Here is a 54,858-nt window from a genome sequence, read left to right as displayed (position 1 = left end):
CGCCCGCAGGCCCATGACGTCCCAGTTGTCGATCACGGTGGCCTGTTCCTTGGGCAGCGTGAAGACCAGTGCCTCGCCGGTTTCCTCGCAGAGCGCGGCGGTGTGGATGTGGGTCGCCATCGAGATCCCGGACGCGAAGTGCCAGTGCCCGCTGATGCGGTAGCCGCCGTCGGTGCGCACGGCGGTGCCGAGCTTGGTGCCCTGGCCCGCGATGAGCGTGTGGTCGCCGTGGCCGGCGTCCGGGTACAGGTCCGCGACGGCCTCCGGGCCGAGGTAGGCGGCCGTCGTGCCGGTGACCATCTGCACGGCCATGAAGGCCCAGCCCACCGAAGCGTCCGCGGAGGACAGTTTGGCGATCGTGTCGATCACCTGGCGTGGTGAGAACTCGTAGCCGCCGAGTTCGCGGGGGATGCCGACCTTGAACGCGCCGGTCCCGGTCAGGGCCTTCGCGGTCTCGTCGGGGACGCGGCCGAGTGTCTCGCCCTGGTCGGCGGTTTCCTCGATGAGCGGCGTGATCGCGTCGAGCCGCGCCACGACCGCGTCGAATTCGTCGCTGACGTGCAGGTGGTTCATGACGTCCCTCCTCGGGTGCTCAGCGTGGCCAGGATCCAGTCGATGACGGGCTTCACGGTCTCGTCCGAGTTCGCCTCGAAGATCAGCCCGTGCCCGTTGCCGGTGACGCCGAAGTCCGGCAGGTGCAGCTGCTGGGCGTGGGCGCCGGCGGTGGTCAGGAACTCCACGACCCGCGGGGCGAACCCGGCGAACGCCGACGCCCCGCCGGTCACCACCGCGACCGGCTTGCCCGCCAGCGCCGGGATGCGCCGCCCGCCGACCTCGGCCGGGTCGCCGGCCGGCGGGTCGTAGGTGATCTCGGCGCTGGTGAGTCCCCAGGTCAGCGTGCCGAGCCCGGGGAACCGCGCGAACGGGGGACCCATCGGCTCGATCGCCGCGATGGCCGCGACCTGGTCCGGCCGCGCGTCGGCGGTCAGCCAGCCGACCGGACCGCCGGCCGAATGGGTCACCAGCACGGCCTCGCCCACGAGGTCGAGCAGCCTGCCCAGGCGGTCCGCGTCGAGGCGCTGCGACTCGGCCAGGTCGGCGGGCAGCGGTCCCATCGGGCAGAGGAGCTGGTCGACGTGCTCGGGCCCGTACGTCCACTGCGTCTGCGCGTCGCGCGCCTCCTCGGGCAGGAAGAGTGCCTGCGCCGCCTCGTACGGGAACGGCGCGCCCATCGGGCCGACGACGTCGGGGTGGTACGGCGAGCGTCCGTGCCCACAGCGGTCGACGACGTAGACCGCGAAGCCCGCCTCGACGAACCGGGTCGCCCACCCCGGCCTGCCGTCGGGGGTGCCGGTCCAGTCGGTGCCCTGACCGCCGCCCCCGTGCACGAGCACGAGCGGGACGGGATGGGCGTCGCCCGGCGGCGCTTCCCACTGCACGAACAGCGGCGCCCGCTGCACCGTCCCGTGTTCCGTGCGCACCCGCTCGCCGGGTATCCAGAACTGTCCACGCCGGACGGTGATCTCGTGCCCGCCGGCGACGTGCGGTGCCGTCATGGCCGCCGCCCTCAGATGTCGATCGGTTCCAGCCGGCCCAGGATTTCGTCGCGGCGGTGCTCGAACTGTTCCGGCAGCTGGAAGCGCGTCCCGAGCTCGTGCGGGGACTCGTCGCAGGTCCAGCCGCCGTCGGCGTGGGTGACGGCGAGCTCGAACAGCGCGCCGCTCGGCGTCCGCACGTAGACGCTCTTGAAGTACTTGCGGTCCTTGAGCTCGGAGATGTCGGTGTAGCCGCGTCCTTCGATCGAGAACTTCAGCGCGTCCTGGTTCTCCAGGGTGTCGGCGTTCCACGCGAAGTGGTGGTAGGTGCCGGCGCCGTAGCCCCAGGTGCCCTGGTCGTCGGTGCGGTTGACGGTGATCTCGAGGTGGTTGCCGTGCTTGGCGTCGCCGATCCGCAGCCCGATGACGTCGCCCTCCTCGGCGAGGCCGTCCTGGGCGAAGAACGACTCGCCGGCGAACTCCACCATGCGGTCGGGCGTGGCCATGTGCACCCCGATGCCGTGGATGCCGTGGATCGCGTGCTCCGGCGGCACCCCGTGGCCCGGGTGGCCCTCACGCTCGTCGCCGCTGTTCCCGACGAACAGGTATTCGATGCCCGACGGGTGCCGGAACGCGAGCCGGCGCTTGCCGAACCGTTCGACGTCGGTGACCTCGACGTCGTGGTCGGTCAGCCGGCCGTGCCAGAAGTCCAGCGAGTGATCCGGGACCGACAGCAGGACCTCGCGGGCCTGGTTGGTGCCGCGCTTGCCGAAGAACCCGGCCTGCGCCCACGGGAAGGTCGTGACGACGCTCGACGGGTCGCCCGCGGCGTTGGAGTAGTACAGGTGGTAGATCGGCAGGGAGCCGTCGAACAGGACGGTGCGCTTGATGAAGCGCATCCCGAGGATCTTGACGTGGAAGTCGACGTCTTCCTGGGCGTCGGCCACGGAGAGCGTCACGTGGTGCGAACCTTGCACGTAGGTCATGGGTGGCTCCTCCACACTGAGATGTCCGCCGAGGCGAACTGTAGGAACGCGGCCGGCCGGCGTGTGGCGCGAGAGCGCACGGCGATGTCGAACCAGCGCACTGGTCCGCGGCGGGGCCCCTGGGTACCGTGGGCGGACCGACCGTGGAGATGACGATGACGTCATTCACATCGCTACCAGCGCAGTTCACCGGCGTGGCGCCGCGACCGATCACGCTCACGTCGTGGGCGGACGCCGTCCGGCGCAGCGTGCTGACTTTCGAGTTCGACTGCGACCGGCCGGAGCAGTTCACCGGCCGGGTCCGCGACCGGCACCTGCACGGCGTCAGCTTCGTCGACATGGCCTCCGGACGGCACGCGGCCTACCGCGACCACCGCACGATCCGCGCCGCCGACGCCGGGTTCTACGTGCTCACCCTGCAGCTCGCCGGCGAGATCCGCATCGCGCAGGACGGCCGCGTCGCGCTTTTGAAACCCGGCCTGTTCGCCTTGTACGACTCGGGCAAACCGGCCACGCTGACCGTCGGCGACGGCTACCGCTCCACCTGCATCCGGTTCCCCAAGACCGCGATCACGCCCCGCCAGGACGATCCGCTGGCCGAGATCACGGCGACGCCGTTCGCGTGCGCGCCGGGTCTTACCGACACGGTGTGGAGCACGGTGCTCAGCGTCAACCGCAACCTCGAGGCGCTCGGCCCGCACGGGCCCACGGCCATCCGGTCGCTGATGACCCTCGTCGGCACGATGCTGCGCGGCGAACTCGGCAACCACATCCCCGCGCGGCCTCGGCAGGAGGACCTGCTCGAACGCATCCTCGCCCACATCGACGCCCACCTCGCCGAAGCGGACCTCGACCCGAGCGGGATCGCGGCCGCGCACTTCGTCTCACCCCGGGCGCTGCACACCCTGTTCGAGCGAACCGGCACGACGGTGTCCCGCCACATCCGCGAGCGCAGGCTCGAACGCTGCCGCCTCGACCTGGCCGACCCGGCACTGGCACACGTACCGGCGTCCGCCATCGGCGCGCGGTGGGGGTTTCCCGGAGCGTCGCATTTTGGCCAGGTTTTCAAGCGGGAGACGGGCCCGGCGCCCGCCGAGTTCCGTCGGCAGATGCTGGCGGCTCAGCCGAGTTCGGACCGGTAGGCCACCGTCTCGGCGGGCCCGGGTCTGTCGCTCGTTCGCCGGCACCGTCCGGGTCGGTACGAAGCCCACGCCGGACGCCGTTGATCACCCTCATCGCGCTGCCGCTGCTCACCGCCTGCTCATCTGACCGCGACGGCTACCCGCCCAACGCGACGTGGAAGATCCGCTCGTCGCTGTTGTCCGGGATGCTGTCCTTGTCGCCGTTGTTGGTCGTGGTCAGCCACAGGCCGCCGTCCGGAGCGGGTTCGACCGTGCGCAACCGGCCGTAGGTGCCGTTGAAGTACGCCTGGACGTTCGTCAGGTCGCTGCCGCTGATCACCTCGCGGTACATCCGGGTGCCGCGTTCGCAGGCGACGTAGAGCACGTCGCGGACGATGGCGATGCCCGAGCAGGAGCCGTCCGCTGTCGAGTACGTCCGCTTCGGGGCGATGAAGCCCGCGGTGCCGCACGTCCCGGAGGTGCCTTCGCACGCCGGCCAGCCGTAGTTGCCGCCCTTGGTGATCAGGTTGGTCTCGTCCATCACCGCGTTGCCGAACTCCTGCTCCCACAACCGGCCCTGGGAGTCGAACGCCAGCCCCTGCGGGTTGCGGTGGCCGTAGCTCCACACCGCGTTGCCGAACGGGTTGTCCGACGGCACGGTGCCGTCCGGGTTGAGCCGCAGGACCTTGCCGTTGAGGCTGGCCTTGTTCTGCGCGTTGTCGCCGTTCTGCGCGTCGCCGGTGCTGGCGTACAGCTTGCCGTCGGGGCCGAAGCGCAGCCGGCCGCCGTTGTGGAACTTGTTGCGCAGCAACCCGCTGAGCAGGACCTGCTCGGTGCCGAGCCGGTCGTTCTCCAGCTTGATCCGCACGATCCGGTTGTCGGTCGGCGACGTGTGCATGACGTAGAGCCAGTGATCGCCGGAGAACCCGGCCGAGACGGCCAGGCCGAGCAGCCCGCCTTCACCGTCGGTGTTGTCCACGCCGGGGACCGTGCCCACCGACGTCTTCGCCCCGGTGGCCGGGTTCAGGTGGACGATGTCGTGCGCGTCGCGCCTGCTGTAGAGGATCGTGCCGTCCGGCAGGGTCACCAGGCCCCACGGGATGTCGGTGTCGGTGGCGATCTGCGTCACCGCGCACACGGAGTCGCCGCAGGCCGCGCCGGTGGTCACGGTCGTGGCCGCGCTCGGCGCCGACACGTTCGCCTGGGCGTCCCGCGCGACGACGTAGTACGAGTAAGCCGTGTTCGCCGCCAGCCCGCTGTCGACGAAGGTGGTCGCGGGCGGCGCGGTGGCCGTCCCGGTGACCGCGCCGACCTTGGCCCCGCCGCGGTAGACGTCGTAGGCGCGGACGCCGATGTTGTCGGTGGCCGCGGTCCAGTTCAGCGTCACCGTCGTGCCGGACGCGCTGCCGGCGAGGTTCGCCGGCGCGCTCGGCGCCTGGGTGTCCGGCTGGCACTGCGGCGGCGTGACCGGCACCGTGGCGCTGGCCTGTGAGACGTTGCCCGCGGCGTCCCGCGCGTTGACGTACAGGCCCCAGGTCACGCCCCCGACCACGGTGAGGCTGGTGGAAAGCGTGGTCACCGACTTCATCAGCTGGCCGTCGTGGTAGACGTCGTAGAACGCGACCCCCACGTTGTCGGTGGCGGCGTCCCACGAGAACGTCACGGCGTCGCAGACCAGGTCGCTCACCCGGGGGTTGCCCGGCACGCCCGGCGGCTGGGTGTCACCGAGGGCGGTCCGCCACTTCTGGTTGCCGCCGCCGTTACAGGTGTACAACCCGACCAGGGTGCTGTTCGCGGTGCCCGCGCCGGTGACGTCCAGGCAGAGGCCGGACTGGACACCGGTGATGGTGCCGTCGGCGTTGATCCGCCACTTCTGGTTGGCGCCGCCGTTACACGGGTAGATCTGCGCGTCGGCCGGGGAGGTGGTGCTCGCGCCGGCGACGTCGAGGCACATCGCGCCGTCGTACACCCGCAGCTCACCGGCCGCCGTGAACGTCCAGGCCTGGTTGGCCTGCCCGACGCAGTCGTAGATGTTGACGCGCGTCTTCGCCGCGGTGCCGGCGCCGACGACGTCCAGGCACCGCCCGGAAGCCACGCCGACCACGGTCGAGCCGGTGGCGGCGGTCGCGGGCGCGACCACTACTGCAGCGGCGGCGATCACCGCGGTCAGGACACCGAGGCGCAGCCGGCGGCGGACGTTCGAAGGGACCATGCTCCTACCTTTCGCAGGCCCGCGGCCGGCCGTCAAGACTTGTCCGGCTGCTTGTCCGCTCAGTGAGTGTCTCCCGTTGTACGGTGTGTCATATATCAGATTAGATCTGGGAGGCCTGGTGGAACTCACCCGTCGTCAGGCTCTGGCGATCAGCGCGGCCGGCGTGGCCGCGGCGGGACTGCCGGCGTCCGGAGTCGCCGCGGCGGCCGGCACCGGCCCGGTGACCGAAACGCTGCTCCTCACCGGCAGCGACGCCGACCACACCGTCGACTGGGACTTCCAGGTCACGGCCGGCCGGCGCGCGGGGGAGTGGGCCACGATCCCGACACCGTCCAACTGGGAATGCCACGGCTTCGGCAGCTACCACTACGGCGGCGATCTCGTCCCGGCGGAGAAGGGCGACTACCGGCACTCGTTCACCCCGCCGGCGTCCTGGGCCGGCCGCCGGATCTTCCTGGTGTTCGAGGCCGCCATGACCGACGCCGACGTGCGGGTCAACGGCGTCTCGGCCGGACCGGTGCACCAGGGCGGCTTCTACCGCTTCCGCCACGACGTCACGGCCCTGCTGCGCCTCGGTGAGCCGAACCTGCTCGAAGCGACCGTCAGCAAGGAATCGGCCGACAACTCCGTGAACGACGCCGAGCGCCGCGGCGACTTCTGGAACTTCGGCGGGATCTTCCGGCCGGTGTCGCTGGTGGCGTACCCGGCCGCCCGGATCGACCGCGTCGCGCTCGACGCCCGTGCCGACGGGACGTTCGCCGCCCAGGTCACGCTCGCCGGTGTGACCGCGGCGGCCCGGCTGACCGCGCAGCTGCGCCGCCTCGACGGAACTCCTGTCGGCAGCGCGTTCTCGGTCGCCGTGGCGAGTGGCGCGACCAGCGCGACCCTGACGACCACCGCGGTCCAGCCTCCTTTGTGGACGGCCGAGACGCCGAACCTCCACCAGGTCGAGCTGACGCTCGCGAGTTCCGCCGGTGTGCCGTGGCACAGCACCGTCGAGCGCTTCGGGTTCCGCACGGTCGAGGTCCGGACCGGCGACGGCGTCTACGTCAACGGGAAGCGGATCGTCCTCAAAGGAGCGAACCGGCACACCTTCTGGCCGACGCTCGGCCGGGCGTCGAGCCCGCGGCTGGCCCGGCTGGACATCGGGCTGATGAAGGACATGAACATGAACGCCGTCCGGATGTCGCACTACCCGCCGGACGCGTACTTCCTCGACCTCTGCGACGAGCTCGGGCTCTACGTCCTGGACGAGCTGACCGGCTGGCAGCGCCGCTACGACGAAGGCGTCGGCGCCCCGCTGGTCAAGGCCCTGGTGGAGCGCGACGTCAACCACCCGTCGATCCTGTTCTGGGACAACGGGAACGAGGGCGGCTGGAACACCGCGCTGGACGACGACTTCGCGCAGTACGACCCGCAGCGGCGGGCGGTGCTGCACCCGTGGACGACGTTCAGCGGCGTCGACACCAGTCACTACCAGACCTACAGCAGTACCGCGAGCAAGGCCGCCGGCACCACGATCTTCATGCCGACCGAGTTCCTGCACGGGCTCTACGACGGCGGCGCCGGAGCTGGGTTGAACGACTACTGGAAGCTCATGGGCGGCGCCCAGCGCTCGGCGGGTGGGTTCATCTGGGCGCTCGTCGACGAAAGCGTCGTGCGCGACGACCGCGACGGCGCCCTCGACACCAACGGCAGCCGCGCTCCCGACGGTATCCTCGGCCCATACCGCGAGAAGGAAGCGAGTTACTTCACGATCAAGGACATCTGGTCACCGGTCCAGCTGGCCAGTCCGTCCTACTACGACTCGATTTTCCCGGCGTCGTTCGACAAGACCGTGAAGCTGGTCAACCGGTACGACTTCACGAACCTCCGGACGTGCCGGTTCACCTGGCAGCTGCTGGCTTTCCCCGCACCCGGCGCGGGAACCGGCCACCAGGTCCTGTCCCAAGGCCAGGCCGGCGCGCCGGACGTCGCCCCGGGCGCCACCGGCGCGGTGACGCTCGGCCTGCCCGCCGACTGGACCGCCGCCGACGCGCTGCGGCTGAGCGTCACCGACCCGACGGGCCGGGAGATCACCGGCTGGACGTGGCGGGTCCGCAAGGCAGCAGACTTCGCGGCGCGCCTGGTCAAGCCGGCGACCACGGGCAGCGTCACCGCGACCGAGACGGCCACCGACGTGACGCTCGTCGCCGGAACCACCCGGGTCACCATCGGCAAGGCCGACGGACGGCTGACCGGCGTGCGCCGCGGCAGTACGCCGGTATCGCTGGCCAACGGCCCCGCGCCGGCCGGCGGGGCGGCGACGCTCACCGCGTTCAGCCACTTCCGCGACGGCACCGGCTGGGTCGTGCAGTGCGACTACAGCGGCGACCTGACGTCGGTGCGCTGGCGCCTGGACGCCAACGGCTGGCTGCGGCTGGAGTACCGCTACCACGCCACCGGCGACCACGACCACCTCGGCGTGAACTTCGACTACCCGGAGGGACGCGTCCGGGGCCTGACGTGGCTCGGCGACGGGCCGTACCGCGTCTACAAGAACCGGCTGCGCGGGGTGGCTCCCGACGTCTGGAGCAAGCCGTACAACGACACCGCGACCGGGGCGAGCGGGTTCGCGTACCCGGAGTTCAAGGGCTACCACGCGCGGACCTGCTGGGCGGTGCTGGACACGACCGAGGGCGCGGTCACGGTGGTCGCGGCGGAGGAGGGCCTGTTCCTGCGGCTGTTCACCCCGGCGGTGGGCCCGGACCCGCAGAACGCGGTGGTCAGCTACCCGGCGGGCACCCTCTCGCTGCTGGACGGGATCGCGCCGATCGGCAACAAGTTCCACGGAGTCGCGTCGCTGGGCCCGGAGAGCCGCCCGAACACCGGAACGGGCGACTACCACCGCACGGTGTTCCTCCGTTTCGACGGGTGAAATCCTTGCGGGAAACGCCCGGTGGTTCAGCCGCCGGCGACGAAGTCCACCACCGCCTCGCCGAACAGGCCGGGCTCTTCCAGATGACCGAAGTGACCGCTGTGCTCCAGCACCACGAGGCGGGACCCGGGGATCAGGGCGGCCAGCTCGCGCGCCCAGCGGGGACCGCAGATCACGTCGTACCGGCCGACGATCACCAGCGCCGGGACGGCCAGCGAGCCGAGCGTCGCGCGGTCGTCGATCGTGTCCGGGGCCAGCTGCGCGTCCAGTCCGGAGATGTGGGTGCCGCGCACCGTCTTCCGCAGCGGCGCGAACTCCTCCTCCCGGCCCCAGTAGTCGGCGAAGTACGCCGGCAGCAGGCCCCGCAGGGCGGCGTTCATCTCGTCGTCGTCCGAAATCGACGCGGTCGCCTGAAGGGCGGCCAGCACGTGGGGCAGGTCCGGCCGGTCGGCGTTGCGGTGCGCGAACTCCTCGACGCGGCGCTGGGCTTCGGCGCCGTGCTCCGGGCCGGTGACGGGCGCGCTGTCGTACAGCACGATCCCGGCGACGCGGTCCGGGTGGTGCAGCGCGAAGTACTGCACGACGAACCCGCCGTGGGAGTGCCCGAGGAGGACGGCCGTGTCCAGGCCGAGGTGGTCGAGCAGCGCGAGCAGGGCGCGGGCGTAGCGGTCGCGGGTGTAGCCGTGCGGGTGCGACGCCAGCCGCCCGGAGCCGCCGGTGCCGATCGGCTCGATGTAGACCATGGTCAGGTGCGGTTCGAGCGCCGGCGTCCGCAGGTACTCCCAGTCCACTCCGGGGCCGCCGGGGTGCACGACGCACACCGGCCCGCGGCCGTGCACGTGGTAGCGCTGCGGGATGCCGTCGAGCTCGACGGTGTGGGTGCCGATGTCCATGGAACTCCGATCGTGGGGTGCGGGGACACGGGCAAGATGGGGTCGTCGGCGGGAAGTTCGACCCGGCCGGCATGACGTGCGTCACATCGTCGATCATCAGTGGAGCCGCAGACCGGGAGGATGAATCCGTGACCGACCCCGAGATCGAGCTGGCGCGCGGCGCTCGGGCGGGCAGCGTCGGCGCTCTCGGGACACTGCTCGCCCGGCACGAGGCCGGCATGCGCGCCGTGGCGCTGAGCATCCTGGGGCACGGACCGGACGCCGAAGACGCCCTGCAGGACGCCGCGCTGCTCGCGTTGCGCCGGATCGGGACCCTGCGCGACCCGGCCGCGGCCGGTCCGTGGCTGCGGGCGATCGTCCGCAACGCCTGCCGCGCACGCCTGCGCGCCGCCCGCCGGCTCGTGCCGGTCGCGGACCCGCACCTGCCCGCCGATCCCGTGACGCCCGAACGCGTCCTCGACGACCACGTGTCGCGTGACTGGATCTGGCACGCGGTCGACCGGCTGTCGCCCGCGCTGCGGGAGGTGGTGATGTTGCGCCACTTCAGCGATGTCACGTCGTACGAGCAGATCGCGGCCGCCTGCGAGCTCCCGGTCGGCACGGTCCGCAGCCGGCTGAACCAGGCCAGGGCGAAGTTGTCCGAAGCGCTGCTGGCCACCGCGGACCAGGCCTACGACGACGCGGCCGCGCGCAACGCCGCGAGCGCCCGGGAGGCGAACGACACGCTGTCCGCCGCGGGGCGCGGCGAGTTCGCCGACGTCGTCGCCGACCGCTGGGCGCCCGGCATGAGCATGATCAGCGGCCAGGGCTACCGGGGCGGCGCGGACATGGCGGTGGCCGGAATGGAGATGGACCTGGCCCACGGCGTGCGGCAGCACCTCCGCCAGGCGGTGACCAGCCGCGACTTCACGGTGTGGGAGATGGAGATGATCAGCCCGGCCCACGACCCGCACCACTGCCCGCCGGCGGTGGTCTGGCTGATGTCCCACCCGCAGGGCCGGGTGAACCGCCTGCGGCTGTTCTTCCCGGAAAGCCGCCCGGTTCTCCCGAGGTGAGGTGCCGCTCGAGCGCATGATCAGGAGTAGCCTCGGCAGCCATGAGCTGGCTGCCCGACGATTTCGTCCACCCGGTCTACACGCCCGTGCCCGACACCGGGCTTCATTTGCGGCCGATCCGTGAGTCGGACACCGCTCTCGATTACCCGGCTGTGATGGGCTCTCAGGAGCGATTGTGGGGAATCTTCGGTCCGGCCTGGTCTTGGCCCAGGGAGACGATGACGTTCGAGGAGGACCGCCTCGACCTGCTGCGGCACGAGAAGGAGATAGCCGCGCATCAGTCGTTCAACTACGCGCTGCTGGACGAAGAGGAGACGGCGATCCTCGGCTGCGTGTACATCGACCCACCCGAGCGCACCGGTTCCGACGGCGAGGTGGCATGGTGGGTGGTGGACGACCTCGTCGGCAGCGAAGTGGAGCAGGCGCTCGACGCGCTGGTACCGAAGTGGATCGCCGCCGACTGGCCTTTCCACCAGCCCCGCTTCCTGGGCCGCGACATCGCGTGGCAGGACTGGCTCGCGCTGCCGCCCGTCTCGTGACACATGTGAAGCAGGCCGAGTGTCGTCGCGATACTAGTGCTGCAGCACGATTTTCCCGCGTGCGTGGCGGCTTTCGCTGAGTTCGTGCGCGGCGGCGACCTCACTGAGCGGGAACGTCGCCGCGACCGGAATCCGCAACCGCCCTTCGGCGGCCAGCGCGACCGCGGCCGAAAGCGCGTGTAACGCCAAAGGATCCGCGCCGGAGCCAGCCGGTGAACCGTGCGACATGTGTACCCCGTGCTCTGCCGCCGCGAAGTCGGCGATCGTCACCACGTGCGCCGGGTCGCCGGTCAGCTCGATGAGGTCCGGCAGCGCGCCGCCTGCGCAGTCGAATACCGCGTCCACTCCGGACGGTGCCAAGGCGCGGACCCGCTCGACCAGCCCCGGGCCGTACGTCGTCGCTTCCGCGCCCAGCGACCGCAGGAAGCCGTGGTTTCCCGGGCTCGCCGTGCCGATCACCCGCGCGCCGCGGGCGGTGGCGAACTGGACCGCGACCGTGCCCGTCCCGCCCGCCGCGCCCTGCACCAGCACCGTCTGCCCGGCGCGGACCGCGAGGCGGTCGAGCACCCGGGTGGCCGTCTCGGCCGCTCCCGCCGCGCCGCCCGCTTCCGCCCAGCTCCACTCCGCCGGCTTCGGCGCCCACGCCGCCAGCACCGCGAAGTCGGCGTTCGCCCCGCGCGTGGCCGCGGGAGCCATGCCGAACACCGGATCGCCGATCCGCACATCCGTGACGCCGGGGCCGATCTCGTCGACCACGCCCGCCGCGTCGAAGCCGGTGCGGAACGGGAACTTCACCGGCACGACGTCCCGCAGCTCCCCGGAACGGAGCCGGATCTCGCCCGGCGAGATCGCGGAAGTCCTTACGGCGACGCGGATTTCAACCGGGCCGGCGTGCGGCGCCGGCACGTCGGCGACCTCCACCGTGCTCGGCGGGCCGTACGAAGAAAACTGGACAGCTCTCATACGGGCGAATGTAACGGAGCACCCCGTCCGGTTGGCTAAAGTGAGAGCGGTGACGGCCGAAGTGAGAGCACCGCTGCGCTCCGACGCGCGCGACAACCGCGGGCGCATCCTCGTGGTCGCCCGCGCGGCCTTCGCCGCCGAAGGCCTGGACGTGCCGATCCGCGAGATCGCCCGGCGCGCCGGAGTCGGTGTCGCGACCGTTTACCGGCATTTCCGGACCAAGGAAGCCCTGCTGGCCGAGGCCTTCGCCGAACAGCTGGCCTCGTGCCGGGCCATCGTCGAGGAAGGCCTCGCGGCCGACGATCCGTGGCGCGGGTTCTGCCTGGTCGTCGAGCGGCTCATGGAGGTGCACGCCCTCGACCGCGGCTTCGCCCGCGCGTTCACCTCGCAGGTGCCCGGCATCGCCCACTTCGCCGCGGACCGTGACCGGACGCTGCGGCTGCTGCTCCGGTTGGTGCGGCTCGCGAAGGAAGCAGGCGAGCTGCGGGACGACTTCGTGCTGGAGGACATCAGCCTCGCGCTGATGGCGAACGAAGGCATCCGCGCCGAGACGCCCGACCTGCGGGTGGCGGCCTCCCGCCGGTTCGCGGCCCTGATGCTCCAGTCGTTCCGGGCGGACCCCGTCCGGACGCCGTTGCCGCCCGCCGTCCGGTTGCCGCTGTCCCGGGCCGAGCTCGGCCGGGCCCGGAGCAGCGGCACTCGAGCAGCGCCCTGAGGCCGCCGATTCAATAGTTGGCCCGGCCCCCGGAGGCGTCGAACACCGCACCGGTCGTGAAACTGCACGCCTCGCTCACCATGAAACAGAGGACGTCGGCGATCTCCCGCGCGGCCGCGATGCGTCCCATCGGCACCATGCGCTTCATCATCTCGATCGCCTCGGCCGGCACGTCGTTCACCATGGCCGTCTCGGTGGGGCCGGGCGTGATGGTGTTGACCGTCACGCCGAACGGGGCGAGCTCCTTGCCGAGGGTCTTCGTCAAACTGATGACACCGGCTTTCGAAGCTCCGTAGGCGGCGCCTCCGGGAACGCCCTCTTTGCCGGCTATCGACGAAACCGTCGCGATGCGCCCGTAGCCGCGCTCGCGCATGGACGGCACGACTGCCGTGCAGCACAGGAACGTCCCGTCCAGGTTCACGGCATTGATGCGGCGCCAGTCCTCATAGGACAGCTCACCGACCGGCCGCATGGGCCCGATGATGCCGGCGGACGTGACCAGGACGTCGACCGGGCCCAGTTCCTCGACGGTCGCCGCGTGCGCTTCGCCGACACCGGACGCATCGGTCACGTCGACCGCGTGCACGTAAGCGGCGCCGCTGTGGTCCCGGGCGTCCTTCAGCTTGCCGGCGTCGAGATCCCAGAGGGCGACCCGGCCTCCCTCGGCCGCGATCTGCCGCGCGACGGCGAGGCCGATCCCCGAAGCGCCGCCCGTGACGACGGCTACGCGGTTTGCGAATCTATCGGTCATGGTCATCTCTCGCCGTCAGGCGACGACGTGGGTGTGCTGGACGGCGGCGGGCCCGGCGGGGTACGGGCTGATCGCCTTGCGCCATTGGGCGTACTGTTCGGTTTCGCGGTAGCGCTCGTGGGCCGCGAGATCGGTCCATTCCACGAGCAGCACGAAATTCGTCGGGGTTTCGACCCCCTGGGTGAGGCGGGCCGAAAGCACTCCCTCGGCGGCCTCGAACCCCTCGCTGGCGGCGATGTGCGCTTCCGTAAATTCTTTCTCGGTGCCCGGCTTCACGGTGATCTGGGCGATTTCGATGATCATGTCAGTACTCTCCATTGTGGTGGGTGCGGCGGCGTTCCAGCAGGTAGCCGCCGAGGACGAACCCGAGGCTGGGCAGGGTGGTCATGAGCTGCGGCCAGGTGTTCTTGCCGGGCGGGTCGACGCTGGAGATGCCCGGGTAGAACGCGACGGACAGCTGGGTGAGGCCGTACATGCTCGCGATGACGGCGGCCGCGTCGAGCGACGCGCGCGTCTGGTTCGGTTTCCACAGGTAGTGGAGGACCGCCGCTCCCAGTGCGACGCCCATGCTCATGGTCTGCGCGTTGTGGAACTTCGCGTGCGGTGGCCACGTCGGGTTGTGAATGTGCGTTTCGTTCCAGTCGGCCACATAAACGCCGACCGCGGTTCCCGCCGCGGAAATCGAGATGAGCACCTTTCCCCACGGGAACTTCGTGCGGTTGCGATCTGACATTTCGGCCCCTTTGAATGTGATGTCGCGCCGTGACATCACGCTACTGATGTCACGGCGCGACGTCAACCCGTGGGTCGGGTGGTCAGGGGTGCCGGGTGGCCGGAGTCCGGCGCCGCGGAGACCGGGTCGCGGGCACGATGGTGGTGAGCAGGGACAGCACGGTTTCCGTGATGGTCGTCAGGTCGGTGTCGTCCTGGCCTTCCAGCCACTTCCGGTAGGCCGTGCGGAAGATCTGGCTGCCCGTGCTGGCGGCGAGCTCCGCGATGTCGGGGTCGATTCCACGCTCGCAGAGGGCCTGGCGGAACCCTTCGGCCATCTGGTGCTGCTTGATCAGGTCGCGTTCCAGCAGCCGGGGGTTCTCGGTGATCATCCGGCTGCGCCGGTGCAGGGTTTCCCGCGATCCGAGGGATTCCCAGTCGTACCCGGTCAAGGTCCGGACCACCGCCTGGAGCGGCTGCGTGAGGTCCGGGGTCTGCAGGAGCTCCCCGACGAGCACCTCCTTGAGGAGGTCCGCGTCGGCGAAGATGATCTCTTCCTTGTCCGGGAAGTACCGGAAGAAGGTCCGGGTGGTGACGCGGGCGCGTTCGGCGATCTGGACCGCGCTGGTGGCCTCGAAACCCTGCTCTTCGAACAGCTCCATGGCGGCCTGTTTCATCCGCGTCTCGCTGCCTTCTTCCCATCGGGGCATGGCGGGAGTGTACCTCCCGTGATGACTCGTCGTGACAACGCGGCCGGAGCCTCAGTGCAAGTGTTGAGACAGGAACAGCGCCGCGCGGTCGAGGGCGTGGCCTGCTTCCTCGAGGACGCCGGCGAAGCTCTGGAAGACGTGGGGGACCTCGGCGGTGACGTCGAGGACGACGTCGACTCCCGCGTCGATCGCGCGGGCCGCCAGGCGAGCCGAGTCGTCGAGCAGGACCTCGTGGGTGCCCGCTTGCAGCAGCGTCGCCGGGAATCCGGTGAGGTCCGCCGACAGGGCGGGGCTCAGGTGCGGATGCCGCAGGTCCTGGCCGGCGCAGTACAGGCCGACCACCGGTCCGAGCATCTCCCGTGTGAAGATCGGATCGATGCCCGCCTTGGTGTCCATGCTCTCGCCGCTGAGGGTCACGTCGAAGGCGCCGGAGAAGGCGACGACCGCAGCGGGCGCGGGCAGGCCGGATTCCCGGGCCCGCAGCGCGGTCGTGACGGCCAGTGAGCCGCCGGCCGAGTCTCCGGCCAGCGCGATGCGTGCGGGGTCTTCGCCGTTGTCCAGCAGGGCGCGGTAGGCGTTCGCGCCGTCGTCGACCGCCGCCGGGTACGGGTGCTCCGGAGCCAGGCGGTAGTCCACGGACAGCGCTCGCACCCTCGTGCGGCTGACGAGGGCCCCGGTCAGCGAAAGCGCTGTCTCCGGCGAGCCGAGGCTCCAGGCGCCGCCGTGGAAGTACAGGATCGTTCCCGGGCGGGTGCCTCCGGTCGGCTCGATGAGGAGGGCGCGGCGGTCGCCGAGCGTCGTCTCCGAGGTGCGGATCCCGTCCGGGACCACCATCCGGGCTTGCGTCGCGGCGTAGCCGGCGCGCATTTCTTCCAGGTTCCGCGGCGCGGGCCGCGGCTGTCGCAGGATCGCGTCGACCTGCGCACGTTGTGCCTTGCTCATGGGGTGACCTGCCTTCTCGACGGTGGCCGGATCGCGGTGTCGGATGTCACGCCGCGACATCGAACGTAGCATGATGTCGCGCCGCGACATCGCGTGCTAATGTGATGTCACGGCGCGACAACGCGAGGAGAGGGACCGCCATGAGCGACAGCAGTGACCGGAGAGCTTCCGGCGAGTTCGATCCCGCGCGGCTCCGGCAGAAGTACCGCCAGGAGCGGGACAAACGGCTGCGGCCCGACGGCAACGAGCAGTACCTGGACGTCAGCGGGGACTACGCGAAGTTCGCGGCCGACCCGTACCTGGAGTCGAGTCCCGGAGGCCGGCCTCGCGAAGCCCGGTCCGTCGAGGTCGACGCCCTCGTCCTCGGCGGCGGCTGGGCCGGGCTGTCGATGGCGGCGCGACTGGACGAGGCCGGGGTGCGCGATTTCCTGATCGTGGACCAGGCCGGTGACTTCGGCGGCGTCTGGTACTGGAACCGGTATCCCGGCGTGCGCTGCGACATGGAGTCCTACGTCTACATGCCGTTGCTCGAAGAGATCGGGACGGTACCGAGCGAGAAGTACGCCGGTGGCCCGGAGATGCTCGAGCACGCCCGGGCGATCGGACGGCACTACGACCTCTACTCGCGGGCGCTGCTCGGCACGACGGTCACCCAGGTCGTCTGGAGCGAGCAGTCGTCCCGGTGGATGGTCGCCACCGATCGGGGGGATGTGCTGCGCGCGCGGTTCGTGATGGTCGGCACCGGCCCGCTGAGCCGGCCCAAGCTCCCGGGCATCAAGGGGATCGAGCACTTCCGGGGAAAGGCGTTCCACTCCAGCAGGTGGGACTACCGGGTCACCGGCGGCGGCTGGGACGGCCGGCTGGACAAGCTCGCGGACCAGCGGGTCGCGGTGATCGGCACCGGCGCGAGCACCATCCAGATCCTGCCGCACCTCGCCGAGAGCGCACAGCGAGTGTATGTCTTCCAGCGCACTCCCGCGATCGTCAACACGCGGGGCAACCGGCCGACCGACCCGGAGTGGTACCGCGCGCAGGAGCCCGGCTGGCAGCGCGAGCGCATGGACAACTTCGTCGAGCTCATGGCGGGCCTGCCGGTGGAGGACCTCGTCGACGACGAGGCCACCCGGATGGCCCGGCGGGTCGCGGCGGCGGTCCACAGTGGACCGGGCGCGGCGCCGGACTTCGCCGCGATGCAGGCCGTCGACTTCGCCAAGATGGAGGAGATCCGGGCGCGGGTGACCGAGACCGTCCGTGATCCGGCCACGGCGAAGTCGCTGCAGCCCTGGTACGACTACTTCTGCAAGCGCCCGCTGTTCAGCGACGACTACTACCCGGCGTTCAACCACGACAACGTCACCCTGGTCGACACCGACGGCCGCGGGGTGGACCACATCACCGAACGCGGGGTCGTGGTCGACGGGGTCGAGCACGAGGTCGATCTGATCATCTATTCCACCGGGTTCGACTCCGGCGCCTACACCTACGAAGCCGGCGGGTACCAGCTCATCGGGCGGGGCGGGGTGACCCTGGCCCAGCACTGGCAGGACGGGATGCGCAGCCTGCACGGCATGATGACCAGCTCCTTCCCGAACTTCTTCCTCCTCGGCGGTATCGAGCAGGCCGCCATCTCGATCAACTTCCCGCACGTCACCTCCCGCCAGGCCGAGCACGTCGCGGCGCTGACCGCACGGTTCCTGCGGGCCGGCGTCACCGTCGCCGAGGTGACCGCCGACGCCGAGCGGCGCTGGGCCGACGAACTGGCCCGGGTGCACGTCGACCGCACCCGGTACGACGCGGAATGCACCCCGAGCTACTACAACAACGAGGGCAAGCTCGACGACCCGAAACCGACCGTGATGGGCGGCCAGTACGGCCCCGGGCCCCTCGGCTACCTCGCCGTCGTGCGGGAGTGGGCCGCGACCGGCGTGGACCGCGACGTCGCCATCACCAAGGCCTCGCTGTGAAGCGACTCCAGTATCACCGGTACGGCGGCCCGGACGTCCTGAAGCTGGAGGATTTCGAGCCGGCCCGCCCGGGCCCGGGCGAGGTGCTCGTGCGGGTGAAGGCCGCGGCCGCCAACGCGATGGACTGGAAGATGCGCAGCGGCGAGCTGCGCCTGATGACCGGCCGTGCCTTCCCACGAGGGTTCGGCAACGACTTCGCGGGCGTGGTGGAGGCGATCGGTGCGGACGTCACCAGGTTACGGGTCGGCGAAGCGGTCGTCGGCGGGACGAGCCTCAAGGGGGCGGGGGCGTTCGGCGAGATGGTCATCGCCGAGGAAAAGGCGGTGGTGCCCAAGCCCGCGGAGCTGTCCTACGAGCGGGCCGCGGCGATCCCGGTCGTCGGCATCACCGCGTTCCAGGCCATCCTCGGCAAGGGGAACCTCCGAGCCGGGCAGGCCGTCTTCGTCAACGGCTGCCTCGGCGGCGTCGGCCGGGCCGCCGCCCAGATCGCGGTGCTGTCCGGCGCCTCGGTGGGCGGGAGCTGCCGGGCCACCGCCGTGGCGGAAGCGCACGAGCTCGGCATCGACCCGATCGTCGAGCCCGGCTTCGACCCGGCGCGGCTGCGAGGACGGTTCGACCTCGTCCTCGACACGCCCGGCACGCTCTCGGCCTCGTCAGCGCGGACGCTGCTGAGGCCCGGCGGCCGCATCATCGACATCGTCCCCACGCCGGCGAAGTTCGCCAGGAGTGTCCTACCGGGACCGTACCGGGTGATGATGGGCCGGCCCAGCACGGAGGACCTCGACGAGGTGGTCCGCATGGCCGCGCGGGGACAGCTGCTGATCCCGGTCGCCCGGACCGTGCCGCTCGCCGACGCGATCCCGGCGCTCACCGAGCTCGAACGCCACGGCACCCCCAAGGGCGGCAAGCTGATCATCACCACGGGCTGAATCCCGACGGCGGCGACCACCACGTCGTCCGGCGTGGTGATCAGCCGGCGTGCTCGGCGATGAGGTCGTCGATCCAGGCGTGGAGGATCGGTTCGGCGCCCGGGTTGCCCATGTGGCCGAGATTGGCGCGCAGGACGAGGTCCTTGTCGCGGCCGGGTGCGGCGACGAGGAGGGTGTCCTCGACCGGGAAGATGGAGTCCTCCATGCCGTTGATGGCCAGCAGCCGGCAGGTGGGGACCCGACGAGGCCGGCGGAGACGAGGCTGAAGCGGTGCGCCTCCGCGGCGTAGCGTTCGCGGGCGGTGTCGGGGTCCGGGCTGGTTCTGGGCGCGGATCCAGGCCGGGTCGAACATGTGGTGGCTCCCGCCGCCTTGGGCGACGGCACCGAGGAGGCGGCCGGCGTGGGTGTGGGCGGCGCGGAAGGAGTGGTAGCCGCCGGTGCTAACGCCCCACGCGATGACGGCCGAGGAGTCGAAGCCGTGCCGGCCGGGGTCGGTGGCGATCCAGTCGAGGACGCTCTCGACCAGCCGGTCGGTCGAGGCCGGGTCGCCCGGGGCGGCGGGGCAGTCGCCGGTTCCGGGGATCTCGATGCTGACGGTGGCCTGGCCGCGCTCGACGTGCTGCCGGGTGCGTGGCGTGTGGTCGGTGCGGTAGGCGTCGAGGCCGCAGAGGAACAGCACGACCGGCCAGCCGCCCGCGGGTCGCTCGCCGCGAGGGAGCCGGACGTAGGCCGGGATGTCGCCCGCGTCGTCGCCGGCGCCGGGGTCGGCGTGGGGGAAGGGGATGGTGACCGGGACGTTGGGCGGATCGAGCAGGCGTCCCCCCCTTCTTGTAGGCGGCCTTGCCCCGTTCCCAGGCGTCCTGGCCGCGCGGTGACCGGTTGATCGGGAACCGGGCGATCCGGTAGACCGCCGCCGCGCGCAGATAGGACTCCCGAGCCGTGTGGCCCGTGCTCGGCAGCCTCCTCGCCCGCTCCCTCGACGAACGGCGTTTCACCCGGTCCTGGTCGCGGGTTTTCTCACCCGGGCACCCCCCGGACCCCGAGGTGGCCGGGCTGCACTACCGCGCGGCGCGCCGGCCATCCCGACCCCGACCTGACCGCGCGGCTGCTCCGGTACATCCCCGAGCGGGCGGCCCATCGCGACCGCCTCGAGCCGATTGCGGATTGCGGAGCCGGATCCCGGACGCCGACGTGGTCGGATACCCGGACCTCGGCCACCGTCCGCACATCGAGGCTCCCGGGCGAGTGGCCGCGGACATCCTCGCTCGCGCGTAGCCGCCGGGGAACGGAGCGCACGTCCGGCCGGGTCACACCGCGGCGAGCCGGCGGAACCGGCTGCCGTGGAAGACCAAGGGAGGGTTCTCGGCCGTGCGCAGGCCGTGGATGCGCAGCAACGCGATCAGGTGGTCCCCGGCCGGGACCTCCTCGTGCACCGAGCACTCCAGCCAGGCGCTCGAGCCGCTGATGAACACGCTGCCGTGCGGGCCGGGCTCCCACTCGACGTCACGGAAGCGGTCGCCGCGGCGGGCGGACAGGCGGAGGCAGGCGTCGTCCTGGCCCTCGGCCAGGACGCTCAGGCCGAGACGTCGGCCGCGCAGCCGTGGCCAGGTCGACGACGTGTGCTGGATGCAGATCGAGACCAGCGGGGGAGCCAGCGAGACGGAAGTGAAGGAGCTGGCGGCCAGCCCGTGGGGGACGCCGTCGATGAGGCCGCACACGGCGGTGACCCCGGACGGGAAGCAGCCGAAGGCTTCGCGCAGCCGGCTTTCGGAGGACACGGGGTGCAGCTCGATCATCGGTTCCCGCTTTCGATCGGTGGCCGCCAGGCCCGTACTTCCGGCACCGGGCCGGTGAATCGTTCGATCTCGACCAGGGCGTGCTGGCCGGCGCAGCCCTGCGACAGGCGGGACGAGGGGATGTCCGCGGTCAGGACGTTCGGGTTGCCGTGCGCGCACAGCGGGCCCGACGGGTGGTCGTCGACCGGGTCGAACCAGGCGCCCGTCGGCAGCTGGGCCACGCCCGGGCGGAGTGCGTCGTCGAGGACGGCGCCCGCGAGGCAGGCGCCGCGGGCGTTGAACACCCGGACGACGTCGCCGGTCGCGATGCCGCGGGCCGCCGCGTCGGCCGGGTTGAGGCGGACCGGTTCGCGGCCCGCCACCTTGCCTGCCCGGCTGACGTCGCCGGCGTCGAGCTGGCTGTGCAGCCGGGTGCGTGGCTGGTTGGCGATCAGCCACAGCGGCCCGGTTTCGGTGGGGGGCAGCCAGACCGGGTGACCGGGGCAGTCCGGATAGCCGAACCCCGCGACGGTCGCCGACGTGATCTCGATGCGGCCGCTCGGGGTGCGCAGGGGATGGGCGTCCGGGTCGGCGCGGAAGTTCGCGAACAGCGTGTGGTGCTCGCGGCCGGGTGGGAGCCGCAGCTCGCCGTCCGCCCAGAACTGCTCGAACGTCGGCGCGGTGCGCCATTCGCCGTAGAGGTGCTCCAGCCACTGCCTCGGGGTCCGGCCTTCGGCGAAGGCGTCGAGAACGCCGAGCCGGGAGGCCAAAGCCGCGAAGATCTCGTAGTCGTCACGCGCTTCTCCCGCGGGAGCCGCGATCCGGTGCATCGCGATGACGTGCGTGTCGCGGCGGCCGGAGCCGAGGTCCTCGCGTTCCAGGGCGGTGGTCGCCGGGAGCACGATGTCGGCGTGGCGGGCGGTGGCCGTCCAGTGGGGTTCGTGGACGATGATCGTGTCCGGCCGGGTGAACGCGCGGCGCAGGCGGTTGAGGTCCTGGTGGTGGTGGAACGGGTTGCCGCCGGCCCAGTACACGAGCCGGATGTCGGGGTAGCTGCGGAGCTCGCCGTTGTAGTCGTAAGGGTCGCCGGGGTGCAGCAGCAGGTCGGCGATCCGCGCGACCGGGATGAACTCGCCGACGGGGTTGCGGCCTTGGGGCAGGTACGGGATCCGCAGCTCGGGTCCGGTGTCGCCGACGTCGCCCATCGAGCCGTAGCCGTGGCCGAACCCGCCACCGGGCAGGCCGATCTGCCCCAGCATCGCGGCCAGCGCGATGCCCGCCCACACCGGCTGCTCGCCGTGTTCGGTGCGCTGCAGCGACCACGTCACCGTGACCAGTGTCCGGTGCGCGGCCATCTCCCTGGCCAGCGCGACGATGTCGGCCGCCGGGATGCCGGTGATCCCGGAGGCCCACGTGGCGTCCTTCGGACCTTCGAGCAGGTACCGCTCGAACTCGTCGTAGCCGACGCAGTAGCGGTGGAGGAACGCCCGGTCGTGCCGGTTCTCGACGACGAGCGTGTGGGCGAGCGCCAGCATCAGCGCGGTGTCGGTCGCGGGCCGGATCGGGTACCACCGGGAATCCACGGTGGACGGGACGTCGTCGCGCAGCGGGCTGACGAGTGCGACGCGGCCGCCGAACCGCGCGAGGTGCCCGGGCGTGCCGTGGGCCGTGACCCCGCCGGGCGTGACGAAGACGTTCTTCTCCGGCACCCCGCCGAACGCGACGATCAGCTCGGTGTGCTCGGCGATCGTCGGCCAGGTCGACGCCTGCCGCAGTACCGCGTGCGCGTCGCCCACGACGTGCGGCAGCAGCACCGAGGACGTCCCGTTGCTGTAGCTGTTGCGCGACGAGGTGAAGCCGCCGATGGTGTTCAGGAACCGGTGCAGCTGGCTTTGCGCGTGGTGGAACCGCCCGGCGCTGGCCCAGCCGTAGGAGCCGCCGAAGATGGCCTGGTTGCCGTGCTCGGTCCGGACGCGGTCCAGTTCGGCGGTCAGCCGGTCGAGGACCTCGTCCCACGGCACTTCGACGAACTCGTCGCGGCCGCGCCGCTCGTCCGGGCCGTGGCCGTCTTCGAGCCAGCCGCGGCGGACCGCCGGCCGGGCCACCCGGCTCGGGTGGTCCAGCGCGGCGGCCAGGTTGCCCAGCAGCGGAGACGGCGCGGGGTCCGCCGGGTGCGGCTCGACCCGCAGCCGGCCGTCGGCGTCGACCTCGGCGGAGAAGGCTCCCCAGTGCGATGTGCTCGGCTTCATGCCCCGACGGTAACCGCGTCGGCCTGCTCCCGGACGAGCTTCACCAGCGTGCCGTAGTCGCGGGCGTCGGCCAGCGGTGAGAACCCGCGGATGAGCAGCGTGCCGACACCGAGGCGGACGTAGTCGAGCAGCGAGTCCGCGACCTGCTCGTAGCTGCCGACCAGCGCGGTCGAGTTCCCGGCGGCGCCGGTCGTCTTCGCCACCGCCGTCCACAGCCGTTCGTCGACCACGTCGCCGGTCGCGGCCGCCTCCAGCAGCCGTCGCGACCCGACCGCTTCGCTGGAGTCGCGGCGGCCCTTGAACTCGCCGACGCGGTCCTGAGTCAGCCGCAGGATGTCGCGGGCCCGCTCCCACGCCTCGGCTTCGGTCGCCGCGGGGATGGGCCGGAGGCTGACGCTGAACGCGATGTCCCGGTCGGCGGCCGCGCGGACCTGCTCGATGCGCTCGGCGATCCCGGCCAGGGGCTCACCCCAGAAGGCGTAGACGTCGGCGTGCTTCGCCCCGACCCGGATCGCGTCGGCGGACGCGCCGCCGAAGTACACCGGGATCCCTCGCGAGGGCCGGACGTCCGAGCGCGCGCCCCGGACCCGGTAGAACTCGCCTTCGTGGTCGAACGGCTCGGCCGAGTCCCACGTCCGGCGCACCACCGAGAGGAAGTCGTCGGTGCGGCGGTAGCGGGTGGGCTTGTCGGTGAAGTCGCCGTCACGGGCCTGGTCGGCGTCGTCGCCGCCGGTGATCACGTGCAGCGCGATCCGGCCGGGGTGGAACGCGTCGAGCGTGGCGAACTTGCGGGCCAGCTGCGTGGGCGCGACGAACCCGGGCCGGTGGGCGAGCAGCACGCCGAGCCGCTCGGTGGCGGCGAGGACCTGGTCGGCGAGCACGAACCCGTCCGGGCTGCTCGCCGACGGGGCGATCAGCACGCGGTCGAACCCGGCTTCTTCGTGCGTGCGGGCGACCTCGCGCAGGTAGCCGGGCTGGATGATCGGGCCTTCCGGCGCGACGATCTCGCTGGCCTGGCGGCCGGCGGCGTAGCCGATGAACTCGAGCGTCACGGGGTCTCCTGTCCCAGGGCGCGGGCGGCGGCGAAGATGTCGCTCATCCGCCAGCTTTCGTTGGCGTGGGTGCGGCGCGCCCGGCCCCAGCCGGAGTCGCGCCGGTACTGCGCGGGCCAGTCGCCCGCCCGCACGGCGGTTTCGTCGACGGTGACGGCGGTACGGCAGTCGGGGTCGACGAACAGCGCGTCGACCGGGCAGTACAGCTCGCAGAGGAAGCAGGTCTGGCAGTCGGACTGCCGGGCGATGACCGGTGGGGCGTCCGGGACGGCGTCGAAGACGTCGCTGGGACACACCTGGACGCACTTGTCGCAGGCGATGCACCGGTCGGCGAGGACGAGTTCGATCATGCGACCTCCTGCCCGTCGGTCCGCCAGTGCATCCCCAGGGTCTCCCGCCGTCGCAGAGCCGCGGCCTTGACCCAGCGGCCCATGGCGACCAGTGACGCCGTTTCGCGCGCGGTCACGGCGTCCCTGCCGGTGCCGGTCAAGCCCGCTTCGACGTCCGTCCACAAGGAGTCCAATGTAGACAAAGAACCTCGGAGGCCGGCGGCGTCGCGGAACATGTTCTTGTCGTAGGCGTTCAGCTCCTCGCGGACGACGTCCACCACGGCGGTGGTGTCGACCGCCGCGCGACGTCCGCTCGGCCGGATCCCCGCCCGGCCGGCCGGGCGCAGGGGAGCCGCGACGGAGCCGCGCGCGTGCCGGACCGCGGCCCGCCCGGCCCACGTGCCCGAGGAGACCGCCCACGCCGAGTTCGGCGAGCCGCCGCCGGAGATGGCGCCGACGACCGGCACCCGGCTCGCGACGTCCCCGGCGGCGAACAGGCCCTGGACGTCGGTGGCGCAGTCCGTACCTCGGACGACCAGCCCGCCGACGCCGCGGATCGTGCCCTCGCCGAGCAGCGTGACCTCGAACCGGTCCCGGTAGGGGTCGAGGCCGCGGCGGGTGAACGGCAGCAGGAAGTTCGGCTGCACCAAGGGCATCTTCCGGCGCACCCACTCCGGTGCCCGGGCGAGCGTGGTGAACACCGGCCCGCGCAGCAGCGCCGCGCCGAGGACGCGGTTGCGCTCCGGGCCGGACGGCAGGTCGAGCACGTGGCCGCCGGCGTCGGTGTAGGTGCCGAACAGGTACGACATCGACCGGGCCATCGTGGAGAACGCCGGGGCGAGTGTGTAGTAGTTCGAGAACTCCATGCCGGACAGTCGAGCCCCCGCCTCGACGGCCATCAGATGGCCGTCGCCGGTGTTGCCGCGGGAGCCGAGCAGGTGCGAGCGGAACGCCGTGCCCCCGGTGGCCAGCACGACCGCACCCGCGCGGACCTGCCAGTTCCCGCCCGCCTGCCGCCGGACGCCGGCCGCGCCGCCGACCGAGCCGTCCGGGCGCAGCAGCAGTTCGAGGGCCGGGTGGTGGTCGAGGATCCGGACGCCGGCGCGGTGGACGAGGCCGCGCATCGCGCGCAGGTACTCCGGTCCGCGCACGTTGTTCGTCCGGTCGGGTTGCCCGTCCCGGAGCGGAAACGGGTAGTACCGGTCCAACGTGGGCAGTCGCTCCCACGTCGTGCGCAGCACCCGCAGCGCCTGCTCGGGATCGGCGAGCCCGCCCGCGTGCGCGTGCCGCTCGGTCACCGCCTGCTCGTGCCGCGAAGGCGGGACGAACCAGTGGGTGACCCCGGCCGTGGCGGTGACGCCGCTGGTGCCGCAGTAGCCCTTGTCCACCAGCACGACGTCGCCGCCGGCCTGGGCCGCGGCCAAGGCGGTCCAGGTCGCGGCGAGGCCGCCGCCGATGACGAGCACGTCGGCGTTCACCGGGTCTCGGCCAGTTCGGCGACGCCGAGCTCGGCCAGCAGCCGGTACCGCAGCTCCTCGAACTCCGGGTTGCGGCGGCTGCGCTCGCCCTCGAAGCCGACGCGGTGTTCGGCGGCGAGCCGCCCGGCCCGCATCGCGACCACGCGGTCGGCGAGGAGGATGGCCTCGTCGACGTCGTGGGTGACCAGCAGGACGGCCGGGCGGTGCACGGCGACGAGCTGCCGCACGAGGGCGTGCATCTTGATCCGGGTCAGCGCGTCGAGGGCGGCGAACGGTTCGTCGAGCAGCAGCAGCCGGGGCTCGCGGACCAGCGCCCGGGCGAGCGCGACGCGCTGGGCCTCGCCGCCGGACAATGTGACCGGCCAGGCGTCGAGGTGCCCGGCCAGCCCGACTTCGGTCAACGCCCGGGCGGCGGCCTCGCGGGGGAGGCCGACGGCGACGTTCTGCCAGACCCGCCGCCACGGCAGCAGCCGGTGTTCCTGGAACACCACCATCCGCTCGGCCGGGGCGTCGAGGTCCCCGCTGTCCGGCGCCTCGAGCCCGGCGAGCAGCCGCAGCAACGTCGTCTTGCCGCAGCCGCTTTCGCCGATGAGCGCGACGAACTCACCGGGCGCGATGTCGAGGTCGAGTCCACTCAGGACGGTCCGCGGCCCGAAGCTCTTGGTCAGCGCGCGCACGCGCACGGCGGTGCTCACAGCTTCACGGCGTGGTCGGCGATGGTGATCGGCCCGCTGAGGATCTTGCGCTGGGTCAGCCAGTCGGCGCCGCGCTGCAGCTGCGCGATCCCGTCGTCGTTGATCAGCGCCAGCTTCGTCTGGACGTTCTTCGCGGCCATTTTGTCCAGCACCGCCTGCGGGTAGTGGGAGACGGCGTTGCCGATGTCGAGGGACTCCTTGTAGTGCTGGTTCTGCCACTCGTAGTCGGCCTGGAACGCGGCGATGACCTTGCGGATGGTGTCGGCGTTCTGTTCGGCGTAGTCGCGGCGGACGAGGTAGCTGGTGAAGTCGATCTGGAAGTCCAGCTCGTCGCCGTCGACGAAGATGGGCTTGGCGCCGTACTGGACCTCGGCGATCTCGCGGAAGCCCTGCCAGATGGCCCAGGCGTCGATCTTCCCGGCGCCGAAGGCCGCGGACGCCTCGGGCGGGTTGAGGTAGGTGATCTTCACGGAGTCGCGCGGCACGTGGTACTTCTCCAGCGCCGCGACCAGCAGGAACTCCCCGAGCCCGGCCTTGTTGACCGCGACCGTCCTGCCCGCCAGGTCGGTGACCTTCTCGATGCCGGTGTGCGCGCCGGCGACGATCGCGGTGGTCCGCGGGGCCGACGCCGCCCAGGCGACGTAGACGAGGTCTGCGCCCGAGAGGATCGCCTGGTCGGCCGGGGTGGTGCTGCCGCCGAAGCTGAAGTCGGCGGTGCCGCCGACGACGGCCTGCAGCGTCGGCGCGTGGTTGGGGAACGGGCCTACCCACTCGACGGTGATGCCCTGGTCCTTGAGCGTTTTTTCGAGCACACCCCGCGACTTGGGGACGGAGATGGTGCTGTAGGTCAGCCGCACCTTGCCCTCGGTGGCACCGCCGGCCGAGCCGGTGGCGCACGCGGCGAGCGGGGCGGCGAGGGCGGTGAGCCCGGCTGCGGTCAGGAACGTGCGGCGGGAGAGTGTCATGGGGGTTCCTCAGGCGGTCAGGCGGGCGTAGGTGGGGTGCCAGCGCAGCAGGCGGCGCTCGAGCAGGCGGGTGACGAGGTCGCAGAGGATCCCGATCACGGCGTAGATGAGCACGACGAGCACGATCACGTCGGTCTGCAGGAACTCGCGGGCGTTGGTGGCCATGAACCCGAGGCCCGCGTCGGCGCCGAGGGTTTCGGCGATGACGAGCGCGAGCCAGGCCGCCGTCAGCGACAGCCGGAGCCCGCCGAGGATCGACGGCAGCGCACCCGGCAGCACGACCCAGCGGACGCGCGCGACGCGGCCGAGGCCGACGATGTCGGTCATTTCCAGGAGCTTCGGGTCGATCTGGCGGATGCCGAGCACGGTGGTCAGGTACAGCGGGACGGCGGTGCCGAGCGCGATGAGGAAGATCTTCCCGGCCTCGCCGATCCCGAACCAGACGATCACCAGCGGCAGGATCGCGAGGAACGGCACCGCGCGGACCATCTGGATGCTGCGGTCCAGCAGCGCTTCGGCCACTTTGGACAGTCCGACGAGCAGCCCGAGCCCGAGGCCGAGGCTCGCGCCGATGGCGAACCCGGTCGCCGACCGCCGGAGGCTGGCCAGCAGGTTCGACGGCAGCTCGCCGTCGGCGACCAGGTCGCTCGCCTTGGCCAGCACGCTGCTCGGCGCCGGCAGCACCTGCCGGGGCAGGATCCCGGTCCGGGCCAGGAGTTCCCAGAGCGCGAGCACGGCGATCGGGGTCAGCCAGGAGACGGCCCGGTACGGGAAGCGGACGACCACGGGCCGGGCGGCAGCGCGGGTCATCGCGGATCGAGCCCGGAGTCGACGTACTCGCTCAGCTTCTTGCCACCGGGGAACAGACCCTGCTGGACCCACGTGTCGTAGGTCTTCTGCAGCTGGGCGGCGAGCGCGGCGTCGACCGGGATGCGCTGGTAGGTCGTCTCGTCCGGGCGGACCTGGGCGGCGACTTCCAGAGGCTGGTGCGCGAACCCGGCGTACCACTTGTCGAAGGCGTCGGGGTTGTCCTTCGACCACGTGTAGCTCTTGTCGACGCGGCTCGCGAAGTCCTGGATGGCGCTGCGTTTGCGTGGGTCGCCCAAGGCCTTGTCGGTGGCGGACAACACGTTGAGGCCGGAGTTGATGCCCGCGCCGTCGGACAGCACCCGCGCGCCGAGCTCACCGCGGGCACGGGCGGCGTAGACGCTCCAGGTGGCCCAGGCGTCGATGTTGCCGGTCGAGAACGCGCCGTTCGCCTCGGAAGGCGCGAGGAAGTTGAGCGTGACGTCCTTGTCCGTGAGGCCGGCCTGCTTCAGCGCGCCGATCACCAGGTAGTGCGCGACGCTGCCGCGGGTGGTGGGGGAGATCCGCTTGCCCTTGAGGTCGGCGACCGTGCGGGCGGGGCTGTCCTTCGGCACCAGGAGGTAGGTGCCCTTGCCGCCGTTGCTCCAGGCCGCGGCGACCTTGATCTTGGAGCCGCCGGCGATCGCGGTGACCGTGGGGGAGTCGTTGGCGCCGCCGATGTCGATGGCGTCCGCGCGCAGGGCTTCGTGCAGGTTGACCGCCGCGGCGAACTGGGACCACTCGATCTTGTACGGCAGGTTGTCGAGCAGCCCGGCCGCCTTGAGCCGGGACTGCGTGGCACCGGTCTGGTCGCCCACGCGCAGCACGACCTCGCCGGAAGCGTCCGAAGTGGACGACCCGCACGCCGTGAGCGTGGTGAGGCCGAGCAGGGCGGCCACGAGCAGGGCGAGCCGGGGTTTCGAGGGCATGCGGGAACTCCCCAATGCGTGTCGGGTCGCGGAGAATCGGTGGCGGTGCCGGGCTGAATGGTCACCGGCTTGTGTCTATTTTCCCCCGCGGCCGGGGAGAGTCAACGCCCGCGGCCGGGTTCCCACGAGCCGGGAAGAGATCCACTGTGGACCGTCGCGGCGCGCGCGGCGTCGAAGTACTCGCGCAGCGGACGCCAGCCGGGAACGACGAACCGGCCGCCGGGCCCGGTGAACGTCAGCGTCGGCAGGGCGTAGCGGACGTGGTGTTCGAGGTGCTTCGCGCGGCCGCTGTGCGGTCCGGGCGCGGTGATGTCGAGGACTTCCGGGCACGGGTCGCGCGTCTCACGCCAGTCGTCGCGCACGGCCTGGCGGACTTCGTCGCTCGTCATGGTTGCTTTCAGAAGCTCGACGTCGAGGCCCGGCACGCCTTCGACGGCGTCGAGCACGCGCTCGGTGTCATCGGCCGGGGTGCCGTGCAGGAACGTCGTTTCCCGCAGCCGGGTCAAGACGAGCTCGGCGACGGCTTTCCCTTGCGCCTCAGCGGCTTTCGCGGCGAGGGAAGCGGGCCAGCTCGTGCGGGCCACCCAGGACAGGTGGGCGGGCTTCGGGGCGCCGGTGTGCTCGGTGACGCCGTCGATGAACTTCGCGTACCAGGCGGCTTCCGCGGCCGGGTCCGGCGCGGGGTCCTCGTCGTCGTCGAAGAGGATGCCGAAGACCCGGCGCCACCGGGCCTCCGGCAGCTCCGCCCGCAGCCGGCGGAACTTCGGCTCCGATCCCCACGCCCAGGGGCAGGCGGGATCGGTGTATTCGACGACGTCGAGCGGCACGCCTCAGTCCTCGGGCACGTCGACCGGGGACCACAGGCTGGGCAGGTTGACCACGATGCCCTCCTGGCTGCTGCGCGCGATGATCACGACGGCTTCCTCGTCCGTCGGGTTCTCCTCGCGGTGCGGCACGTACGGCGGCACGAAGATGTAGTCGCCCGGCCCCGCTTCGATGCGCACCTCCTCCTCGCCGTCGGCGAAGACGAACACCGGGTGGCCGGACTTGACGTAGATCGCGGTCTCGGCCTCGCCGTGGTGGTGGTCGCCGGAGTTGGTGACCGGGGCGACGTGCGTCTCGCCCATCCACACCTTCGACGACCCGACGGTCTTGCCGGAGATCGCCTCCAGGCGCTTCATCCCGGTGGTCTGGTTGGTGTCGCCGGTCAGGTCGGCGCCGCGGATGTGACGCAGCGGCTGGTGCCAGAGGTCGGTCATGGGAAGTCCCTTCAGGTCGCGACGCGGGCCGGGGCCGCGTCGGTCAGTAAGTCGGCGATCGTCGTCGCGCGCAGGAGCGCGTCGAGCCCGGCTTCGACGTCCGACCAGAACGGCGTCAGGCCGGCGGCGGTGCCGTGGTAGCTCAGCGCGGGCCGGGGTTCGCCGCGGACGGAGAGGAACTCGCCGTCGGCCGCCACGACGGCGTCCCGCACGGTGATCTCGCCGGCGGGCCTGGCCAGCCAGTAGCCGCCCTCGCAGCCGCGCTGGCTGCGGACGAGCCCGGCCTGGCGCAGGTCGCGGATGACCGCCTTGATGAACCGGGCCGGGATGTCCTGCGTCGACGCGACGGCTTCGCAGGTGATCGGCCGCGTGGTGTCCGCGGCGAGCTCGAGCAGCACCCTGATCGCGTAGTCCGCCCTGGCCGAGATGCGCATGCCCGCCATCATCCCCGGACCAGCGCCGGCGCGCGCTTCCCGGCGCGCAGCCATTCCAGGAACTGGACGATCTCGGCGGCGACGCTGCGGTGGTCGACGTCGTTGAGCACGTCGTGCCGCCCGCCGCCGACCAGCACGAACCGGCCGGCCGGGAGCGATTCGGCGAACGCGCGGGCGGCTTTCGGCGACGCCACGCGGTCGGCTTCGCCGTGCAGCACCAGGACGGGCACGCCCGGCTCGGCGGCCCGGTCCGGCACCGGTTCCCGCAGCTCACCGGGTGTGAACCGGTCGTCGCCGTCGAGCAGGGCGTGGTGGACCGGGCACGCGGTCCGCGCGTCCAGCTCGTCGGCCCAGTCGCCCGGCTCGCCGAGCGGCAGCCCGCTGGCGACCACCGCGGCGACCGGGCGTTCGGTGGCCAGTTCGAGGGCGCGGAGCGCGCCGGTGTCGTGGCCGAGCACCACCACCGGTTCGGGCCCGATGTCCGGTTCGGTCGTGGTCACCCGGTACCCGTCGAAGGCGAGCCGGGTGGCGAGGCGGTGGTACAGGGCCGGGTGCTCGCCGCGACCGGGCAGCAGCACGACCGTGCCGCGGACGGGCACCCCGCCGGCTGGAGCCGCGAGCGTCATACGGCGGCCGCCGTGGCGGGCTGCCGCTCGCGGCGGGCCAGCTCGGAGCGCACCAGCGGCAGCAGGTGCCTGCCGTAGTCGATGGCGTCGTCGAGCGGGTCGTAGCCGCGGATCAGCAGGGTGGTGACGCCGATGTCGACGTAGTCCAGCAACGCCTGGGCGACCGTCTCGGGCGTGCCGACCAGCGCGGTGGAGTTGCCGGCGGCGCCGGTCGCGGTGGCCAGGGGAGTCCACAGTGCACGGTCGTGGCGGTCGGCTTTCGCGGCCGCGGCCAGCAGGCGGACGCTGCCGACGTTGCTCGGCGGACCGCCGTCACGCCACTCGCGCGCCGCCTTCGCCGCGCCCGTGGCGGTGATCTTGTCGAGGATTCGCTCGGCGCGTTCCCAGGCCAGCTCCTCGGTCGGGGCGAGGATGGGCCGGAAGGACACGCTGATCCCGGGTGGGGTGAGCCGTCCGGCCGCCTTCGCCGCCGCCCGGACGGACGCGATCTGCTCCGCCGTTTCCTTCAGCGGTTCGCCCCAGAGCGCGAAGACGTCAGCGTGCTTGCCGCCGACGCGGTACGCCGCTTCCGACGAACCGCCGAAGTAGAGCGGAATCCGCGGGTTCTGCACCGGCCGCACCTGCGGGGTGTAGTCGTCGAGCCGGTAGTGCTTGCCGTGGTGGGAAAACGCGGACCCGGACGTCCAGGCGCGCTTGAGGATCTCCAGGTACTCGTCGGTGCGCTCGTACCGCTCGTCCTTGGGCAGGTAGTCGCCGTCGCGGGCCTGCTCGACGTCGCTGCCGCCGGTGATGGTGTGCACCGCGACGCGGCCGCCGCTGAAGTGGTCGAGGGTGGCGAACGCGCGCGCCGCCAGCGTCGGCGCGACGAACCCGGGGCGGTGCGCGACCAGCACGCCGAGGCGCTCGGTGTGGGCGGCGGTGTAGGCGGCGACCTGCTGGCCTTCCGGCCAGCCCGCGCCGTAACCGATGAGCACGCGGTCGAACCCGCCGTCCTCGTGCGCCCGGGCGAACCGGCGGACGTAGGCCGGGTCGACGACCGGGCCTCTGGCCGGCCGGGTCTCACTCGCGTCCTGGGTGCCGATCATGCCGACGAACTCGACGGGCATCTGCTTTCCTTTCGCCGCAAGACAAACGCGGACCCAGGGAACGGCATCCGCGGACGCCGTGTCAATTGGGCATCTTCAGGTGTCCATTTGCTGGACGCCTCTGGTCCCCGGTGGTCCGGGCGGCTTATCGTCGGCCCGACCCTCCGGGAGGATTTCGTGACCACGACCGTCGCCACCGTGCCGCAGCCGGACCTCGCCGCGCTGCCGTCGATCGTCGCCGCGCTGGCTTCGCGGGCGGGCGAGCACGATCGCGAGGCGACCTTCCCGCACGAGGGCGTCGAGCTCGTGCACGCGGCCGGGCTGCTGACGACGACCGTGCACCCGCGCTACGGCGGTCCCGGCGCCGGCGTGCTCGATACCGCACGGCTGCTTTCCGAGCTGGGCCGCGGTGATCCGTCGGTCGCGCTGGTGACGGCGATGACGCTGTTCGTCCACGCCGGGCAGGGGGTCGACCCGGCCTGGCCCGACGAGGTCTACCGCGAGGTGCTGGCGGAATCGGCCGAGCGGCCGGTGCTGATCAACGCGCTGCGCGTCGAACCGGAGCTGGGCTCGCCGACGCGTGGCGGCCTGCCGGCGACGATCGCCCGCCGGAGCGCGGACGGCTGGCGCCTGTCCGGCCGCAAGATCTACTCGACCGGATCCGAAGGCCTGCGGTGGTTGGTCGTCTGGGCCCGGACCGACGAACCCGAACCGCGCGTGGGCGGCTTCCTGGTCCGCGCCGACGCGCCGGGCATCACGATCGAGCCGACCTGGGACCACCTCGGCCTGCGGGCCAGTGCGAGCCACGACGTCGTGTTCGACGACGTCCCGGTCGCCGAGGGTGCCACCACCGGACTGTCCACACCGGACAAGCAACGGCCGCCGGTGCTCACGTTCCCGTTGGCGCTGCCCGCGCTGTACCTCGGCGTGGCTCGCAACGCTCTGGACTGGCTGACGGGGTTCTTGCGCGAGCGTGTCCCGAGCGGGCTGGGCAAGCCCTTGTCGACGCTCCCGCGGTTCCAGACCGGCGTGGGGGAGATCGCCGCGCGCATCACCGGTGCGCAGGAGATCTTGTTCGGGCTGGCCCGCCGGGTCGACGAGGGCGAGCCGGCCGCGCCGGCGCACGCGGGCGTCGCGAAGGTCCTCGCCACCAGGCTGCTCATCGAGGCCGTCGAACAAGCCGTCGCGCTGGCCGGGAACCCGGGGCTGACGCACGGGAACCCGCTGCAGCGCCACTACCGGGACGTGCTGTGCAGCCGCGTCCACACCCCGCAGGACGACGCCGTGCTCACCGGGCTGGGACGCTCGCTCCTGGCTTGAGTCGGCTCGCGGGCCCGCCCACCAGCACCGACCCGCAGCGTGGTCCCGGTCGCGTGCGGCGGGGCTGTGCAGGTCAGGCCGAGACTTGTGCTGCGGCCTCGGCGACGAGTTCGCGGAGGTAGCGGTGCTCGGGGTCGTCGTCGTGGATCGGGTGCCACCACATCGCTTCCAGCAACGGGCTCACCTCGAACGGGCACGGCAGCGCCTGGACGCCGAGGGCTGCCGGGATCCGGTCGGCCAGGCGCCGCTGCAGCAGGGCGACGCGGCGTGAGCCGGCGACCAGGCCGGGAACGGCCAGAAAGGACTCGGTGACGATCTGCACGTGCGGTTCGATGCCCAGCATGCGCATCTGCCGTGCGGCCGGAGTCGACGCGGTCGGTCCGTGGTAGGTGACCACCCAGGGCATCGTCTGGAGCTGCTCGGTCGTCAGGGTGTCGCCGACATCCGGGTTGTCGGCGGCGACGAGGCACACCCACTCGTCGGTGTAGAGGTCCTGGTGCCGCAGGCCCTGGACGAATCCGTGCGGCAGCAACAACAAGTCGACTCCCGCCAGTACCTGTTCGGCCGCGTCGACCAGGTGCGGGGTGTTCGCGAGCAGCCGCAGCTGTGCCCCGGGAGCCTGCTCGTCGAGCAACGCCACCAGAGCCGGACCGAGCACCGCCGCGCCGTAGTCGCTGACCACGAAGGAGAATTCGCGGGTGGTGGCCGCGGGATCGAAGTCGGCCGCGGCGGTGAAGACCCGGTCCACACCCGCCAGAGCGACCCGGACGCGCTCCTTCAACTGGACGGCCAGCGGCGTCAGGCGGGAGGCGTTGCCCACCCGCGTGAGCAGCTCGTCGTGGAAGTGCCGACGCAGCCTGCCGAGCTGCGCGGAGACCGCCGGCTGGCTCAAGCCCACCTGCTCGGCGGCGCGGGTGACGCTGCGCCGCTGCAGCAGCGCATCCAGCGTGACCAGGAGGTTCAGGTCCAGCGTGCCGAGGTTCATCGCGGCAGGATATCCACCACGCTGATGTGGCGCATCAGCTGATTCGTCTTCCCGGATGGCCGGCCGGACTTCACCCTGGACGTCGTGGAACGAAACGATCCCGAAGGCGCGATCGCGGCAGCGGCGAAGCGCTGTTCGAACCAAGGCCGGTGGGGCCCGGACGACGTGCTCGGCACGCTGAACCACCTCGACGCCGCCAAACGCGTGGAAGGCGCCGCACTGGTCCGGCGCGGAGCGAGCTTCTCCCTGGCCCAGAGCTTCGACGCCAACGGCCCGCAGAAGGGCTGGCGCCGCCGGACCAACCCGGTGCACACGATGCTCGACACCGGCGTCGACGCCGAACGCGGCACGCAGGGCTTCCCGCACGGGATCGGCGGCGCCGACGACGTCGTGTTCATGCCGCTGCAGGCCTCGACCCAGTGGGACGGCCTCGGCCACATCTTCGACCACGGACTCGCCTACAACGGCCGCCGCGCGGGCGACGTCGTCACCAGCGAAGGCGACCAGGTCACCGGCATCGAAACGACCGCCGGGCTGATCGCCGGCCGCGGAGTGCTCCTCGACGTCGGCCGCGTGGTCGGCGACGGCGAACTGCCCGACGGGTTCGCGATCACCGTCGAACACCTCGAAGCCACGATCGCCGCCCACGGCGACACGGCCCGGGTCGGCCGCGGCGACCTCGTCCTCGTCCGGACCGGCCGGCTCACCCGGGCCCGGCGAGAAGGCTGGGGCGACTACGCGGCGGGCGATTCCCCCGGCCTGTCGTTCACGACCGCGGAGTGGCTGCACGGGACCGACATCGCCGGGATCGCCACCGACACCTGGGGGGTGGAGGTGCGGCCGAACGAGTTCGACAACGCGTTCCAGCCGCTGCACCAGGTCGCCATCCCGCACATCGGCCTGTTCCTCGGCGAGATGTGGGACCTCGACGCGCTCGCCGAGGACTGCGCGGCCGACGGCGTCTTCGAGTTCTGGCTCACCGCCGCACCCCTGCCCGTGACCGGCGCGGTCGGCGCCCCGGTCGCCCCGATCGCCGTCAAATGACAGTCCACATCGGACGAAGGAGTTCGACTTGCCAGCCGTGAACACCGTCCTCGTGGTCGGCGGGGGACTGGCCGGATCGGCCACGGCCATCCACCTCGCCGCCGACGGGGCCGCCGTCGACCTGATCGACGTCATGACCGACGTCGCCGCCCTCGGCTCCGGCATCACCCTGCAGGGCAACGCGCTGCGCGAGCTGCGCCGCCTCGGCGTCTGGGACCAGGTGCGGCGAGAGGGCTACGGCTTCGACAGCGTGGGGCTGCGAGCTCCGGACGGCCGGCTGCTCGTGGAGATGCCGGACTTCCGCACCGGCGGCCCGGACCTGCCCGCCACCGTGGGCATGACCCGCCCCGCGCTCGCCCGGACCCTGCTGAGCCGGGCCGCCGACGCCGGCGCCAAGGTGCGCTTCGGACTTGCCGTCACCGGGCTGCGCAGCGACGACCTCGGCGTCGACGTCACCTTCTCCGACGGCTCGACCGGCCGGTACGACCTGGTCGTCGGCGCGGACGGCATCCGCTCGACGGTCCGGCGGCTGCTCGGCATCGAGATCGACACGCGGCCCACCGGGATGGGCATCTGGCGCGCGTTCTGCCCGCGCCCGGCGTCGATCACGCGGACCGACCTCTGCTACGGCGGCCCGTGCTACATCGCCGGGTACTGCCCGACCGGGGAAGACTCGCTCTACGCCTACCTCGTCGAGGACGCGCAGAACCGCGGCGTGCTCAGTCCCGACGAGCGACTGAAGAAGATGCGACGGCTCGCGTCGGCCTACCACGGGCCGTGGGAGGAGATCCGCGCTTCGCTCGACGACCCGGAGCGCATCCACTACACCTGGTTCGAGACCCATGTTCTCCCGCCGCCCTGGCACCGCGGCCGGGTCGTGCTGATCGGCGACGCGGCGCACTCCTGCCCGCCCACGCTCGCCCAAGGCGGTGCCCAAGCCCTGGAAGACGCGGCGGTCCTGGCCGAGCTGCTCACCGAGCACGACGTCGTCGACGAGCGGCTGTGGACGGCGTTCACCGACCGCCGCTACGTCCGCGCCAAGGCCGTCGTCGACGCGTCCAACCAGCTGGGCCAGTGGCTCCTCGACCGCGAGCAGGGCGACGTCCCCGGGCTCATGCGCCGGATCGCCGAACTCGTCGCCCAGCCCGCCTGACCACCTCGGAGGATTCCGTGACCGACCGCCTGATCACCCACCTGCGGCACGTCGACCTCGCCGTGCCCGACTTCGCCCGGCAGCGGGACTTCTTCACCGGCGCCTGGGGCTTGAGCACCGAGCACACCGACACCGGCATCGCGTTCCTCGCCGCGGAGGGCTCGCCCGAGCAGTACGTCGTCCGGCTGCGCCGGGCCGAGGACAAGCGGATCGACCTGATCGCGTTCGGCGCCGCCACCCCGGCCGACGTCGACACCCTCGCCGCCCGGCTGGCCGCTTCCGGCGTCACCCTCGTCCACGAGCCCCGGACGCTCCTGACGCCCGGTGGCGGTTACGGTTTCCGGTTCTTCGACAACGAGGGCCGCACGATCGAGGTCAGCGCCGACGTCACGATCCGCGCGCACCGCAAGATCGAAGCCGGTGAATCCGTCCCGGTGCGACTGTCGCATGTGGTCATCAACTCCGCCGACCCCGAAGGAACCCGCGCCTTCTACGAACGCCATCTCGGGTTCCGGCTCTCGGACACGCTCATGCACCCGCGGATGGGCGAGATGATGTGGTTCCTGCGGATCAACGCCTGGCACCACAGCGTCGCCATCGCCCGCGGCCCGCACCCGTCGCTGCACCACGCGTCCTTCGAGCTGCGCGGGCTGGACGAGTACATGCGCGGCACCGGCCGCCTGCTGCGCGCCGGGGTGGAGAAGATCTGGGGGCCGGGCCGGCACCTGGCCGGGAACAACACCTTCTCCTACTTCCTCGACCCGCACGGCAACACCCTCGAGTACACGACCGAGCTGGACGAGGTCGACGAGGATGCCTGGCACCCGCACCTCTACGACTTCAGCAAGCCGGAGGTCTCCGACCAGTGGGGGACGGCGAACGCGATGAACGAGTTCGTCGCGCAAAAATCTTTCAACGACCCGGACAAGGGTCTCTTCGTCGCCCCGCCGGTGTAGCCATGCGGTTCGCCACCTATGAAAGGGACAGCGAAATCCGCGCCGGAGTCGTCGGCGACGACGGGCTGCACCCGTTGCCGGACAAGACGACCGTGCTCGACCTCGTGCGCACCGGGCTGCCCGCCGCGCTCGAAGCGGGCGCCGCAGCCCTGCGCGGACCGGCGATCCCGCCGGCCGAGGTGCGGTTGCTCCCCCCGCTGGACCCGCCTGCGGTGCGGGACTTCGTCGCCTTCGAGGAGCACGTGGAAGGGGTCGTCGCGAGCGTGTCCGGCGGGGCCGGTGTACCCGCCGAGTGGTACGAGGCACCGACGTTCTACTTCACCAACCCCTACGCGCTGCTGGGCGCCCACGACGACGTTCCGATCCCGCCCGGCTGCGAGCAGTTCGACTTCGAGCTGGAGGTCGCCGCCGTCGTCGGCCGCGACGGTGCGTCCCTGGATCCTTCGCGGGCCCGGGAGGCGATCTTCGGGTACACGATCCTCAACGACTGGTCGGCCCGCGACCTGCAGCGGCGCGAGATGAAGGTCCAGCTCGGGCCGGCGAAGGGCAAGGACTCCGCCACGACTCTCGGGCCGTGGCTGGTCACCGCCGACGAGCTGGAAGCCCACCACGACGAGGACGGCTTCCTCGCGCTGGAGATGAGCGTCGCGGTCAACGGCGAGCGGATCGGGCACGACCTGCTGTCGAACATGGGCTGGCCGTTCGCCGAGCTGGTCGCCTACGCCTCGCGAGGGACCCGGGTGCGAGCCGGTGACGTGCTCGGGTCGGGAACCTGCGGCAACGGCGGCTGCCTGGCCGAGCTGTGGGGCCGTGGCCGGGACATCCCGCCGCTGGCGCCCGGTGACGTCGTCGAGATGACGGTCGAAGGGCTCGGGACGATCCGCAACACCGTGGTCGCCGGTACCGCCCTGCCGCCGGTGCTTCCCGCCCGTCCGCGTCCCCGCCGGCGTTCCCGGTGACCGGGCGCCTCGCCGGGAAGGTCGTGGTCGTCACCGGCGCCGGACGCGGGCAGGGTGCCGCCGAGGCGCGCCGGCTGATCGCGGAGGGCGCCGACGTCGTCGCCGTGGACGTCGCGCCCGAACCCGAAGACGAGGTGGCCGGATCTCGTTACCGGCGGCTCGACGTGACCGACACCCGCGGCTGGCACGTCGTCGCCGAGGAGATCCGGCACGACCACGGCCGGGTCGACGGGCTCGTCGCGAACGCCGGCATCACCTGGCGAGCTCGGCTGGCGGAGCTGGATCCGGCCGACCTGGCCCGGGTCCACGACGTCAACGTCGGCGGCACGGTGCGCGCGATGCAGGCCGTGCTGCCGCTCATGCGTGCCGGTGGGTCGATCGTCGTGGTCGGCTCTGCCGCCGCCCTGACCGGTCACTACGCGGTCGCCTACACCGCCAGCAAGTGGGCGTTGCGGGGCCTGGTCAAGGCGGCAAGCCTCGAACTGGGTTCCCGCGGGATCCGGGTGAACGCCATTCACCCGGGTTACATCGAGACCCCGATGACCGCCTCGGCCCCGGCCGCCTTCCGGGACGCGAACCTCCGGGAGACCCCGCTCGGCCGGGCCGGCACGCCCGCGGACATCGCTCCCCTCGTCGCCTTCCTGCTCAGCGACGAAGCCTCCTTCATCTCCGGCGCGGAGATCCCCGTCGACGGCGGGATGACCGCGCACGGCGGCGTCAAGTCGATCAGCGACGCCCTGCGGCCGCCGGCCACCGCCACCACCTGAGAGGACGAACGTGTTCGAGTACTTTCCCGAGAACTACCCGTGGAGCCTGGGGGTCGTGGCGACCCTCAACAGCGGCGGGCTCATCGACGAGGTCGACCGTGCCTGCCGCCCCATCCGGGAGGCGGCCACCCGCGGCGAGGACGCGGGGACGCCGGACTTCCTGCGGGCCTGGACGGCGTTGACCGACCAGCTCGTCGCGCAGGCCGAGGAAGCCGAGAAGGCCGGCCACCGCCGGACCGCCGGGCAGCTCTACGCCCGCGCCACCAACTACCTCGCCCAGGCCGAACGCCTGCAGAGCGCTTCCGCCGACGGCCGGCTCGACAGCTACCGGCGCGTCCTGGAGCTGCAGCAGAAGGCGTTCGACCTCAAGGACCCGGCCATCACCCGCGTCGAGGTCCCCTACGAAGACACCACGTTGCCTGCGTACTTCAGCTCCGCCGGCGCCCACGCCCCGGTCATGATCATGTGGAACGGGCTGGACTCGACCAAAGAGCACATGTACGCCTCCGGGCACTGGGAAGAGCTGGCCGCGCGCGGCATCTCGTGCCTGATGGTCGACTGCCCGGGATCCGGTGAAGCGCTGCGGGTGCGGGGCCTCACCGCCCGCGTCGACACCGAGGCGTGGGCGAGCGCCTGCGTCGACTACCTCGAGACCCGCGACGACGTCGACACCGCCCGGATCGGGCTGGTGGGCTGGTCGCTCGGCGGCTACTACGCCCCGCGCGCCGCCGCGTTCGAGAAGCGGCTCGCCTTGGTCGTCGCTTGGGGCGCCAACCACGACTGGGGCGCCGTGCAGCGACGGCGTCTGGAGCGCGAGGGCGAGCGCCCGGTGCCGCACTACTGGGAGCACGTCCTGTGGGTCTGGGGTCACGAGAACCTCGACGAGTTCATCGCCTTCGCCGACCAGGTCAACCTCGACGGCGTGGTCGAGCGGATCACCGTGCCGTTCCTCATCTGCCACGGCGAACGCGACCGGCAGATCCCGCTGGAGTACGCCCACCGCTCCTACGGGCAAGCGGTGCACAGCCCCCGGCGGGACCTGCGGATCTTCACGGCCGAGGAAGGCGCCAGCGAGCACATCGGGCTGGACCACCTCGGCCACGTCAGCACTTACATCGCCGACTGGGTCAGCGACGTGTTCGGCCACGGCAGCGACCAGGAGTAGCGGCCGGAGGTGACCTCGACCGGGAGCTGGACGGTCGAGCCGCTCGTCGTCGATCCGCCGGCCGATCGCGGCCGGCCCGAACGGTGTCTCGTGCCCGGCGGCGGCGTGGGTGAGGCCGTCCTCGCCCAGCTGGATCACCGGCGGCCGGACAAGGTCCGGCTGACCCCGCGCGCAGCGGCCAGCAGGGCCGGGATGCCCGACCGGGCGTGCTCGTCGTTGGGCACGATGATCGACATCGCCGCGACGACCTCGGTGAGGGCATCGCGGACCGGGACCGCGATGCCGGTCGCGTCCTCGTGGACGTGCCCGGGCAGCAGTGCGTAGCCCTGCTTCCGGACGGCCGCCCACGCGAGTTCCAGCCGGCCGGGGGTGGTGATCGTCGCCGCGGTGCTGGCCTCCATCGGGCGCTTCAGCACTCGCTCGCGGGCCTCGGCCGGTGCGTAGGCCAGCAGCACGTGCCCGCTCGAGGAGAGGTGCACCGGCAGGCGGCCGGCGATCTGCGAGTAGTTGATCACTGCGTCGCGAGCCGAGAGCCGTTCGACGAACAGGACGTCGTCGCCGTCGAGGACGGCGAGCTGCGCGTGGTGGCCGACGACCGCGTGCAGGTCCTCCAGGTACGGCATCGCCGCGTCCCGCAGCGACGTCGTGGGGGAGGCCCGGGCCGCGAGCTCCCACAGCCGGACGCCGACGCGGACCTCGCGGCCCGGCCCGCGGGCCAGCAGCCCGTGCGTGGTCAGCTCCGCGATCAGCCTCGACGCGGTGGCGATGTGCAAGCCGGTCCGCCGCGCGATCTCGGAAACGGTCAACGACGTCTCGGCGGCGGTGAAGGCGGCGATGATCCGCGCCGCGCGGGCGATGGACGACTCGCCGGTGGGTGCCCGTGGCATGAATCCGAGTATCACCGCCCCGGACTCTCTCGTCCATTGAGAGTTCGTTTCGCGGCCGAGGCGGGTTCGGCGATGGTCTTCCGAGGAGGATCGACGATGACCACTTCCTTGCGCGTCCGCCGCAAGACCCTCGCGGCGGACGGCGTGGTGACGCTCGACTTGGCCGGTGACGGCCGGGTGAAGGACTGGACACCCGGCTCGCACATCGACCTCGTCCTGCCGAACGGACTGACCCGGCAGTACTCGCTGTGCGGCGACCGCTGGGACCCCGGGCACTACCGGATCGGGATCCTGCGCGAGCCCGGCGGCCGCGGTGGCTCAGCGTACGTGCACGATGAGCTGGACGTCGGCGACGAGGTCGGCGTGGGCGGCCCGCGGAACAACTTCCCGCTGGTGCCGTCGCCGGAGTACCTGTTCGTCGCCGGCGGCATCGGGATCACGCCGCTGCTGCCGATGGTGCACCAGGCCGAGCTGCTCGGCGCGCGCTGGCGGCTGCTCTACGGCGGACGGCGCCGCGCGTCGATGGCCTTCCTCGGCGAACTCGACGCCTACGGCGACCGCGTCCTGGTCCGCCCGCAGGACGAGTACGGCCTGCTCGACCTGGCGGACTTCCTCGGTGAACCGCGGCCGGACGTGAAGATCTACGCGTGCGGCCCGGCGCCGCTGCTGGACGCGATCGAGCGGGTCTGCGCCCCGTGGCCGCCGCACACCCTGCGCACCGAACGGTTCGTCGCCGACGCCGGGAAACCTTCCCGGACCACGCCGTTCGAGGTCGAGCTGGCTCGCAGCGGCGGTCGCGTGATCGTGCCGCCCGGCACGAGTGTGCTCGACGCCGTCGCTTCGGCCGGCGTCGAGGTTCTTTCCTCATGCCGTCAGGGCACCTGCGGCACCTGCGAAACCACCGTGCTCGCGGGCTGTCCCGAACACCGCGACGCGATCCTCGAAGACCACGAACGGACGGCGGCCGACTGCATGTTCGTCTGCGTGTCCCGCTCGCTGTCCGACCGCCTCGTCCTCGACCTGTGATCCCTCGGAGGTCCGGCATGACCACCCTCGAAACCCGCTGCCCGGTCCACGACGGCGACCCGTTCGGCCACGCCGTCCTGGAAGATCCGCTCCCGTTGCACGCCGAACTCCGCGACGCGGGCCCGGTCGTGTACCTGTCCCGCTACGACGTTTTCGCGGTCGCCCGCTACGAGCAGGTGCACGGTGCCCTCATGGACTGGCAGCGGTTCCAGTCCGCGGCCGGAGTGGGCCTCACGAACTTCCGCACGGAAAAGCCGTGGCGGCCACCGAGTCTGCTGCTGGAGGCCGACCCGCCGCGGCACGACGCACCCCGTCGCGTCCTGAGCAAGATCCTCGGCCCCCGGCCGCTGCGGCGCCTGCACGAGCGCTGGACGGCCGATGCCGGAGCGCTCGTCGACGAGGTCCTGACCCGAGGTGCGCGGTTCGACGCCGCCCGAGACCTGTCCCACGCGTTTCCGCTGCGCGTGTTCCCGGACGCGGTGGGACTTCCGCGGGCCGGACGCGAGAACTTGCTGCCCTACGGCGATCACGCGTTCAACGCCTTCGGCCCGGACAACGACCTCGTCGCCCGCGGCGCGCCCCGGGTGGCGGAGCTGTCGGAGTGGGTCGGCCGCCAATGCCGGCGCGAAGTGCTTGCGCCGGAGGGATTCGGAGCCGACATTTGGGCCGCAGCCGACCGCGGCGACATCACCCCGCAGCAGGCCCCCCTGATCGTGCGGTCCCTGCTGACGGCCGGCGTCGACACCACCGTGCACGCCCTTTCCGCCGTGCTGTACGCCTTCGCCACGCATCCGGACCAGTGGCAGCGCCTGCGGGACAACCCCGGTCTCGCGCGGGTGGCGTTCGACGAAGCGGTGCGCTGGGAGTCGCCGGTGCAGACGTTCTTCCGCACGACGACCACGGACGTGCGTATCGGCGACGTGGTCATCCCGGAAGGCCGCAAGGTGCTGATGTTCCTGGCGGCGGCCAATCGGGATCCTCGCCGGTGGCGCGACCCGGACGCGTTCGACCTGTCGCGTGACCCATCCGGCCACGTCGGCTTCGGCATGGGCCTCCACCAGTGCGTCGGCCAGCACATCGCCCGGCTCGAGGCGGAGGCGTTGCTCACCGCCCTCGCCTCCCGAGTGCACACGATCGAGCTGGACGGCACGCCGGAGCGCCACCACAACAACACGTTGCGGGCATGGAATTCCCTGCCGGTGCGAATTCGGACCGTCAGGTGAAACGCAGGCCATAGCGTCAGTGCCGGTGGACTTCGACACCTGGCGACGCCGGCCCGGGAGTTGCGGCGCCGCGAAGCTCGCTACGGCCTGGAGACGACGTGCATCGACGGTGGACAGCTGCGTGCCGCACTCGGTGAGGACCTCGGCCCAACGGGCCGGCTGGTGATCGAGCAGAACCGCATCGACGCTCTCGCCCGCGCGCCACGGCGACCTTCACCGACTTGACGGACGGCCTGGCGGGCCGCACCGTGACCACCCGTTACGTCATCCAGCTCCACGGGGCGACCAAACCTGCCTGTGTCGCCGAAACCCCGACGACCTCGTCGCCAGCCTGCGAGCCCGGATTCCGGCCGGGCACCTGGAGTTCGTCCAGCGTCTGCTGGACAAGTACGGCGTCCCGAAGGCGGCCGCCGGCGGTGCGTTCGCCGACGACGTGGCCGCGAACATCAACCCGACCGGCGCCCAGGCACTGCTCGACGTCGCTTTCGACCACCCGATCGCGCTGGTCGCCAACGCCTTGGGCACACCGCCGCCACATCTGGTCGAGCGCGCGCACGCGGCCGACATCGTGGTGGCGTCCCTGGTCGGGCAGCCCAAGCACGCCGTGCGGCAGCTCGAAGCCGGCGTCGACGTGCTGATCGCGCAGGGGACCGAAGCGGGCGGGCACACCGGCACGATCGCGACCACCGTCCTAACGCCCGAGATCGTCGACCTCGCCGCCGGCCGCCCGGTTCTGGCCGCCGGCGGTATCGGCAGCGGCCGTCAATTGGCCGCCGCACTGGCCTTGGGCGCGTCCGGGGTGTGGTGCGGTTCGGTGTGGCTCTCGAGCGAAGAGGACATCACGCCGGTCGAGGTGAAGCAGAAGTTCCTCGCCGCCACGAGCGCCGACACCCTGCGGTCGAAGACGCGCACCGGGCAAACCACACGACAGCTGCGGACGAATGGGAAGCCGACGGCGTACGTGAGCTGGAGCCGTTCTTCATCGGCCAGATCGTCGGTTCGTTCACCGGTCTGCGGCCCGCCGGTGACATCGCCCGGCAACTCGTGGCCGATTGCGAGGCCCTGCGGGAGATCGCCGCACTCGTCGAGCAGCCCAGCCGCAGCTGATCCGGGCTGCATGGCCCGAAACCAGCGTGCTGCTGGTGCCCGGAAAAGGACTTGAACCCGACCCGGTCCGTCTAGGCTGAGGGCATGACCGACTCGAGGCGGGGTTCCGGCGAAACGCCGGAGGAGCTGGCAAACGCGTTGCAGGACAAGGCCAGGAGCGCGGCCACGACGGCGTTGCGCACGGGCCTGGCGGACATCGAAGACCGGCACGGCCAGCACGTCGCCGACGAGGTCGCCGCGCTGGTCGACGTGGACGGTGTGTTCGCCGGTCTGAACGACCCGGTCCCGGCTCGCCGGGGACGGTCGCAAAAGGACGACGACGAGCCGTACGAGTTCACGCCGGTGGGCTCGCTGTAGGGGTTACTTCCGCCAGTCGTAGCTCAGCGTGGGCGGCTGGTCGGACCCCTTCGTGACGGTGAGGTGGTCGTTCGGGTGCGCGGCGGCGTACCGGACCATCTCGTCGTACATCCGGTCGCGCATCCCGACGTCCCGCACCTCGATCGTGGCGCGCTGGGCCAGCGGGAGCTGGTCGGCTTTCACGTCCGGGTCGTTGCGGATCGCCAGGTTCCAGAAGTGCTTCTTGTCGGTGCCGTCGGCGCCCTGGCCGTCGTTGGTGAAGTAGACCTGGCCGGTGTCCTTGTTGTAGATCGTCTGGGTCACCTTGATCTGGTCGTCACCCTGGGCGGCGTTGAAGTGGCCGTTGTTGTTCGGCGAATCGCTGGTGTAGAAGCCGACTTCCCCGCCGAACGCGTGGTTCGCGTACTTGCCCTTCCACAGCTCCAGCCGGTACGTCTTCCCGGTCTCGGGGTCGGTGAACTCCATGTTGTCGCCGTCGTCGCCGGTTTCGTCGAGGTCCATCCCGCCGAGCTTCCCGAGCTTGTCGTAGAAGTCCTTCCAGCCCAGGTAGCTCTGCACCGAATGCTCGCCGGTGGTGTAGAAGCCGCCTTCCTCGTTGTACCGGAAACCGAGGTAGTCGTAGATCTTCTGCGCGACCTCGGGGTTCTGCATGATCTTGTTCCAGTCCTGGTCCTTCAGCGCTTTCCACAGTTCCGGGTGCTTCTTCAGCAGCGCGAGGAGGCCGGGTATCTCGCGGCCCAGGATCGCGAAGATCTCGGCGAGGTTCCGCTTCTCGGAGCCCGCGAGCTCCCAGACCTGACCCGTCTTGAACCTCAGCTTCTGGCCCTCGATGAGCAGGATCGCGTCGTAGGTGGTGGTCACCCGCTCCAGGTCGGCCAGCAGGACGAGGGCCTGGGCCTTGACGGCCTTGTCCTGCGCCCAGGCGACGGCGAGGTCGACCTGGCGGATCCCGAAGCCGTGCCACCCGTGGTCGAGCTTCTTCTGGAGGCCCTGGGCGTCGGCGCGCTTGCTCCGGGCGTCCTGCTGGGCCTTCGCCAGCGCGTCGCGGATCGTCTCGAACGACTTGGCCGAGTCCTCGAGGTCCTGGGCCTGGTCATCGCGGTTCTTCTTGAACGCTTCCAGCGATGCGAGCGCCGCTTCGCCGGCGCCACCGTGCCATCCCTCGCTCAGCTGGACACGCACGCTCTCCAGCAGGGCCTTGGTGTCCTTGAGCATTTCCTTGGTGTCCCGGCACGCCCGGGCGCGGTCGTCCAGCTCGGTGGTGCTGCCCTTCTCCACCTGGTCGGCGAGCGCGTAGATCTTGTCGAAGACGCTCACCGGTCGATCCTCTCGAAGGTGCTGTCCAGCGCCTTCAGGAAGGCGTCACGAGCCCCGGAATCGGTGCTGTGGTAGCTCTTCGCGGCCGTCTGGATGCTCTCGACCAGGTTTTCGACCTGCTGCTGCGCGGCGTCCAGGTCGTCCTTGCGCGTCGCCAGCCAGACGTCGTAGTCCCCGGCGAAGCCGGCGGCGCGCGCTGTGCTCCCGACGTTCGGCGATCCGCCGATGGACAGCGTCGGCGACGCGCCCGCACCGAGCTTGGCCGCCGCGGCGTTGATGTCCGCGACGTCGACCTCGAAACCCACCGGAACTCCCTCTCCGCCGTCCGAGTGACAGGCCCCGTCGGCAATGTAACAGTTTGCCGCAGGTCGGAAGCCGAGGTGCCGTTTTCCGTTCCCCGGTCAGTGGCCAGAACCGGACACGTGCACGGATGGTCAGCAGCGACAGCACCTGCAGAGAAGCGACGACGTGCGAATGGTTTCCACGAATTGCGACGGATGGGCATTCGGTCGGCTGTCGGGCTTGCTCACTTGCACGCCTGGCGTGGCCGTCCGGTTGCCTCGCCGTCCTGTGCCGTTTCTCGCAGAATCGGCGCTGCTCAAGGCTTCTAAGCTCGGCTGATGGACCCCTTCGGCGGTTTCGTCAAGCGGCAGTGGGTGTGGTTCGCGCTCCCGACGGCGGTGGTGGCCGTCTTCGCCTTTTCTCCGGATGTGGTGGCGGCTTTCGGGCTGGTTCCCGCCGTTGCCGTCCTGGTCGCGGTGGGGTCCGGCGGCGCGGTCTGGCGCCGGCGGGTGTCGGTCCGGAATCGCGCTGCCGCGAGCGAGGACGGTTTCGGGGGCTGGCTGCCGCCGCCGACCGACCACGACCACGACCGCCGGATCGACTTCGCGGCCGAAACCGGCCGGCTGCGCCGGGTGGCCCGTCGCGCGGCGGCGTTCGTCCTCGTCTGGATGGCACTGGCCGGGGCCGGGGTCGCGGATCTGGTCCTGCTCGACAAGGCCGCCGACGAACTCCTCGCCACCGGCGCGCGGACCACCGGCGAGGTGGTTTCCGTGCGGACGTTCACCCGCGGCGGGATGACGTTCGAGGTGCGCTTCGAGTCGCGGACCGCGAAGATCGTCCGCGACTCGAAGAACTCCTACACCGTCGGCGAGCGGGTCACCGTGATCTACGACCGGGATGATCCGGATCGCGTGCGCACCCCGGTGGAAGAGAACAAGAGCCGGTTCCTCGTGAACCTCGGCTACGTCCTGCTCGTGGCCGGCTCGCTCGGGACGTTGTTCGCCGTCTTGGCCGCGGTGGGCTGGCGGGGCCGCGCCCGCGCGGTCGCGGCCACCGGCTGGCGCAACGCGACGGTCGACATCGTGCGCGTCTCCGCGCGCAACGGCCGCTCACTGAGGCGGCCCCCGCCGGAGATCCACGTCCGCTTCCGCGAGGGCACCGGCATCGTGCTGAAGGCGATGTCTTCGACGCACGGGGCCAATGGGCTGGCAGACTTCACCGACCGGCTGGCGTGGGTGGGCGGCTGGGGACGGCACATGGTCGTCCTCTTCCCGAACGGCCCGAGCCGCCCCGGTCCGTACGCGGTCCCGGCTTTCGCGCTGAACCTGCGCACCGAGGGCGGCGGCCGCCGGTGACCGGCGGCCGCTCGTCTTCCTGTTCTTCCGCGCCGGCACCGTCGTCGCTGGCAGCAGTGAGGCCGACCTCGCAGTAGTTCGCGCGTTTCGGCCTCGTAGCCGGGCTTGCCCATGGTGGCGAACGGGTTGCTGCCAGGCTCAGGAAGGACGCCGTTCGCCGTGTCGACGTCGACGTCGACGTAGAACCCTCGTTGCTTGAAGATTTTCTCCCGGGTCAGGAGGCAGAAGGTGGCTGGAGCGGCTGCTGCCGTTTGCAGGGGCACGTCCGGCTGTGGCGCGCGCTGCTGAACCTGTTCGCGGGCGACCTCGACCAGGCGATCTCCCTTTACCGCGAGGCGATCGAGATCCACGGTGCCATCGGCGACACCGGGCTCGTCCTCACCGCGTCGTTCCAGCTCGCCATGGCCCAGGCCTACGCCGGGCAGTCCGAGGACGCGCTCGAGACCTGCGCGGCCGTCATCGAGCGGGCGTCGGCGGTGGGCGAGCGGTGGAACCGCGCGTACGCGCACTGGGCGTCCGCGATCAGCCACCTGCACCTCGGCCAGGTGGCCGAGGCGCGGGCGGCGATCATCGTGGCGATGCGCATCGAGCAGGACTTCGGGGACGGCGTCTGCACGGCGCTGTGCACCGAGATCAGTTCCCGGGTGGCGGCTTCCGCAGGGCACCTGGTCGACGCCGCGGCGCTGGAAAGGGTGGCCGCGTCGGTCTGGAGCCGCCTGGGTACCTCGCTGCGGGCCTTCGGCCCGCACGCGGCGATCCGCCAGGATTACGCCCAGGTCACCTTGGCCGACGCGGTGAAGATCGGGCTCGACCTCGTCGTCCGCCAGAGCGGGAGAGCGGTGCGGCCCCGGGCCGCGGGCCCCTCGGCACCCGGTTCGTCGTTGACGTCTCGAGAGGCGGAGATCGCGGCGTTGATCGCCCGGGGTCACACCACCAAGGCCTGAGTGACAGCGGCGCACGCCCGTCCGCCGGCGTGACGCCGGTTTCGCCGCTAGAAAAACCCTTCGCGGCCGGCGCCGGGCACGACGCGGTGCCCGAGGTCGGCGCTGATCCGCGCCGCCGTGCGGACTACCAGCGGCACGACTTCCCGGCGCAGCTTCTCCACGTCCGACCGGCCGCTGGAGGTGGACGACGCCAGCGCCGCCACCACCGTGCCGCTCGCGTCGCGCACCGGCGCGGACACCGAAAGCAGGCCCTCTTCCAGTTCCTCGGCGACCAGGGACCAGCCCTGGTCCTGGACGGTCCGTAGCGCCTTCCGGAAGTCGCCTTCATCGATGATCGTCCGCGCGGTGAACCGCGGCAGCCCGGCCTTGACGACCTCGTCCACCAGCGCCGGTGGCGCCCAGGCCAGCAGCACCCGGCCCATCGACGTCGCGTGCGCGGACACCCGCGTGCCGATCGAGACGTTGATGCTCATGATCCGCCGCACCGGAACGCGGGCGACGTAGACGACTTCGGCGCCGTCCAGCGCGGCCAGTGACGCCGATTCGCCGGTTTCCTCGGCCAGGCTCAGCAGCCGCGGCTGGGCGGTCTCGATCATCCCGTGCGACGCCGAGTAGTGCTGCCCGATGCTGAGCACGCGCGGGGTCAGCGACCAGCGCGGGCCGTCGCCGCGGACGTACCCGAGGCGTTGCAGCGTCAGGAGAATCCGCCGCACGGCGGGACGGGACAGGCCGGTCGCGGAGGCCAGCTCGGCGAGCGTCGGGTTCGGACGCTCGGCGTCGAACGCCATCAGCACGGCGAAGCCCCGCTCGATGCTCTGGATGAAGTCGCGGTCGGTCTCCATCGCCCCATCCTTCCGCACCCGCGCCGGGGACCCCGTCTTGACAACGCGGACCCGCCGGGGGACTCTCCCTACAGTGTCCGCATAGCGTTCATAGTGTACGCACAGCGTACAGGAGGTAAGGGCAATGACGCTCGACCCGCGCGAAATCCGGAATGCCTTCGGCCGCTTCGCCACCGGCGTCACGGTCGTGACCTGCCGCAACGACCAGGGCGAGCCGCACGGCGCGGCGGTCAACGCCTTCACCGCCGTCTCCCTGGAGCCGGCCCTGTGCCAGGTGACGCTGACGCGCAAGTCGAAGGCCTGCCGCTACCTCGACGGCGCGCCGTTCGCCGTCAACGTCCTCGCCGCGGACCAGCTCGACACGGCGTGGCACTTCGCCGGCCGCCCGCAGGACCGGGCGCCGGGGTGGGCCGAAGGCGTGGTGGCGCCGGTGCTCACCGGCACCGCGGCCACCATCTCGTGCCGCCCGTGGCGGATCTACGACGGCGGTGACCACCTCATCGTCATCGGCGAGGTCGAGCACCTCGAAACCGGCGACGCCGACCCGTTGCTGTTCTTCGCCGGCGGGTTCCGCGAACTCGGCCCGCGCGGCCACGCCCACTGGTCGGCCTCGGTCGACTGCCCCGACCTCGGCTGGTTCGGCTCGGCGGCCGAATTCGCTCCCCTCACCGCAGCTTCCTGACTCCGCCCGCGAAAAGACCGTTCACCGACGAAGGGTTCACCGATGACCATCCAAGAGCACGACGCGCCCGCGAAGGTGCGCACGACCCGGCCGATGACCGGCGACGAGTACATCGAGTCCATCCGTGACGGCCGCGAGGTGTTCATCTACGGCGACAAGGTCGACGACGTCACGACGCACCCGGCGTTCCGCAACTCGGTCCGGATGACCGCCCGCCTCTACGACGCCCTGCACGACCCGGACCAGCAGTCCGTGCTCACCGCGCCGACCGACACCGGCAGCAGCGGCTTCACCCACCCGTTCTTCCGGACGCCGAGGTCCAAAGAGGACCTCTTCGCCGACCGCGACGCGATCGTCGCGTGGGCGCGGATGACCTACGGCTGGATGGGCCGCAGCCCGGACTACAAGGCCGCCTTCCTCGGCACGCTCGGCGCGAACTCCGACTTCTACGAGCCGTTCGCCGACAACGCCCGGCGCTGGTACGCGGAGTCGCAGGAGAAGGTGCTCTACTGGAACCACGCGATCATCAACCCGCCGGTGGACCGCGACCGCAACCCCGACGACGTCAAGGACCTGTTCATCCACGTCGAGGAGGAGCGCGACGACGGCCTGATCGTCTCCGGCGCCAAGGTCGTCGCGACCGGCTCGGCCATCACGAACTACAACTTCATCGCCCACTACGGCCTGCCGATCAAGAAGCGCGAGTTCGCGCTGGTCTGCACGGTGCCGATGGGCGCGCCCGGGATGAAGCTGATCTGCCGCAACTCCTACTCGAACGTCGCCGATGCGACCGCGAGCCCGTTCGACTACCCGCTCTCGAGCCGGTTCGACGAGAACGACACGATCTTCATCCTCGACAAGGTGAAGATCCCGTGGGAGAACGTCTTCATCTACGGTGACGCGGAGAAGGCGAGCACGTTCTTCCCCGGCTCCGGTTTCCTGCACCGCTTCACCTTCCACGGCGTCGCGCGACTGGCCGTCAAGCTCGACTTCATCGCCGGCCTGCTGATGAAGGGCGTGGAAGTCACCGGCACCAAGGACTTCCGCGGCATCCAGACCCGCGTCGGCGAGGTCATCGGCTGGCGCAACCTGTTCTGGGCGCTCTCGGACGCGATGGCCGCCAACCCGGACGAGTGGAAGAACGGCGCCGTGCTGCCGCACCTGGACTACGGCCTCGCCTACCGCTGGTTCATGACGCTCGGCTACCCGCGCATCCGCGAGATCATCATGCAGGACCTGGGATCCGCGCTGATCTACCTGCCGTCCTCGGCGAAGGACTTCAAGTCGCCGGAGATCCGGCCCTACCTCGACCAGTACGTCCGCGGCTCCAACGGGTACGACTCCGTCGAGCGCGTGAAGCTGATGAAGCTGATCTGGGACTCGATCGGCAGCGAGTTCGGCGGCCGCCACGAGCTCTACGAGCGCAACTACTCCGGCAACCACGAGGGCGTGCGCGCCGAGCTGCTGTTCGCCGCCCAGCAGTCCGGCTCGGCCGAGGCGATGAAGGGCTTCGCCGAGCAGTGCATGGCCGAGTACGACCTCGACGACTGGACCGTCCCCGACCTCTACAACCCCGGCGCCACCTCCCTTTCCCCGCTGACGAAGGACCCGCCATGACCACCACCGAACACCCCACGCCCACCGCGGCGGGCTCGGGCAGCTCCGCCAGCGCGGCCTTCCGCGCGGCCGGCCGCACCACGCGGGACGTGCCGCCCGAGCGTGTCGACGAGGTCGCCCGCGCCGTGCTGCACGGTGTCCACCAAGCGATCCGCGAGCACGACGTCACCTACCCGGAGTTCCAGGCCGCGAAGCAGTGGCTGATGGACGTCGGCGAGGGCGGCGAATGGCCGCTGTTCCTGGACGTCTTCGTCGAGCACGTCGTCGAGGAGGTCGCCGCGCGGACCCAGGACGGGACCAAGGGCAGCATCCAGGGCCCGTACTACCTGCCGGGCCAGGAGAAGCTGCCGTGGCAGGCGGCACTGCCGATGCGCACCGACGAGAAGGGCACCCCGCTGGTCTTCGCCGGGCGGGTCCGCGACGTCGAGGGCAATCCGGTCGCCGCGGCGGAGCTGGACATCTGGCACGCCGACGACGACGGCTACTACTCGGGCTTCGCGCCCGACATCCCGGACGGCAACCTGCGCGGTGTCGTCGTCAGCGACGGGCAGGGCCGGTTCGAGATCACGACCGTCCAGCCGGCGCCGTACCAGATCCCGACCGACGGCCCGACCGGCAAGCTCGTCGCCGCCGCGGGCTGGCACGCCTGGCGGCCCGCGCACCTGCACCTCATGGTGCGTGCGCCCGGCCACCGCACGATCACCACGCAGCTGTACTTCCAGGGCGGTGAGTGGCTCGACAGTGACGTCGCCGAAGCCACCAAGCCGGAGCTCGTGCTCGACCCGCGGCCGCAGGAGGACGCCCGGCTGCGCGCGACCTACGACTTCGTGCTCGAACGCGCCTGACGCACCGGCCGGCCGGGCCTCGCACGGCCCGGCCGGCCCCTTCCCCGGAACGAGGAGACATGACCGACCTGGCGATCGAGCGCGTCGAAACCGTGCTGCTCGACGTGCCCTTGCGCCGACCGCACCGCTTCGCCCGCACCGGCATGGCCGCGCAGCCGGTGCTGCTGGTGTTCGTGCACACCCGCGGCGGCGTCATCGGCGTCGGCGAGGGGGTGGTCCCGGGCGGCCCGTGGTGGGGTGGCGAGTCGGTGGAGACCATGCAGCTGGTGGTCGAGCGTTACTTCACGCCGGTCCTGCTGGGCCGGAGCGTCGACGACATCGCGGGGATCTTGCGCGATCTCTCGGACGTCGTCGCGGCCAACCTCTACGCCAAGGCCGCCGTCGAGGTGGCCCTGCACGACGCGTGGGCCCGTGCGCTCGGCGTGCCGGTCCACACGCTGCTGGGCGGTCTCGCCCGGCGGTCGGTGCCGGTGACCTGGGCGCTGGGCACCGAACCGGCGCCGGTGGTCGCCGACGAAGCCCTCACGAAGCTTGACACCGGGCACCGCAGCTTCAAGCTCAAGATGGGCGCCCTCGACCCCGCGGAGGATGTGTCGCGGGTGTGCGCGGTGGCGGAAAAGCTCGTCGGCGTGGCGAGCGTGCGGGTGGACCTCAACGCGCGCTGGGACCTGCTGACGTCGTTGCGGTACCTGCCGCGGCTGGTCGACGCCGGCGTCGACCTCATCGAACAACCGGTGCCGGGCGCCGAGGTCGAAGCGCTGGCCGAGATCAACCGCGCGCTGCCGATCCCGGTGATGGCCGACGAAAGCCTCCGCACCCCGGGCGACGCGCTCCGGCTGGCCCAGGCCCGCGCGGCCGATGTCTTCTCGCTCAAGACGACGAAGTCCGGCGGCCTGCGGGCGACGCGGGCGATCGCGGAGGTCGCCGCCGCGGCCGGGATCCCGTGTCACGCCGGGACGTCCATCGAAAGCCCCGTCGGGACGGCGGCGACGCTGCACCTCGCGTGCACCGCGCCGGCGGTGACGTGGGGGAGCGAGCTGTTCGGGCCGCTGCTGATGAGCGAAGAGCTGCTGGCAACGCCGTTGCGTTACGCCGGCGGCGAGCTGCACCTGCCGGACGGCCCAGGGTTGGGCGTCGACCTCGACCTGGCGGCGGTGCGCCGGCTGGAAAGGCGCTGAGATGCTGTTCCACGTGCGGATGGACGTCTCGATCCCGGCCGGGCTCGACGTCACCGACCGGATCGCCGCGGAAAAGGCCCGCGCGCTGGAGCTCCAGCGCGCGGGCGTGTGGGTGCACCTTTGGCGGATCGTGGGGCGCTACAGCAACTTCAGCGTCTTCGACGTGGCCTCCAACGACGAGT

56 protein-coding genes (2 of these 56 only partly in view) are annotated in these 54,858 nt (G+C 71.5%); 25 read left to right on the top strand and 31 right to left on the bottom strand.

Annotated features, from left to right (window positions below; translation table 11 throughout):
* The 3 genes in view from ACZ7PG_RS30660 to ACZ7PG_RS30650 are tightly spaced (at most 11 nt apart) and all read right to left on the bottom strand, a layout consistent with a single transcriptional unit that may run on beyond the window.
* A protein-coding gene (locus tag ACZ7PG_RS30660; RefSeq protein ID WP_470242600.1) for an acyl-CoA dehydrogenase family protein crosses the window boundary here: on the bottom strand, window positions 1-573 show its start. The gene continues 606 nt to the left of window position 1, outside the view; the window shows 573 of its 1,179 coding nt (coding positions 1-573); its start codon is at window positions 571-573; its stop codon lies beyond the left edge, outside the window.
* Entirely contained in the window at window positions 570-1,556 is a 987-nt protein-coding gene (locus tag ACZ7PG_RS30655) for an alpha/beta fold hydrolase (RefSeq protein WP_470242599.1), read from the bottom strand. Before ACZ7PG_RS30655 ends, ACZ7PG_RS30660 begins: the two co-directional genes overlap by 4 nt.
* A gap of 11 nt (window positions 1,557-1,567) precedes the next feature.
* Window positions 1,568-2,521 carry a VOC family protein gene (locus ACZ7PG_RS30650; RefSeq protein WP_470242598.1) on the bottom strand — a complete coding sequence of 318 codons (954 nt, stop codon included), beginning with the start codon at window positions 2,519-2,521 and terminating at the stop codon, window positions 1,568-1,570.
* Between the two features lie 155 nt (window positions 2,522-2,676).
* Here ACZ7PG_RS30650 and ACZ7PG_RS30645 point away from each other — a divergent pair, with 155 nt between their 5' ends.
* Window positions 2,677-3,663 carry an AraC-like ligand-binding domain-containing protein gene (locus tag ACZ7PG_RS30645; RefSeq protein WP_470242597.1) on the top strand — a complete coding sequence of 329 codons (987 nt, stop codon included), beginning with the start codon at window positions 2,677-2,679 and terminating at the stop codon, window positions 3,661-3,663.
* A gap of 136 nt (window positions 3,664-3,799) precedes the next feature.
* Here the strand turns inward: ACZ7PG_RS30645 and ACZ7PG_RS30640 are convergent, their stop codons facing one another.
* Complete coding sequence (locus ACZ7PG_RS30640) at window positions 3,800-5,854, bottom strand: PQQ-dependent sugar dehydrogenase (protein ID WP_470242596.1); 2,055 nt, start codon at window positions 5,852-5,854, stop codon at window positions 3,800-3,802.
* Window positions 5,855-5,972: 118 nt separating this feature from the next.
* Between ACZ7PG_RS30640 and ACZ7PG_RS30635 the strand changes: the two genes are divergently transcribed.
* Window positions 5,973-8,771, top strand: coding sequence for a glycoside hydrolase family 2 protein (locus tag ACZ7PG_RS30635; RefSeq protein ID WP_470242595.1), 2,799 nt, complete (start codon window positions 5,973-5,975; stop codon window positions 8,769-8,771).
* Between the two features lie 26 nt (window positions 8,772-8,797).
* Here the strand turns inward: ACZ7PG_RS30635 and ACZ7PG_RS30630 are convergent, their stop codons facing one another.
* Window positions 8,798-9,664 (bottom strand): alpha/beta fold hydrolase, encoded by an 867-nt coding sequence (locus ACZ7PG_RS30630; RefSeq protein ID WP_470242594.1) that lies wholly within the window; start codon window positions 9,662-9,664, stop codon window positions 8,798-8,800.
* Window positions 9,665-9,792: 128 nt separating this feature from the next.
* On the opposite strand from ACZ7PG_RS30630, the gene ACZ7PG_RS30625 reads away from it, so the two are divergent.
* The gene (locus tag ACZ7PG_RS30625; RefSeq protein WP_470242593.1) at window positions 9,793-10,719 is read left to right on the top strand and encodes an RNA polymerase sigma factor; all 927 of its coding nucleotides are present in this window, start codon (window positions 9,793-9,795) and stop codon (window positions 10,717-10,719) included.
* 41 nt (window positions 10,720-10,760) lie between these two features.
* On the top strand, window positions 10,761-11,258 hold the full coding sequence (locus ACZ7PG_RS30620; protein ID WP_470242592.1) for a GNAT family N-acetyltransferase: 498 nt from the start codon (window positions 10,761-10,763) through the stop codon (window positions 11,256-11,258).
* A 33-nt stretch (window positions 11,259-11,291) separates the two neighbouring features.
* Here the strand turns inward: ACZ7PG_RS30620 and ACZ7PG_RS30615 are convergent, their stop codons facing one another.
* Window positions 11,292-12,221, bottom strand: a complete 930-nt coding sequence (locus ACZ7PG_RS30615) for an NADP-dependent oxidoreductase (protein ID WP_470242591.1) — start codon at window positions 12,219-12,221, stop codon at window positions 11,292-11,294.
* Window positions 12,222-12,270: 49 nt separating this feature from the next.
* Here ACZ7PG_RS30615 and ACZ7PG_RS30610 point away from each other — a divergent pair, with 49 nt between their 5' ends.
* On the top strand, window positions 12,271-12,936 hold the full coding sequence (locus ACZ7PG_RS30610; protein ID WP_470242590.1) for a TetR/AcrR family transcriptional regulator: 666 nt from the start codon (window positions 12,271-12,273) through the stop codon (window positions 12,934-12,936).
* Window positions 12,937-12,946: 10 nt separating this feature from the next.
* Here the strand turns inward: ACZ7PG_RS30610 and ACZ7PG_RS30605 are convergent, their stop codons facing one another.
* The 5 genes from ACZ7PG_RS30605 to ACZ7PG_RS30585 form a co-directional block, all read right to left on the bottom strand.
* On the bottom strand, window positions 12,947-13,687 hold the full coding sequence (locus ACZ7PG_RS30605) for an SDR family NAD(P)-dependent oxidoreductase (protein ID WP_470242589.1): 741 nt from the start codon (window positions 13,685-13,687) through the stop codon (window positions 12,947-12,949).
* A 15-nt stretch (window positions 13,688-13,702) separates the two neighbouring features.
* A complete protein-coding gene (locus ACZ7PG_RS30600) occupies window positions 13,703-13,990 on the bottom strand; it encodes an antibiotic biosynthesis monooxygenase family protein (RefSeq protein WP_470242588.1) in 288 nt (95 codons plus the stop codon).
* A 1-nt stretch (window position 13,991) separates the two neighbouring features.
* Window positions 13,992-14,420: a DUF6640 family protein gene (locus tag ACZ7PG_RS30595; RefSeq protein WP_470242587.1), complete on the bottom strand. Its 429-nt coding sequence runs from the start codon at window positions 14,418-14,420 to the stop codon at window positions 13,992-13,994.
* An 82-nt stretch (window positions 14,421-14,502) separates the two neighbouring features.
* On the bottom strand, window positions 14,503-15,108 hold the full coding sequence (locus ACZ7PG_RS30590) for a TetR family transcriptional regulator (RefSeq protein ID WP_470242586.1): 606 nt from the start codon (window positions 15,106-15,108) through the stop codon (window positions 14,503-14,505).
* A gap of 51 nt (window positions 15,109-15,159) precedes the next feature.
* Complete coding sequence (locus ACZ7PG_RS30585) at window positions 15,160-16,050, bottom strand: alpha/beta hydrolase (protein ID WP_470242585.1); 891 nt, start codon at window positions 16,048-16,050, stop codon at window positions 15,160-15,162.
* Between the two features lie 140 nt (window positions 16,051-16,190).
* On the opposite strand from ACZ7PG_RS30585, the gene ACZ7PG_RS30580 reads away from it, so the two are divergent.
* Together ACZ7PG_RS30580 and ACZ7PG_RS30575 are read left to right on the top strand one after the other, a co-directional pair.
* Window positions 16,191-18,014 (top strand): flavin-containing monooxygenase, encoded by a 1,824-nt coding sequence (locus ACZ7PG_RS30580; RefSeq protein WP_470242584.1) that lies wholly within the window; start codon window positions 16,191-16,193, stop codon window positions 18,012-18,014.
* Window positions 18,011-18,943, top strand: a complete 933-nt coding sequence (locus tag ACZ7PG_RS30575; RefSeq protein ID WP_470242583.1) for an NADP-dependent oxidoreductase — start codon at window positions 18,011-18,013, stop codon at window positions 18,941-18,943. The genes ACZ7PG_RS30580 and ACZ7PG_RS30575 overlap by 4 nt, the downstream gene beginning before the upstream one ends.
* Window positions 18,944-18,983: 40 nt before the next feature.
* Here the strand turns inward: ACZ7PG_RS30575 and ACZ7PG_RS30570 are convergent, their stop codons facing one another.
* From ACZ7PG_RS30570 to ACZ7PG_RS30500, 15 genes are all read right to left on the bottom strand, one after another.
* Complete coding sequence (locus ACZ7PG_RS30570; protein ID WP_470242582.1) at window positions 18,984-19,622, bottom strand: alpha/beta hydrolase family protein; 639 nt, start codon at window positions 19,620-19,622, stop codon at window positions 18,984-18,986.
* A 628-nt stretch (window positions 19,623-20,250) separates the two neighbouring features.
* A complete protein-coding gene (locus tag ACZ7PG_RS30565) occupies window positions 20,251-20,739 on the bottom strand; it encodes a flavin reductase family protein (RefSeq protein WP_470242581.1) in 489 nt (162 codons plus the stop codon).
* Window positions 20,736-22,967 carry a molybdopterin-dependent oxidoreductase gene (locus tag ACZ7PG_RS30560; protein WP_470242580.1) on the bottom strand — a complete coding sequence of 744 codons (2,232 nt, stop codon included), beginning with the start codon at window positions 22,965-22,967 and terminating at the stop codon, window positions 20,736-20,738. The genes ACZ7PG_RS30565 and ACZ7PG_RS30560 overlap by 4 nt, the downstream gene beginning before the upstream one ends.
* Window positions 22,964-24,019 carry an LLM class flavin-dependent oxidoreductase gene (locus ACZ7PG_RS30555; protein WP_470242579.1) on the bottom strand — a complete coding sequence of 352 codons (1,056 nt, stop codon included), beginning with the start codon at window positions 24,017-24,019 and terminating at the stop codon, window positions 22,964-22,966. Before ACZ7PG_RS30555 ends, ACZ7PG_RS30560 begins: the two co-directional genes overlap by 4 nt.
* Window positions 24,016-24,369, bottom strand: a complete 354-nt coding sequence (locus tag ACZ7PG_RS30550; protein WP_470242578.1) for a 4Fe-4S binding protein — start codon at window positions 24,367-24,369, stop codon at window positions 24,016-24,018. The genes ACZ7PG_RS30555 and ACZ7PG_RS30550 overlap by 4 nt, the downstream gene beginning before the upstream one ends.
* Entirely contained in the window at window positions 24,366-25,826 is a 1,461-nt protein-coding gene (locus tag ACZ7PG_RS30545; protein WP_470242577.1) for an FAD-dependent oxidoreductase, read from the bottom strand. The genes ACZ7PG_RS30550 and ACZ7PG_RS30545 overlap by 4 nt, the downstream gene beginning before the upstream one ends.
* Window positions 25,823-26,521, bottom strand: coding sequence for an ABC transporter ATP-binding protein (locus ACZ7PG_RS30540; RefSeq protein WP_470242576.1), 699 nt, complete (start codon window positions 26,519-26,521; stop codon window positions 25,823-25,825). Before ACZ7PG_RS30540 ends, ACZ7PG_RS30545 begins: the two co-directional genes overlap by 4 nt.
* On the bottom strand, window positions 26,518-27,486 hold the full coding sequence (locus tag ACZ7PG_RS30535; RefSeq protein ID WP_470242575.1) for an ABC transporter substrate-binding protein: 969 nt from the start codon (window positions 27,484-27,486) through the stop codon (window positions 26,518-26,520). The genes ACZ7PG_RS30540 and ACZ7PG_RS30535 overlap by 4 nt, the downstream gene beginning before the upstream one ends.
* Window positions 27,487-27,495: 9 nt before the next feature.
* Complete coding sequence (locus tag ACZ7PG_RS30530) at window positions 27,496-28,296, bottom strand: ABC transporter permease subunit (RefSeq protein WP_470242574.1); 801 nt, start codon at window positions 28,294-28,296, stop codon at window positions 27,496-27,498.
* Window positions 28,293-29,261 carry an ABC transporter substrate-binding protein gene (locus ACZ7PG_RS30525; protein WP_470242573.1) on the bottom strand — a complete coding sequence of 323 codons (969 nt, stop codon included), beginning with the start codon at window positions 29,259-29,261 and terminating at the stop codon, window positions 28,293-28,295. Before ACZ7PG_RS30525 ends, ACZ7PG_RS30530 begins: the two co-directional genes overlap by 4 nt.
* 101 nt (window positions 29,262-29,362) lie before the next feature.
* On the bottom strand, window positions 29,363-30,088 hold the full coding sequence (locus ACZ7PG_RS30520) for a DsbA family oxidoreductase (protein WP_470242572.1): 726 nt from the start codon (window positions 30,086-30,088) through the stop codon (window positions 29,363-29,365).
* Between the two features lie 3 nt (window positions 30,089-30,091).
* Window positions 30,092-30,520, bottom strand: coding sequence for a cupin domain-containing protein (locus ACZ7PG_RS30515; RefSeq protein WP_470242571.1), 429 nt, complete (start codon window positions 30,518-30,520; stop codon window positions 30,092-30,094).
* An 11-nt stretch (window positions 30,521-30,531) separates the two neighbouring features.
* On the bottom strand, window positions 30,532-30,954 hold the full coding sequence (locus ACZ7PG_RS30510) for an RrF2 family transcriptional regulator (protein ID WP_470242570.1): 423 nt from the start codon (window positions 30,952-30,954) through the stop codon (window positions 30,532-30,534).
* A gap of 8 nt (window positions 30,955-30,962) precedes the next feature.
* Complete coding sequence (locus ACZ7PG_RS30505) at window positions 30,963-31,580, bottom strand: alpha/beta hydrolase (RefSeq protein WP_470242569.1); 618 nt, start codon at window positions 31,578-31,580, stop codon at window positions 30,963-30,965.
* Window positions 31,577-32,686, bottom strand: coding sequence for an LLM class flavin-dependent oxidoreductase (locus ACZ7PG_RS30500; RefSeq protein ID WP_470242568.1), 1,110 nt, complete (start codon window positions 32,684-32,686; stop codon window positions 31,577-31,579). Before ACZ7PG_RS30500 ends, ACZ7PG_RS30505 begins: the two co-directional genes overlap by 4 nt.
* Before the next feature lie 156 nt (window positions 32,687-32,842).
* Here ACZ7PG_RS30500 and ACZ7PG_RS30495 point away from each other — a divergent pair, with 156 nt between their 5' ends.
* Window positions 32,843-33,985, top strand: coding sequence for an acyl-CoA dehydrogenase family protein (locus ACZ7PG_RS30495; protein WP_470242567.1), 1,143 nt, complete (start codon window positions 32,843-32,845; stop codon window positions 33,983-33,985).
* 73 nt (window positions 33,986-34,058) lie between these two features.
* On the opposite strand, the gene ACZ7PG_RS30490 is transcribed toward ACZ7PG_RS30495, so the two are convergent.
* Window positions 34,059-34,970, bottom strand: a complete 912-nt coding sequence (locus ACZ7PG_RS30490; RefSeq protein ID WP_470242566.1) for a LysR family transcriptional regulator — start codon at window positions 34,968-34,970, stop codon at window positions 34,059-34,061.
* A gap of 84 nt (window positions 34,971-35,054) precedes the next feature.
* Here ACZ7PG_RS30490 and ACZ7PG_RS30485 point away from each other — a divergent pair, with 84 nt between their 5' ends.
* The 6 genes from ACZ7PG_RS30485 to ACZ7PG_RS30460 are packed head-to-tail and all read left to right on the top strand — an operon-like array spanning window position 35,055 to window position 41,014.
* Window positions 35,055-36,014, top strand: a complete 960-nt coding sequence (locus ACZ7PG_RS30485; RefSeq protein ID WP_470242565.1) for a cyclase family protein — start codon at window positions 35,055-35,057, stop codon at window positions 36,012-36,014.
* A 37-nt stretch (window positions 36,015-36,051) separates the two neighbouring features.
* A complete protein-coding gene (locus ACZ7PG_RS30480; protein ID WP_470243647.1) occupies window positions 36,052-37,167 on the top strand; it encodes an FAD-dependent oxidoreductase in 1,116 nt (371 codons plus the stop codon).
* A gap of 17 nt (window positions 37,168-37,184) precedes the next feature.
* Entirely contained in the window at window positions 37,185-38,123 is a 939-nt protein-coding gene (locus ACZ7PG_RS30475; RefSeq protein WP_470242564.1) for a VOC family protein, read from the top strand.
* 2 nt (window positions 38,124-38,125) lie between these two features.
* A complete protein-coding gene (locus ACZ7PG_RS30470) occupies window positions 38,126-39,082 on the top strand; it encodes a fumarylacetoacetate hydrolase family protein (RefSeq protein WP_470242563.1) in 957 nt (318 codons plus the stop codon).
* The gene (locus tag ACZ7PG_RS30465) at window positions 39,079-39,849 is read left to right on the top strand and encodes an SDR family NAD(P)-dependent oxidoreductase (protein WP_470242562.1); all 771 of its coding nucleotides are present in this window, start codon (window positions 39,079-39,081) and stop codon (window positions 39,847-39,849) included. The genes ACZ7PG_RS30470 and ACZ7PG_RS30465 overlap by 4 nt, the downstream gene beginning before the upstream one ends.
* Window positions 39,850-39,859: 10 nt before the next feature.
* Window positions 39,860-41,014, top strand: coding sequence for an alpha/beta hydrolase family protein (locus ACZ7PG_RS30460; RefSeq protein WP_470242561.1), 1,155 nt, complete (start codon window positions 39,860-39,862; stop codon window positions 41,012-41,014).
* A gap of 134 nt (window positions 41,015-41,148) precedes the next feature.
* Here the strand turns inward: ACZ7PG_RS30460 and ACZ7PG_RS30455 are convergent, their stop codons facing one another.
* Entirely contained in the window at window positions 41,149-41,901 is a 753-nt protein-coding gene (locus ACZ7PG_RS30455) for an IclR family transcriptional regulator (protein ID WP_470242560.1), read from the bottom strand.
* 96 nt (window positions 41,902-41,997) lie between these two features.
* Between ACZ7PG_RS30455 and ACZ7PG_RS30450 the strand changes: the two genes are divergently transcribed.
* From ACZ7PG_RS30450 to ACZ7PG_RS30435, 4 genes are all read left to right on the top strand, one after another.
* Window positions 41,998-42,927, top strand: coding sequence for a PDR/VanB family oxidoreductase (locus ACZ7PG_RS30450; protein ID WP_470242559.1), 930 nt, complete (start codon window positions 41,998-42,000; stop codon window positions 42,925-42,927).
* Between the two features lie 17 nt (window positions 42,928-42,944).
* Window positions 42,945-44,150 (top strand): cytochrome P450, encoded by a 1,206-nt coding sequence (locus tag ACZ7PG_RS30445; RefSeq protein ID WP_470242558.1) that lies wholly within the window; start codon window positions 42,945-42,947, stop codon window positions 44,148-44,150.
* Between the two features lie 433 nt (window positions 44,151-44,583).
* Window positions 44,584-45,312 (top strand): nitronate monooxygenase, encoded by a 729-nt coding sequence (locus ACZ7PG_RS30440; protein ID WP_470242557.1) that lies wholly within the window; start codon window positions 44,584-44,586, stop codon window positions 45,310-45,312.
* Window positions 45,313-45,341: 29 nt separating this feature from the next.
* Window positions 45,342-45,614, top strand: coding sequence for a hypothetical protein (locus tag ACZ7PG_RS30435; RefSeq protein ID WP_470242556.1), 273 nt, complete (start codon window positions 45,342-45,344; stop codon window positions 45,612-45,614).
* A gap of 3 nt (window positions 45,615-45,617) precedes the next feature.
* Here the strand turns inward: ACZ7PG_RS30435 and ACZ7PG_RS30430 are convergent, their stop codons facing one another.
* Together ACZ7PG_RS30430 and ACZ7PG_RS30425 are read right to left on the bottom strand one after the other, a co-directional pair.
* A complete protein-coding gene (locus ACZ7PG_RS30430) occupies window positions 45,618-46,931 on the bottom strand; it encodes a DUF4474 domain-containing protein (RefSeq protein ID WP_470242555.1) in 1,314 nt (437 codons plus the stop codon).
* Window positions 46,928-47,236, bottom strand: a complete 309-nt coding sequence (locus tag ACZ7PG_RS30425; RefSeq protein ID WP_470242554.1) for a hypothetical protein — start codon at window positions 47,234-47,236, stop codon at window positions 46,928-46,930. Before ACZ7PG_RS30425 ends, ACZ7PG_RS30430 begins: the two co-directional genes overlap by 4 nt.
* A gap of 315 nt (window positions 47,237-47,551) precedes the next feature.
* On the opposite strand from ACZ7PG_RS30425, the gene ACZ7PG_RS30420 reads away from it, so the two are divergent.
* On the top strand, window positions 47,552-48,568 hold the full coding sequence (locus tag ACZ7PG_RS30420) for a DUF3592 domain-containing protein (protein ID WP_470242553.1): 1,017 nt from the start codon (window positions 47,552-47,554) through the stop codon (window positions 48,566-48,568).
* 251 nt (window positions 48,569-48,819) lie between these two features.
* Window positions 48,820-49,512, top strand: coding sequence for a tetratricopeptide repeat protein (locus ACZ7PG_RS30415; RefSeq protein WP_470242552.1), 693 nt, complete (start codon window positions 48,820-48,822; stop codon window positions 49,510-49,512).
* Between the two features lie 47 nt (window positions 49,513-49,559).
* Here the strand turns inward: ACZ7PG_RS30415 and ACZ7PG_RS30410 are convergent, their stop codons facing one another.
* A complete protein-coding gene (locus ACZ7PG_RS30410) occupies window positions 49,560-50,354 on the bottom strand; it encodes an IclR family transcriptional regulator domain-containing protein (RefSeq protein WP_470242551.1) in 795 nt (264 codons plus the stop codon).
* A gap of 124 nt (window positions 50,355-50,478) precedes the next feature.
* Between ACZ7PG_RS30410 and ACZ7PG_RS30405 the strand changes: the two genes are divergently transcribed.
* The 5 genes in view from ACZ7PG_RS30405 to ACZ7PG_RS30385 are tightly spaced (at most 59 nt apart) and all read left to right on the top strand, a layout consistent with a single transcriptional unit that may run on beyond the window.
* Entirely contained in the window at window positions 50,479-51,036 is a 558-nt protein-coding gene (locus ACZ7PG_RS30405) for a flavin reductase family protein (RefSeq protein ID WP_470242550.1), read from the top strand.
* A gap of 42 nt (window positions 51,037-51,078) precedes the next feature.
* A complete protein-coding gene (locus ACZ7PG_RS30400; protein WP_470242549.1) occupies window positions 51,079-52,653 on the top strand; it encodes a 4-hydroxyphenylacetate 3-hydroxylase family protein in 1,575 nt (524 codons plus the stop codon).
* Window positions 52,650-53,498, top strand: coding sequence for a catechol 1,2-dioxygenase (gene catA / locus ACZ7PG_RS30395; protein ID WP_470242548.1), 849 nt, complete (start codon window positions 52,650-52,652; stop codon window positions 53,496-53,498). Before ACZ7PG_RS30400 ends, catA begins: the two co-directional genes overlap by 4 nt.
* 59 nt (window positions 53,499-53,557) lie before the next feature.
* Window positions 53,558-54,676: a muconate/chloromuconate family cycloisomerase gene (locus ACZ7PG_RS30390; RefSeq protein WP_470242547.1), complete on the top strand. Its 1,119-nt coding sequence runs from the start codon at window positions 53,558-53,560 to the stop codon at window positions 54,674-54,676.
* A 1-nt stretch (window position 54,677) separates the two neighbouring features.
* Window positions 54,678-54,858, top strand: partial view of a muconolactone Delta-isomerase gene (locus ACZ7PG_RS30385; RefSeq protein ID WP_470242546.1) — the 5' portion only. It continues 110 nt past the right edge of the window; 181 of the gene's 291 nt are visible here — the first part of the coding sequence; the start codon lies at window positions 54,678-54,680; its stop codon lies beyond the right edge, outside the window.

The organism is Amycolatopsis sp. NPDC114504, assembly GCF_055633595.1.
The sequence above is the reverse complement of the archived record's forward strand: the minus strand, read 5'-3'. Positions and strand labels throughout refer to the sequence as shown.

Bases quoted from the DNA above. Each gene is read 5' to 3' on its own strand.
- ACZ7PG_RS30500 (WP_470242568.1), bottom strand. From the start codon at position 32,686: ATGCCCGTCGAGTTCGTCGGCATGATCGGCACCCAGGACGCGAGTGAG.
- ACZ7PG_RS30410 (WP_470242551.1), bottom strand. From the start codon at position 50,354: ATGGAGACCGACCGCGACTTCATCCAGAGCATCGAGCGGGGCTTCGCC.
- ACZ7PG_RS30645 (WP_470242597.1), top strand. From the start codon at position 2,677: ATGACGTCATTCACATCGCTACCAGCGCAGTTCACCGGCGTGGCGCCG.
- ACZ7PG_RS30565 (WP_470242581.1), bottom strand. From the start codon at position 20,739: ATGATCGAGCTGCACCCCGTGTCCTCCGAAAGCCGGCTGCGCGAAGCC.
- ACZ7PG_RS30550 (WP_470242578.1), bottom strand. From the start codon at position 24,369: ATGATCGAACTCGTCCTCGCCGACCGGTGCATCGCCTGCGACAAGTGC.
- ACZ7PG_RS30400 (WP_470242549.1), top strand. From the start codon at position 51,079: ATGACCATCCAAGAGCACGACGCGCCCGCGAAGGTGCGCACGACCCGG.
- ACZ7PG_RS30615 (WP_470242591.1), bottom strand. From the start codon at position 12,221: ATGAGAGCTGTCCAGTTTTCTTCGTACGGCCCGCCGAGCACGGTGGAG.
- ACZ7PG_RS30535 (WP_470242575.1), bottom strand. From the start codon at position 27,486: ATGACACTCTCCCGCCGCACGTTCCTGACCGCAGCCGGGCTCACCGCC.
- ACZ7PG_RS30435 (WP_470242556.1), top strand. From the start codon at position 45,342: ATGACCGACTCGAGGCGGGGTTCCGGCGAAACGCCGGAGGAGCTGGCA.
- ACZ7PG_RS30530 (WP_470242574.1), bottom strand. From the start codon at position 28,296: ATGACCCGCGCTGCCGCCCGGCCCGTGGTCGTCCGCTTCCCGTACCGG.
- ACZ7PG_RS30630 (WP_470242594.1), bottom strand. From the start codon at position 9,664: ATGGACATCGGCACCCACACCGTCGAGCTCGACGGCATCCCGCAGCGC.
- ACZ7PG_RS30445 (WP_470242558.1), top strand. From the start codon at position 42,945: ATGACCACCCTCGAAACCCGCTGCCCGGTCCACGACGGCGACCCGTTC.
- ACZ7PG_RS30605 (WP_470242589.1), bottom strand. From the start codon at position 13,687: ATGACCGATAGATTCGCAAACCGCGTAGCCGTCGTCACGGGCGGCGCT.
- ACZ7PG_RS30655 (WP_470242599.1), bottom strand. From the start codon at position 1,556: ATGACGGCACCGCACGTCGCCGGCGGGCACGAGATCACCGTCCGGCGT.
- ACZ7PG_RS30650 (WP_470242598.1), bottom strand. From the start codon at position 2,521: ATGACCTACGTGCAAGGTTCGCACCACGTGACGCTCTCCGTGGCCGAC.
- ACZ7PG_RS30560 (WP_470242580.1), bottom strand. From the start codon at position 22,967: ATGAAGCCGAGCACATCGCACTGGGGAGCCTTCTCCGCCGAGGTCGAC.
- ACZ7PG_RS30420 (WP_470242553.1), top strand. From the start codon at position 47,552: ATGGACCCCTTCGGCGGTTTCGTCAAGCGGCAGTGGGTGTGGTTCGCG.
- ACZ7PG_RS30450 (WP_470242559.1), top strand. From the start codon at position 41,998: ATGACCACTTCCTTGCGCGTCCGCCGCAAGACCCTCGCGGCGGACGGC.
- ACZ7PG_RS30505 (WP_470242569.1), bottom strand. From the start codon at position 31,580: ATGACGCTCGCGGCTCCAGCCGGCGGGGTGCCCGTCCGCGGCACGGTC.
- ACZ7PG_RS30405 (WP_470242550.1), top strand. From the start codon at position 50,479: ATGACGCTCGACCCGCGCGAAATCCGGAATGCCTTCGGCCGCTTCGCC.
- ACZ7PG_RS30390 (WP_470242547.1), top strand. From the start codon at position 53,558: ATGACCGACCTGGCGATCGAGCGCGTCGAAACCGTGCTGCTCGACGTG.
- ACZ7PG_RS30600 (WP_470242588.1), bottom strand. From the start codon at position 13,990: ATGATCATCGAAATCGCCCAGATCACCGTGAAGCCGGGCACCGAGAAA.
- ACZ7PG_RS30580 (WP_470242584.1), top strand. From the start codon at position 16,191: ATGAGCGACAGCAGTGACCGGAGAGCTTCCGGCGAGTTCGATCCCGCG.
- ACZ7PG_RS30640 (WP_470242596.1), bottom strand. From the start codon at position 5,854: ATGGTCCCTTCGAACGTCCGCCGCCGGCTGCGCCTCGGTGTCCTGACC.
- catA (WP_470242548.1), top strand. From the start codon at position 52,650: ATGACCACCACCGAACACCCCACGCCCACCGCGGCGGGCTCGGGCAGC.
- ACZ7PG_RS30515 (WP_470242571.1), bottom strand. From the start codon at position 30,520: ATGACCGACCTCTGGCACCAGCCGCTGCGTCACATCCGCGGCGCCGAC.
- ACZ7PG_RS30595 (WP_470242587.1), bottom strand. From the start codon at position 14,420: ATGTCAGATCGCAACCGCACGAAGTTCCCGTGGGGAAAGGTGCTCATC.
- ACZ7PG_RS30620 (WP_470242592.1), top strand. From the start codon at position 10,761: ATGAGCTGGCTGCCCGACGATTTCGTCCACCCGGTCTACACGCCCGTG.
- ACZ7PG_RS30510 (WP_470242570.1), bottom strand. From the start codon at position 30,954: ATGCGCATCTCGGCCAGGGCGGACTACGCGATCAGGGTGCTGCTCGAG.
- ACZ7PG_RS30585 (WP_470242585.1), bottom strand. From the start codon at position 16,050: ATGAGCAAGGCACAACGTGCGCAGGTCGACGCGATCCTGCGACAGCCG.
- ACZ7PG_RS30470 (WP_470242563.1), top strand. From the start codon at position 38,126: ATGCGGTTCGCCACCTATGAAAGGGACAGCGAAATCCGCGCCGGAGTC.
- ACZ7PG_RS30525 (WP_470242573.1), bottom strand. From the start codon at position 29,261: ATGCCCTCGAAACCCCGGCTCGCCCTGCTCGTGGCCGCCCTGCTCGGC.
- ACZ7PG_RS30455 (WP_470242560.1), bottom strand. From the start codon at position 41,901: ATGCCACGGGCACCCACCGGCGAGTCGTCCATCGCCCGCGCGGCGCGG.
- ACZ7PG_RS30590 (WP_470242586.1), bottom strand. From the start codon at position 15,108: ATGCCCCGATGGGAAGAAGGCAGCGAGACGCGGATGAAACAGGCCGCC.
- ACZ7PG_RS30490 (WP_470242566.1), bottom strand. From the start codon at position 34,970: ATGAACCTCGGCACGCTGGACCTGAACCTCCTGGTCACGCTGGATGCG.